Raw genomic sequence first — 57,671 nt, 5'->3', positions numbered from 1 at the left:
AGCGCGCTTGCGGGCCGGGTTGCAGCGGATGGAAGCGCGCTCCCTGTATATCTCGGAAGCGCCGTTCGAGCCCGTTCGCCCGGTAGAATCCGCTGCCTCCGGCAAGCTCCATTGCGAGTTCCACCGTCGCGATTGCGTGTTGGGCGACGAGGGCACGGCCGATCATCACTTCGTTCACCGATTCCGCCGACGGCTTGTTCCACTCGACGACCTCGATCATCCGCTTATGGGCGATCTGGGCGGCGCGGAGATTGGTCTCCATCCGTCCGGCGAGCTCGATCTGGTGGGCGTTCGGTCCCTTCTTGCGCGCCATGTCGATGGCGATGTCCCGCGCGCTTTCCGAGATTCCGAGATACGCGGCGTAGATCAACGGAAAAGCCGTCGTCGCGATCACCTGGAATACGGGGTGCCACTCGCCCGCCTTGCGCGAGAAGGCGACAGAAGCATCAGGTACGAACAGCCCGTCGATGACGACATCATTCGAGCCCGTGCCGCGCATGCCGAGCGTGCGCCACGTCTGCACGATGCCGACGGCGTCCGCCTTCATCGGCACGCCGAAATGGAGAACCGTAGCGGTTCCATCGACGTCGCAGATCGCTCCAGTCATGAGGAGGTCGCCGGCTTCGGCCCCGGAGGTAAAGACCTTGCGCGCGGTCACGCGGTAACCGCCATCGACTTTCTCCGCCTTACCCGATCCGCCAATCCAGTCGGAGCCGCCGCTGGACAAGAGGATGATACGTTCTGCTGCCACGCGCCGCAGCAAGCCCTCGACAGCCGCGACCTTCTGATGTCGCCAGCGCCAGGCGGGAATTGCGACTTGATGGGTATGCATGGAAAAGGCGAGGCCTGTGGAACCGCAGGCGCGGGCAATCACACGAAGCATCTCGCAGAGCTCCGCGATTTCTGCGCCGCCGCCGCCCAGTTCGCGCGGCACGCCTGCCTCGACAAGGCCCGCTTCCTTTAAGGCGAGGTAGTTCTCGGCGACAAAGCTGTCGTCCTCGTCATGCCTGGCGGCGCGTTGAGCGAAGTCGGGCGCTAGCGCATGGGCTGCATCGATGGCCCGCACGAAACGGGCGTGTACGGGAGGCTCAGCTGTTGCGGTTTGGAAAACTGAATTCATCACGGATCCCTCCACTGAATTTCAGACTGGCCTATTGTCCTCCCTCGCGCTGTTTGGCGATAGTTCAGGAAGTGTACTGGAATTGCGCGAAGACGCCTCTTCCTTGTCGATCAGATAGTTCGCGGGCTCCCTCCTGTGTTTTATTCTTGTCTTTGTTGGAGAAAATGGCTGCAACCATCGGATTGTTTTCCGCTCCCATCTCGAAATGATATTATCGAGCGGTCATTTGAACCTCGAGAGAGCGATGCTGGACCGCGACGGATACGGACAATTCTGCCCGGTCTCGATGGCCGCGGAGGTGCTTTGCACACGCTGGACCATGCTCCTCGTGCGCGAGATGCTGTGCGGGACGACAAGGTTCAACGATCTGAGGCGCGGCGTGCCGCGCATGTCGCCTGCTCTTCTGTCCAAGCGCTTGAAGGAGCTGGAAAAGGCAGGCATCATCGTGACTGTTCCCAGAGGCGGCGGCACGGAATACCAGCTGACACCGGCCGGCGAGGATCTGCGCGATATCGTCACCGGCATGGGGTTTTGGGGTACGCGCTGGGTGGAATCGCAGCTCTCCCTGCGAAACCTCGATCCCTCGCTGCTGATGTGGGACATGCGCCGGCATCTCAACCCGCGACCCCTGCCTCCGAGGCGATGCACGATTCAATTTCAGTACCCCGAATTGCCCCAGAAGCAGCGGAACTGGTGGCTGGTCATCGACGGCGCAGATGTGGATCTATGCGGCTTCGATCCCGGCTTCGACATCGATCTGCTGGTTCGCTCCTCGCTCAGGAGCATGACAACGATCTGGATGGGGTTGTCGCGAGTGCGGGCTGAGATCGATGCCGGAAATATGGAACTCGCCGGCGATCCGCTGATCGCCGGCGCCATGCAGCAATGGTTGGGCCTTAGCCCGTTTGCGGTCGAGCGTCCGCGCGTCGCTCAGGTGGGAGCCTGAGCAAGCCTCAGCTTTCTTCCACGAAGACTTCCTCGCGCTTCCGCTTCACGCTCGGCAGGAAGACGATGACCAGAACAGCCGCGGCGAGCAGAAGCAGGATGGCGCTGATCGGTCGCGTCACGAAGATCGTGGGATCACCCCGCGACAGGATCATGGCTCGCCGCAAATTCTCTTCCAGGAGCGGCCCCAGGACGAAGCCGAGCAGCAGCGGCGCGGGCTCGCAGCGCAGCTTGGTCAGCACGTAGCCGAGGAGGCCGAAGAAGGTGATGGCATAGAGATCGAAGGCGTTGCCGTTCACGCTGTACACGCCGATCGAGCAGAATGCCATGATGATGGGGAACAGCAGGTAGTAGGGCACGGTGAGGAGCTTCACCCATAGGCCGATCATCGGCAGGTTCAGCACGATCAGCATGAGGTTGCCGATCCACATCGAGGCGATGATCCCCCAGAACAGCGCGGGCTGTTCGGTGGCGACGTTCGGGCCCGGCACGATGCCTTGGATGATCATGGCGCCTATCATCAAGGCCATCACCGGATTGGCAGGGATGCCGAGCGTCAGCATCGGGATGAAGGAGGTCTGCGCGCCGGCATTGTTGGCCGATTCCGGCCCGGCCACCCCCGCGATCGCCCCTTTGCCGAATTCCTCGGGGTGGTCGGAGACGCGCTTCTCCACCGTGTAGGAAGCGAAGGCAGCGAGGATGGCGCCGCCGCCGGGCAGGATACCGAGCGCCGAGCCTATCACGGTCCCGCGCAAGATGGGCGCGGCCATGCGCCGGAAGTCCTCCCGTGTCGGCAGGAGGCCGCTTACCTTGCGGATCAGCACCGAGCGCTCGTGTTCGTTCTCCAGGTTGCGCAGGATTTCGGCTATGCCGAACACGCCTACCGCCACCGCTACGAAATTCAGCCCATCGGCATATTCGGGGATACCCAAGGTAAACCGTGGCGTGCCGGAATAGATGTCGGTCCCGACCAGGCCCAGGAGCAGGCCGAGCACGACCATCGCGAGCGCCTTGACGATCGAACCATGCGCCAGGGCGATGGACGAAACGAGTCCGACCACCATGAGTGAGAAATATTCGGCGGCGCCGAATTCGAGTGCGATCACCGTCAGCGGCGGTGCGAAGAGCGCGACGAGGAAGGTGGACACGGTTCCGGCGAAGAAGGAGCCGATCGCCGCGACGGCAAGTGCTGCCCCGGCGCGCCCGTTGCGGGCCATCTGGTAGCCGTCGATCGCGGTAACGGCCGAAGACGATTCACCCGGCATGTTGATCAGGATGGCAGTGGTCGAGCCGCCATATTGCGCACCGTAATAGATGCCCGCGAGCATGATCAGCGAGGAGACGGGATCGCCGATCTGGAAGGTGATCGGCAGCAGCATGGCGATGGTCGCGGTCGCGCCTATGCCCGGCAGGACGCCGATCAACGTGCCGAGCAGCACGCCGATCAGGCAGAAGCCCAGATTGGCAAGGGTCGAAGCGGTGGCGAAGCCGAGACCGAGATTGGAGAAGAGTTCCATTTCCGCCCCCTAGAAGCGCAGCCAGGGGCCGAACCGCGCGAAAGGAAGGCCGAGACCGTAGCTGAACACGACGACGGCGAAGACGGCGAGCAACGCGGACAGGACCAGCGCCATGACCAGCGTCATGCGCGAGCTGGCAAAGGAAGCCACGAAGGCTGTTATGAAGACAGCCGGCACGAACCCGAGGCCGCGTACGGTGAGTCCGAAGACGATCGGCGCCGGAAGGATGAGCAGCATGCCGCGCCAGGCCACCGGCCCGACCGGCTCGCCTTCGACGCGCACGGCCTGGACAAGAATGACCACGCCAAGGAGGATCAGCACAGCCGAGAGCAGCATCGGGAAATAGCCCGGACCCATGCGGAACGCCGTACCGATATCGAGGCCGAGCGACTCGCTTAGGAAGAACAGGCCGATGGCCACGAACAATGCGCCGCAGAGCGCGTTCGTGCGGTCGAATGTGAGCGATTTCATGAGCATGTCCTTGCTATGGGACTGCGTTCCGGTGAATGCGGGCGGGCCTCTTTCCTTGCCGCAGGTCTCGGAAAGCCGTCGGCACTTTTCCGAAACCTGCTTGGCGCCCCGTTCAGTCTCAGTCCGCGTACTGACCGGCTGCCTCGATGATCGGCTTCCAGCGTGCTATCTCGCTTTCGAGCTTGGCCTTCAGTGCAGCCGGTGTAGCGTCGGCTTCGGAAGAGGGCGCTGTTCCGAGTTCAGCAAAACGCGCGACCACGTTGGGATCCTTCAGTGCCACCTGAAGGGACTTGGAGAGCCGCTCGGTGATTTCCGCGGGCGTACCCTTCGGCGCATAGATGCCGTGCCAGATACCCACCTGGACAGCTGGCAGGCCGGCCTCAATGGTCGTGGGCAGATCAGGCAACACTTTAAGGCGCTCCGGCGAGGTCACCGCATAGGCCTTGATCGTGCCGCCGGTGATCTGCTTGGTGGTGTTCGTCGTCTGGTCGCACATGATGTCGACTTGCCCCCCGAGCAGGTCGGTCATGGCAGGGCCTGTCCCCTTGTAGGGAACTGTCGTCAGCGGCGTTTCGATGGCGCTCATGAAGAGCATGCCGCACAGGTGAGACGCCGCGCCGATGCCGGCATTGGCGACAGTCACTGTATCCTTGTTGGCCTTCGCATATTCGACGAGCCCCTTCAGATCGGTTGGTTCGAGGTCCTTGCGTGCGACGATGGTCATCGGCACCTCGGTAACGAGCCCGACATATTCGAAGGCGTTCAGCGTGTCGTATGCAAGTTTCCGGTAGAGCGTCGCGCTTGTCGCCATGCCGATGTGGTGGAGCAGCAGCGTGTAGCCGTCAGGCTCGGCCTTGGCGACCCGTCCGGCACCGAGCGTGCCGCCGGCACCGCCGACATTCTCTACGACGATCTGCTGGCCGAGGTCCTTGGACATCGCTTCGGCGACGAGCCTCGTTACCGTGTCGGTCGGACCGCCGGCCGAGAACGGTACGACCATCGTGATGGTGCGATCCGGATAGGTCTGGGCGTCCGCCGAGAAGGCGGTGAGTGACAGAGTGGCAGCCGCAGCGAAGGCGGCGACGAACTTCTTCATCGGTTTCCTCCCAAATAGGTTGGCCAGCCCGGTGCGCGAGATCCTCCCGAACCCCGGCCTTGATAGCGGCTCATGAGGGCAATGTAGCGGCTTCGATGCAACGCTCAATGCCTGCCGACGGTTCTGCCGGCCAAGCTTTCCCTCGGCGATGGGTGGAAAAGGTAACATTGGCGATCGAACGTGTGTGGATTTCCCCCCATTTGCCGACGCCGGCCGAACCCCAGCATTGCTGCGTTCAGGGATTCCGCGCATTGTCCTTGGCAAGCCCGTATTTCTGCATCTTTTCGTAGAGGGTCTTGCGGGAGATGCTGAGGGACTCGTAGACGAGCTTCAGGCTGCCGCGGTGGGCGAGCAGCGCTCCCGCGATGATGCTCTTCTCGAAATCCGCGACGCGGTCGGCCAGCGTGGCCGCGGCTGCGCTGCGCGCCCAGTCTCCGTCTGGCTCGAGGCCGAGGACGAAGCGATCGGCGGCATTTCGCAATTCGCGCACGTTGCCCGGCCATTCACGACGCGCGATTTCGGCGATAAGCGCCTGGGGCACATCCACGGCGTCGCGGCGATAGCGAGCGGCGGCCTCGTTGACGAGTTGCAGGAAAAGGAGCGGCACGTCCTCGCGCCGCGCGGCAAGAGAGGGCATGCGCAACGTCACCATGTTGAGGCGATAGAGAAGGTCGGCGCGGAACTGTCCGGCCGCCACGTCCGAGTCGAGATCCGCCTTGCTGGTGGCGATAAAGCGCACGTCGAGGGGTACGGCCTCGTTGGAGCCGAGGCGCGTAATCACTCGCTCGTCGATGACCCGAAGCAGCCTGGCTTGCAGGTCGAGGGGCATCGAGCCGATCTCATCGAGCAGGATCGTGCCGCCGCGCGCATGCTCGAATTTGCCGAAGCGGGCGCGCAGAGCTCCTGGAAACGCCCCCGCCTCGTGCCCGAACAGCTCGCTTTCGATGAGAGTGGCGGGCAGGGCGGCGCAGTTGATGGCGACGAACGGCTTCGCGGCGCGGGAACTGATGTCGTGGAGCGCACGCGCTGCCACTTCCTTGCCTGTGCCAGTGTCGCCGATGATGAGGAGGTCGGCGTCCGTCGCCGCTATCGCGCGAAGCCGGTAGCGAAGGTCCACCATCGCCGGCGTGCGGCCGGGCAGGCGGGCCTCGACATCGTCGCGTTTGCCCGCCGCGGCGCGCAATCGGCGATTTTCCATCACCAATTGGCGCCGGTCGAGGGCGCGAGCGGCGATATCGGCAAGATGCTGTGCGTTGAACGGCTTCTCGAGGAAGTCGTAAGCGCCTTCCCGCATCGCCTTCACCGCGAGTTGCACGTCGGCATGACCGGTAACGAGCAGCACCGGGATGTCGGGATCTATGTCGCGGATGCGGCCCATCAGCGTCATTCCGTCCATCCCAGGCATGCGGATGTCTGTGATCACGATGCCGTTGAAGCCGTAGCCGACAATGTCCAAGACGGGTTCCGCCGAGGCGAAGCCACGCACCTCGAAGCCGGCCAGGTCCAGGGCTTGGCTCGATGAGCGCCGCAATTCCTCCTCGTCGTCGACAAGAAGTATGACGGGCTTCATTCGGCTGCCTCACGGACGGGCATTTTTCCCTGTTCGAGCTCAATGGTGAAGACGGCGCCGCCATCCGGATGGTTGCCGGCGGAAAGGCTACCGCCGAAATCCTTGACGATGTTGTAGGAAATCGACAGGCCGAGGCCCAGCCCCTTGCCCACGCCTTTCGTCGTGAAGAAGGGATCGAATATTCGCTCGGCGATGGCCGCCGGAACGCCCGGACCATGATCTCGGACCTGGATGAGGATTTTGCCGCCTGCATGGCGCGCGCTGAGCTCGACTGTGCGGTTGTCGCGGCCTTCGACGGCATCCGCGGCATTGGAGATGATATTCACCAGGACTTGCTGCAGGCGCACCGATCCTGCCCGTATGATCGGCGGCGTGGGTCCGAGATCAACGATCAGCGTGGCGTTCGCCGCTTTGAGCCGTGCGGAGACGATTTCGAGCGTGTCCCTCACGACTTCGTCGAGCGGCACGGCGCCGAGCTTCTCGTTGGGCTTGCGCGCGAAATTGCGCAGATGCCGGCCGAGGGAAGCCATGCGGTCGGTGAGACCCGAAATGCGCTGGAGATTGTCTCTTGCTTCGGCTGACCTGCCTCTGTCGATCAGCACGGCGGCGTTGTCGGCATAAGTCTTCACGGCAGCGAGCGGCTGGTTGAACTCGTGCGACAAGGCTGCCGACATCTGCCCGAGCGCGGCGAGCTTGCCTGCCTGGATCAGATCCCCCTGAGTTCGCCGAAGCTGCTTCTCCGTTGCGCGCCGCTCTGCGACCTCGCTCTCCAGTTGCCGGTTGACCAGCGCGAGGTCTGCCGTACGCTCCTCGACGCGCCGTTCCAGTTCCGCCCTAGCCGTGCGTTGCAACTCCATGCGCTCGGCGAGCCGGGCACGCCGTTGGAGGACGATGGCGCCGGCCAGCGTCGCCAGGCCGAGCAGCAGCAGTGCGGCGGCGACTGCCGTGAAAGCCTGGCTCCGGGCCGATGCCGTATCGAGCAGCACATGCACCGTCCAGCCGGCCTCGGGCATAGCCTCCGCTTGCACGAGATATTCTTTCCCGCCCGTGGGAGAGGCGATGCTCATCAGCCTGTGTCCGTCGATGGAGGTCGAAGCGGTGATCGGGAGCTCGCGCAAAACCGCGTCCGCGTAGCGACGGGAGACCTGAGTACGCGCAAGCCTTTCCGACGTAAGCTTCTGGATGCCTGAATAGAGCCATTCGGGCCTGCCGGTCATGAAGATGATGCCTTCCGGATCGGAAACGAAAATCTCGTGGTCGGCGCCCACCCATGACGACTCGATGCCTTCGATATCGACCTTGAAGGCGACGACGCCCCGGATGATCCCATCGACGCGGATCGGAGCGGAGAAATAGTAGCCGCGCTTCAGCGATGTCGTGCCGAGAGCGAAGAAACGACCCTGCCTTCCTTCCATGGCCTGCTGGAAATAGGGCCGGTAGGAAAAATTTTCGCCGATGAAGCTGATCGGCCCGTCGTGATTGCTGGAGGCGATGGTGATGCCGTCCGTCAGCATCACATAGATGTCCGACGATTTGAGAAGGGCGTTGATCTCCTCCAGATAGGCATTGCCGCGCGCCTGCAACTCCGAATTCCCTGGATCGGAGACGAGTTCCTGGATGTCGTCATGATCGGCGATCAGGGCCGGCAACGGCTCGAAGCGGTTCATGTGCCCGCGCAGCGCCGCGACCGCCAGCCGCAAGGTCGTCTGTCCCCGTCCGGACGCCTGCTCCAGTGCCGAGCGCGTCGCCAGACGACCGACCAGAACCGCCACGGCCAGCGCGGCAAACAACAATGCCAAGACGGCCCAGAATCTTCGGCGCGGAAGGGGCGGCCGGTTCATTGGGTGATTTATCCTTGCTTTGACAGATCACTACACCGAGTGCGAGGCTTGCGGCAATGCGGCTGGTCAACGGGCGCGCGGCTTGGCACATTCGCGTCAAACAGGAGAATCCCATGGCGCGGAAGCCGACACCGAAACGCTCCAATCCCCGATCTTGGACGGAGGTCGCGCCATTGCTTGTCGATGTCGCGATGGGCCGCAAGCCTGCCGATCTCGTCGTGCGCAACGGCCGCTGGGTCAACGTCTATTCGGGCGAGATCATCGCCGCCACCGACCTGGCCATCGTGGCTGGGCGCTTCGCCTTTTGTGGACCGGATGCCAGCCACGCGATCGGCAAAGGCACGAAAGTGGTCGACGCCGCCGGGCGCTATCTCGTGCCCGGGCTCTGCGACGCCCATATGCATGTCGAGAGCGGTATGGTGACGGTGACCGAGTTCTGCCGGGCCGTCATTCCGCATGGCACCACCTCGATGTTCATCGATCCGCACGAGATCGCCAATGTGCTGGGTCTCGGTGGCGTGCGGCTGATGCATGACGAGGCGATGGCCATGCCCATCAACGTGCATGTGCAGATGCCTTCCTGCGTGCCGTCGGCGCCAGGTCTCGAGAATGCCGGCGCGGCGCTGACCGTCGCGGACGTTGCCGAGGCGATGACGTGGTCGAATATCGTCGGGCTCGGCGAAGTGATGAATTTTCCCGGCGTCGCGGCGAATGACCCGATCATGGCTGGCGAGATCGCTGCGACGGTGAAGGCCGGCAAGACCATCGGCGGGCATTATGCCTCGCCCGACCTGGGCCTGCCTTTCCACGGCTACGTCGCCGGCGGGCCTGAGGACGATCACGAAGGCACGCGGGCCGAGGATGCGGTGGCCCGCGTACGCCAGGGCATGAAGGCGATGCTGAGGCTGGGCTCGGCCTGGTACGACGTGGCGGCCCAGATCAAGGCCGTGACGGAAGATGGCATCGACCCGCGCAATTTCATCCTCTGCACCGACGACAGTCACTCGGGCACGCTGATCAACGACGGGCATATGGACAGGGTCGTCCGTCACGCCATCGCGCAAGGCCTGAATCCGGTGACGGCGATCCAGATGGCGACGATCAACACCGCACAGCATTTCCGGCTCGACCGCGAGATCGGCTCCATTGCGCCGGGCCGGCTCGCCGATTTCCTGATCGTTTCCGATCTGCCCGCGCTAGTGGTCGACGAGGTCTATGGCAGGGGCGTGCGGCTGGCCAGGCATGGCAAACTCGATGTCGGGATCGAACCGTACGATTATCCGAGGAGTGCCAGGAACACTGTCAAGCTCGGGCGCAAGCTCAAGGCTGCCGACTTCGACATCGAGGCGCCGAAGGGGGCCAATGAAGTCAGGGTACGTGTCATCGGCGTGATCGAGAACCAGGCGCCGACACGGGCGTTGGAAGCCGATCTTCCCGTAGAGGACGGACTGGTGGCCATGGATCGCCGCAACGATGTCTGCCAGATCGCGCTCGTCGAGCGCCATCGCGGCACGGGCCAGGTGGTCAACGGCTTCGTTTCCGGCTTCGGCTACATGGAGGATTGCGCGATGGCCTCGACCGTGGCGCATGATTCCCACCATATGATCCTCGTCGGCACGAACAAGCAGGACATGGCGCTTGCAGCCAACCGCCTCGGCCAGATCGGCGGCGGCGTGGTTCTGTTCTCGAAGGGCAAGGAGGTCGCGCTCGTCGAGATGCCGATCGCCGGGTTGATGTCGGACGAACGCGCCGAGATCGTCGCGGCCAAGGCCGAGAAGCTTGCCGAAGCCATGCGCAAGATGGGTTGCAGCCTGAACAACGCCTACATGCAGCACTCGCTGCTGGCGTTGGTGGTGATTCCCGAGTTGCGCATTTCCGACGTCGGGATCATTGACGTCACCAAATTCGAGAAGGTCGATCTGTTCGTCTGAAGGACCAATTCATGTCGCCCAAACGTGTGCAGCGGTTTGGGTAAACGACGTGCAAGACGACAACATGCTTTGGGGGGCGGTTCGCCTCCTACTGGCCGACGGCAACCCGCATCACTTCGAACGGCGTGGTTATGACGATCTCGGCAGCCGAGGTGATGGTCTGGCCGATCCCTCGCGTGAGGGACCCGATGCGGTTGGTGATGTCGCTTTCGTTCAGACCGAAATCGTCGCTTTGGAGCCTTTCGCCCAGCAATTTCACCAAAACCGGATTGTCGGCGAACTTGGCATGGTTCAATCTGTCGCCTGCGGACAGCGTGCTCACATCGGCAACGACGACGCCGTACTGGGCAATGTCGGCCGCGTCGGTGTAGTCGCCAAGGCGTGGCCGCTGGCCTGCGATCAGGCCCGAAATACTGAGAGCGCGATCGTTCTTGGACGTCAGCACCACGAAAGGTTTGTTCGGCACACCGTAACGGCCCATCTGGGTCTTGAACACGTCGACGTCGATATCCGGCGAGGCGAGGACGACGTCTCCCATCTTGCCGTCGAGATCCCGGTCGCCCGTCATGGCAAGCTGGCGCAACGCCTCGACGGTCACCCAATTGCCCATCGAATGCGCGACGATATCGACGCGCTTGGCGCCCGAACGGGCGACAAGCCGAAGCGTGTCTTCGAGCCTGTCGCGCGCGGCGGTCGCGCTGTTGTTGTCATAGACGTAATCGACCGTGCGGCCGGCCGATGCCCAGGTGAACAAGACGGGCGTGCCCTTGTAGCCGGAATCGTGGACGATCTGCGTGATCCGATAGACGGCATCGTCGAAGGCCGTGTTGTAGCCGTGGATGAACACCATGGCTCGGCCGCCGCGGCGCGCTATGTCGGCGCGCAGCGCCCGCGAAAAGGCTTCCTCGTCGCGATAAGCCGCGACGCGTGTGGCGGTGAAATATTTCGCCGGGTCCGTCTGCCTGCCGACCGGCCGTTCCACCGCTCCGGTCTTATGGATTGCCGGAACGGTGATGTCGACCCGGGCGAGGCCGAGTTCCTTCGAACGGTCGCCTGAATAGACTTCTCGCGGGTCGGCGGCCTTGGCCCGAGACGTCGCGACGAAAATCTCATGGCTACCTGCGATCTTCGCCGCGGCTACGGGAGCGATGGTTTGGCCGACCAACTGATGCGTTCGTCCGCCGCCGCAGCCGGAAAGCGCGAGGATGAACATGACTGCGACGATCGGCTGGAAAACTCTAACTGGCGGGAACAAGATTTGGAACGAGGCCGTCTGTTGCTGTTTTTGTCGCATTACAGGCAAAGTTGGTCCCGGTCCATCCGGCTAGCGGCCCCAGAAAGCGGGAGAAAAGATCACGAGGACGGCCAGAATTTCGAGGCGCCCGAGAAGCATCGCCGCAGAGCATATCCATTTGGCTGCGTCCGGCAGCGACGAGAAGTTGCCGACCGGTCCTATGACCGGTCCGAGCCCCGGGCCGACATTGGTGAGCGAGGTGAGGGCTCCGCTGAGCGCCGTGACGAAATCGAGGCCGGTTGCCCCAAGGAGCACGGTGGCGATTGCCCAGAGGACCAAAAACGAGGCGATGAACAAAACAACCGCGCGCTGCATGTCCTCGTCCACGGTCCGGTCGCCATAACGCACGGGTTGCACCATGCTTGGATAGATGAGACGGCGCACGCCGTTCATCATGAGTTCGAAAAGAATGAGAAAGCGGTAGGCTTTGATGCCACCCGTCGTCGATCCCGAGCAGCCCCCCATGAACGTCGCCACAAAGATGCAGACCACGGCGAACGAACCCCACAGCGTGTAGTCGTCGCTCGCGAATCCAGCCGTGGTGATGATGGAGATCAGGTTGAAGGTCGAATGCGTGACCGCTTGGAAGAACGGCATATCCGCGCTGACCCTCAGATAGATGCCGACGGCGAACGCGAACACGATGCAATAGCAGGCATAGACCATAATCTGCGGATCGCGGATCGCATCGAGCCGACCGCGTACCGCAAACAGGATCATGATTGAGAAAGGCAAGCCGCCGATGAACATGAAGATCGACCCGGTCCACAGGATCGCCGGGTTGTCCGAATAGCGTAGGAAGGACGTGTCGTGCGTAGAAAAACCGCCGGTGGCGACCGTAGACATCGCGTGGTTGATGGCATGGAAGCCGTCCATCCCGGCCGTGGCATAGGAGACGGCGCAAGCCACCACGAGCGTCGTGTAGATGCCGATCAGGCTGATGGTGAAGGTCTGGAACCGCTCGAACGGCCGATCCTCGATGTCGGAGGATTCGATCTTGAAATACGACACGCCGCCGATGTTGAGGAATGGCAGCAGGAAAAGGCCGAGCGCGATCACGCCGAGGCCACCCATGAAGGAAAGCAGCGAACGCCAAAGCAGGATGCCAGGGGGGGCGTGGTCGAGGCCGTTGATCACCGTCGAACCCGTGGTCGTGATGCCCGACACCGACTCGAAGAAGGCGTCGGTGATGCTCATGTCGAGCGACGACATCATGAAGGGCACGGCACCGGCGATGGCCAGAGTTAACCAGAGGAGGTTCACGAGCAGAAAGCCGAAACGCGTGGTCACCTGGGGCGGACGGCCATGTGTGGCAAGCGCCACGGCCATGGCAAGTCCGCCCATGAACAGCGCCGAAAAAGCGAAGACTGTCCAATCCTCATTGCCGAAGTAGAGATCCGCGACAGCCGGCATCAGCATGGCGACGGAAAGATAGATGGCGAAGACGGCTGCGACATGGATTGCGGCGCGAATGGTACTTCTGTTCACGGTCGACAATCCCAGGCGTCGCGAATGGCGGACTCAAGCCGCTGCGTGGCAGCCTGTGGCTTCATACAAGCGAATGTGCCATAGCGCAAAGGAGGGCACGATCGGGAAGGTCGTTTATCCCCGATGGACCTTGAGAGATGACGAATTTCCTAGAACGTGTGAATGAAGCGACGGAGGCGGTGCGGGCGCTGTTTCCCGAGACCCCGCTGCAGGAGAATGATTACCTGTCGCGCAAGACGGGCGCGCGTATCCTCCTGAAACGCGAGGACCTTTCCCCGGTTCGCTCCTACAAGATTCGCGGTGCCTTCAATTTCTTCCGCAAGGCGCTCGGTGCCGGAGCGCGCTCGGAGCTCTTCGCGTGCGCCTCCGCGGGCAATCACGCCCAGGGTTTCGCCTTCGTCTGCCGGCACTTCGCCAGAAAGGGCGTGGTGTTCATGCCCGTGACGACGCCCCAACAGAAGATCGATAAGACGCGGCTTTTCGGCGGTGAATTCGTAGAGATCAGACTGATCGGCGACTTCTTCGACGATTGCTATCGCGCTGCGCTGACCTTCGCCGAGACCGAGGGCGCGCATATGGTGCCCCCGTTCGACCACAAGGACATCATCGACGGCCAGGCGACCGTCGGTCGTGAGATTGCCGCGCAATTGGGGCGGACGCCCGACATCATGGTGCTGCCCGTGGGCGGCGGGGGGCTTTCAGCCGGAGTGACGCGCTATTTCCGCGAGCGTGGCTCCGCGCCGCGATTCGTCTTCGCCGAGCCCGCGGGGTCGCCGAGCCTCAAGGAGAGCCTCGTTGTCGGCAGGCGCGTGAAGCTGTCCAAGGTGGACAATTTCGTCGACGGCGCTGCCGTGGCGGAGATCGGCCGCGAGCCGTTCCGGCACCTAAAAGATTTCCCGGCCGATTCGGTGAAGCTGATCCCCGAAAACCGGCTATGCGCCACAATGATCGAGATGCTGAATATAGAGGGCGTCGTGCTCGAACCGGCCGGAGCGCTGGCCATCGATACGCTCAAAGATTTCCCGCGCAAAGAGATCAAGGGCAAGACGATCGTTCTCGTCGTTTCCGGCGGCAATTTCGATTTCGAGCGCCTACCGGACGTGAAGGAACGCGCGCTGCGTTTCGAAGGCCTGAAGAAGTACTTCGTGTTCCGCTTCCCGCAGCGGCCCGGCGCGTTGCGCGACTTTCTCCAGGTGCTAGGCCCGGAAGACGACATCACCCGGTTCGAGTATCTGAAGAAGTCGGCCAGGAACTTCGGCTCGGTGCTGATCGGGATCGAAACCAAGGACCGCCGCAACTTCGATATCCTGGCGAAGAGGTTCCATGAAACCGGCTGGGCCTATCAGGACATCACCGACAACGATACGATTGCGGGACTGGTGATATGAGCGAAACCGTCTTCATCGTCCTGTTCCGCGGCATCAATGTCGGCGGCAACAAGGTCGCGAAGATGGAGACGCTGCGCGCGGCCCTGACCAAGGCCGGGTTCGGTTCGGTGGCCACCTACATCCAGAGCGGTAACGTGGTCCTGACGTCGCATATGAAAGCGAAAGAGCTGGCGGCAGCGATCGACAGGCTCTTCGCCGAGACCTTTGGATTCCCTTCGCGACCGACCGTCCGTTCAGCCGACGCCTGGAAGGAAATGATCGCCCGCAATCCGTTCCCGGAAGGGGCGTGCGACCACAAGAAGCTGCATGCGGTGCTGCTGGACGGAACGCCGGCGCCTGACGCCGCTGAACGGCTCCAGGAAAAGGCAACGGCGACCGAGCGTTTCGCCATCACCGACGGGGTGCTCTACCTCTTCACGCCCGACGGCATTGGTGCGTCGAAGCTGGCGGAGGCGCTTGACCGCGTTTTGGGGGTGCCTCTGACGGCGCGCAATTGGCGCACTGTCCAAACGCTGGTGGAAATGGCCGACAAGGCTGCCCTCGCTTCACGAAAGTCTTCGTGAGCCCACCGAGGCCAGCAGCTTGCGATATAATTGGGCGTTGCGCAGAGATGGCGCAGCCTCGCTTAAGGCCGTCCGTTGCTGCGGTGCGGCAAATTTCGTTTGCCTTTTCGGCCGTGTTATCCCATATGCGGGCCATAGGCGCTTGGGCCGGACAGTTCCGGCCTTCCCGAACGTCGGGACTGGTTGCGTCTGCTTCCCTTTTCCGGATGACGGCAAGAGGCGAAAGAGCCCCGCTGGCATGAGGCTTGCGGGCACGACAGCGCAGCCGCGCGGGCTTGCCCGCCGCCTTGTCGTTTCCATTCCATTTGACCCGACGGCAGGTTGCGCCCTGCCGCGTATTTGTGCGGCTTTGCAAGGGCCGCCTGAAAGAAGAACGAATTGACCAACGAAAACGATACGAGCGGTTTCGCTCGACTCGGCATCTCCGGGGCGCTGTTGAATGCGACCATCAATGCCGGGTTCATCGAGCCCAAGCCGATCCAGGAGCAGGCGATCCCCGCTCAGCTCGAAGGCCGCGATATTCTGGGCGTCGCCCAGACCGGCTCCGGCAAGACGGCCGCATTCGCCCTGCCGATCCTCTCGAAAATCGTCGGGCTCGGCACGAAGCGTCGCCCGAAGACTGCGCGCGCGCTGATTCTCGTGCCGACACGCGAACTGGCCGTCCAGATCGAGGAGACCTTTCGGCGCCTTTCGAAGGGCGCTCATATCTCGACCGCGCTGGTGCTGGGCGGCGTCTCCCGCTTCAGTCAGGTCAAGAAGATCGGCCCTGGCGTCGACGTGCTGATCGCTACGCCTGGCAGGTTGACGGATCTCGTGCGCGAGGGTGACGTCATCTTGTCGGAAACGACCTGGCTTGTCCTTGACGAGGCCGACCGCATGCTCGACATGGGCTTCATCAATGACGTCAAGCGCCTGGCGAAAGCAACGCATCCCGCCCGGCAGACGGCCCTCTTTTCGGCGACGATGCCACCCGAGATCGAGAAGCTCGCGCAAGGGTTGCTGCGTAATCCTGCGCGCGTCGAAGTCGCGCCGCAGGGCACCACCGCGGCGGAGATCCACCAGAGCGTAGTCATGGCCCGTACCAAGCAGAAGCGGAAGGTCCTTTCGACGATGCTCGCCGATCCGGCCATGCGCTCGGTGATCGTATTCTCGCGCACCAAGCACGGCGCCGACCGCGTGACACGCGATCTGGAGCGCGATGGTTTCAACGCCGCGGTCATCCACGGCAACAAGTCGCAGAACGCGCGCCAGAAGGCGCTGAATGGTTTCCGCGACGGCTCCGTCCGCATCCTCGTGGCGACCGATATCGCGGCGCGTGGCATCGACGTGCCGGGGATCAGCCATGTCGTCAATTTCGACCTGCCGGACGAGGCGGAAAGCTATGTGCACCGCATCGGCCGGACTGGCCGCAACGGCGCGGACGGCGTCGCCGTCACCCTGTGCGATCCGTCGGAAGCAGCGAAGCTTCGCGCCGTCGAGCGGGTGATCCGCATGCGGCTGCCGATCGCTGGGGACCATACAGGCGAGCCGGATCCGCGTCCCGAGCCGCGCGCCCGCGACATGGCCGAATTGCGCCCCGACAACGATCAGCCGGCGCGCCGTGAAGATCGCCGCCCACAGGGCGAGCACAAGCCGCGCAATGGGTTCGGCAAGAAACCGGTCCACGGCAAGTCGGGCGAGCCGAATGGCGAACGCAAGCCGTTTCGAGGCAAGCGCCGGCGTTTCGGCGGAAAACGGCCGACCGCCAAGGCGGCCTGATTTTCCCCGAATTCAGAGAGCGGCGGCCCGGCTCTGCCGCCGCTTTTCCTTGGAGCCGCGACGAAGGCGGTGGCTGACGCAATCGTGGAGCGGTGGGCATGACGGACGAAGACAAGCTGCTCGTTGAGATGCGCAAGATCCTCGGCGATGCGGTCGTCTGGGACCGTGCCGAGCTGTCCCGCCGCGATCCCGGTGTCGATAGTCGCAATTTCACCGCCGCGGCGCTCGTGCGTCCGAACGACACTGCCGGTGTAGCAGCATTGGTGGCGTACTGCGCGGCGAACGGGCTCGAACTCGTGCCGCAAGGTGGCCGCACCGGGCTCGCCGGCGGTGCGGCCACCACGCCGAGCCAGGTTATCTGCGACCTTGGCGCCATGAACAGCGTCGAGGAGATCGACGCCTTTGCCAGGGTCGCCGTCGTCCAGGCAGGCACGCCGTTGGCGGTGTTGCAGGAGGCCGCGCTTGTCGAAGGGCTCGACCCTGGCATCGACCTCGCATCACGCGGCACTTGCACTATCGGCGGCATGGTCTCCACCAATGCCGGCGGCATCATGGCCTTCCGAAACGGCACCATGCGCAATCGCGTGCTCGGCCTCGAAGTCGTGCTTCCCGATGGACGCGTGTTCTCCGATCTTACCCGTGTCATGAAGACCAGTGCCGGTTACGATCTCAAGCACCTGTTCATCGGCACCGAGGGCACGCTTGGAATTGTCACCCGCGTCGCGGTCAAGCTGAATCCGGTTGCGGCCGCCGGGGCTACGGCTCTCGTGGGCGTGCCGGACGCCGCTAGCGCCCAACGGATCGTCCGGCATTTCCTCGGCCGGACTGGCATCAGCCTGCGCGCCGCCGAGATCATGTGGCATCGCTTTGCCCTCGCCATGAGCCGGATGCTCGGTATCGAGCCCGGCCAGCTACCGCTCGATGCATCTTGCCTGCTGTTGCTGGAACTCGGCGCCGACGACCTGGGCGCTGCGACGACGGCGCTGGAGGACGGGCTGGCGGCGATCTGGGAGGAGGCCGGCATCCTCGATGGGCTCGTCGCGACCTCTAACCAGCAGGCGCGAACGATCTGGCGGCTGCGCGAGGAAACCGAGCAGATCGAGCGCATGCACAAGGACCCGCCATCCTTCGACGTGTCGGTCCCCGGCGACGAGATCGACAGCTATGTCGCGCGCCTCGAGGCCGGCCTGAAGGCTATCGATCCCGCCTACGCGCCTTATGTTTTCGGCCATCTCGGTGATGGCAATCTGCATATCTCGATAAACGTCGATGGCCCCGTGTCGCATGAGCGGCACAGGGCGATCGAGGATGTGCTTTATTCCGGCTTGCGAGAGTGCGGCGGCTCGTTCTCGGCCGAGCATGGCGTAGGCCTCGACAAGCGCGACGCCTATGAGCGTTATGCCGATCCGGTAAAGCAGGAACTCGCACGCGCCATCAAGACCTTGCTCGATCCTGGCGGGACGCTTAATCCGGGCAAGATCGTTTCCACTCGTTCCTGAATCCCTATTCGCCGACCAACTTTCGTCTGCGAAGCTGTCGGTCAAGGATCTGTCGAGACTGAATGGAACCGGAGGACGGCATGCCGTCCTCTGGCCGTCGTGTTTAAGCCGTTAGTTGCAGCGGGCAGTGTAAATGCGTCCGCGCTTATCGCGATACTCGCAATAGCCGTTGCGCAGGTTGCGGACCAGAAGGCCGCCGAGCGCGCCGGCACCCGCGCCGATCAGGGCTCCCGTTCCGCCGTCAGCTATGCCGCCGATAATCGCGCCGGCCGCAGTTCCCACGGTCACGTCCCTCTCGGTGGTCGTACAGCCGCTCAGCGCAACGATCGCTGCCAGTGCGACAATCATCTTCCGCATGGGTTGAATTCCTCGTTTCATGGTCGGTTGTGAACGGATACTCAAATAGCACAAGACACAACCATATGTCGCGAGATTGTCGCTTGGACTTTGACGCTCGGGGTCTTGGTTCGAAATAGCGGGCCGTCGAGGCAGGAGAGTGGAAGTCGTCGACTCCGCCTTCCGCCACATTCTTGCCCCCGTCTCGCGTCAGGCCTGCCACCGCAATCGATGGATGTTTCCATATGGCAGCGCCTTCCTCCTTTCGCAGGCGTACGGGCCACCGCCTTTCCGGTGCCTCCGGTGCTGAAGATCCCCACCAGCGGGAGGCGCGGCTATGACGGAGACAGGTTTGGCCACCGACGCCGATCGTTCCGAAGGGACGAGCGAAGGCGGGTTCTGGGAAACCTATCGTGCGAGGCTTTTTGTCGTCGCCGCGCTCGCCGTCATCGTTGTTTCCGCGCTGGCGCTGAACAGCATTCTGGCCGATGTCAGCTACGAGGACCTTGTCCATGCGATCAAGGCGACGAGCTTTCGGGATCTCGCGCTGGCCGTCCTCTTCACTGTCGTGAGCTTTTCCGCCCTGTCTGTCTACGACCGGCAGGCGCTCGCTTTCGTCGGCCGCAAGCTGCCCTTCGGCATCGTCGCTCTCACAAGTTTCTGCGCTTACGCCGTCGGTAACATCGCAGGTTTCGGGCCGCTTACCGGCGGCACCGTTCGATACCGCTTCTACACGCCGCTTGGGGTCACGCCGGAGGAGGTGGCTCGCATCGTAGGCTATGTCACCTTCGCCTTCGGCATCGGCCTGGCCTTCGTTGCGGGACTTGGGCTGGTCACGGCGGATGCTGGCTTGGCGGCGAGCGCCGGCCTGCCCGTCGCCTCTATTCGCATCGCAGCCTATCTGGTGCTTGCACTGGTCCTGGCCATCATACTCTTCGCAGCTTTCGGACCGCGGCATCTGACGCTTTTCAGTCGCAGGCTCGCTCTGCCCAGCGCCACCGCCATCGTGGTGCAACTCCTCGCAACCGTCGTCGATCTCGCCGCGTCGGCGGCAGTTCTGTGGGTGCTCCTGCCGGAGGGACCGGTCTCGTATCCTTTCGTGCTGTCGGTTTACTCTGTCGCCGTCGGGCTCGGCATATTGAGCCATGTGCCCGGAGGCGTCGGCGTGTTCGAGGCGCTGGTGCTCGCCGCCCTCGGCAGCCATCTGCCGCTCGGTGGTGTGGTCGGTGCCTTGCTGCTCTATCGTGTGATCTACTACGTCTTGCCGCTGGTCCTCGCGGCCATCGCGCTCTCGGCCGTCGAGTTCCGTCGCGCGACCGCGGCAAACGCCGCCTTGCGAGGTGCTGCACATGCTGCCGTTCCCATCGTGTTGGCGGCTTTTACCGCGGTCATCGGAACGATGCTGGTGGTATCCGGTGTCACGCCCACCCCCGACATCGTCATAGGCTGGCTGGAGGCGCTGCTACCGCTGCCCATCTTGGAGGGCGCGCATTTCCTGGCCAGCGTGATCGGCCTGTTCATGATTCTCGCGGCCCGCGGGCTCGTCCATCGGCTCGACGGCGCCTGGTGGATCGCAGCCGCGCTTGCAGCCGTTTCCATTCCATTGGCACTGGTCAAGAGCGTCGCGATCGGCGAAGCCCTGCTCCTCGCGATTTTGTTCGTTTCGCTTCTGCTGACCCGCGGTCTCTTCACGCGGCCCGCCTCGCTGATCCACGACCGCCTGTCGGCTGGATGGTGGCTTTGTGTCGGAACGGTACTCGCGCTCGCCCTGACGATCCTCTTCTTCGTGTACAAAGAGGTCGACTATTCGCATGAGCTGTGGTGGCAGTTCGAGTTTTCCGCGACTGCGCCTCGCAGTCTCCGCGCCGCGCTCGGCATCATCATCGTGGCTGCCGGAATCGCTGTCTCGCTGCTCATCCGCCCGCCGGCGGGCAAGCCGCAACGTCCGAATGACGAAGATCTGCGTAATGCGATCGAGATCGTGGGAAACCAGCCCGTTGCCGATGCCAATCTCGTGCGAATGGGCGACAAGAGCCTGCTCTTCTCCAGCGATCGCAGGACGTTCCTGATGTATGGCAAGAGGGGACGGTCCTGGATCGCATTGTTCGGCGCCATCGGGGCTGAAGAGAACCGGCACGAACTGGTCTGGCGTTTTGTCGAGCTCTCACGCGCCCATGGGGGGAGGGCCGTTTTCTACCAGGTCCCTGCGGAAAGCCTGTCCATGTATGCAGACGCCGGGCTGTATGCTTTCAAGCTTGGGGAAGAGGCGCGGGTCGATCTCAAGGCTTTCGATTTGAAGGGCGGGCGTCGCGCCTCGCTCCGCACGGCGCTGAACAGGTTCGAGCGTGACGGCGTTACCTTTGAGATCGTTCCGACCACAGATGTCCCAGCCATCATGGAAGAGTTGCAAGGGGTGTCGAATGCATGGCTGGCCGAGCACGATGTTCGCGAGAAAGCCTTCTCGCTCGGAGCGTTCGATCGCGGCTATGTGGCCTCGCAGCCCGTTGCGGTATTGAGGCACGGCGGCCGGATCGTCGCATTCGCCACGGTGATGACGACCGGATCGAAGGAGGAGGTGACAGTGGATCTCATGCGCTTCCATCCCCAGGCGCCCAACGGCAGCATGGAAGTCCTGTTCGGCAAGCTCCTGCTTCATTTCAAGGATATGGGCTACTGCTGGTTTTCCCTTGGGATGGCGCCGCTCGCCGGCCTGTCGGAAAACCCCGTCGCGCCCCTCTGGCACAAGATGGGCCACGCCGCCTATGACCACGGCGAGGCGTTCTACAACTTCCACGGCCTGCGCGCGTTCAAGAACAAGTTCGACCCGATATGGTCACCCCGTTATATGGCGGTCGCCGGTGGCCTCAATCCGATGCTTGCCATTGCCGACGTGACGGTGCTGATCAGCGGTGGTATTCGCGGAGTGATCTCGAAGTGAGAATCCTGCCGCTGGCCCTGTCCGCTGTCGCGGCAGTTGCTGTCGCCGTTTATATGCTGCGGCCGATGACCTACCCCGAGACGGACACGCTGGCAGTCGCCGAAGTCGTACGCCCAGACGACATGCCGCGCGGCGTCGTGTTCCTATTTTCGGACCGGACCGGATACGGCGCGAAGGACAGGCAGACCGCCCGTGCTCTCGCCGCGTCGGGCGGCGTTGTGGTTGGCGTCGATCTCGCCCGCAGTTTTGCCAAAGCGGCGGGCCGCGGCAGAGACTGCGTTTACTTCATCTCCGACATGGAAGAGTTCAGCCAGACACTGCAGCGCGCGATCGGCACGACATCTTACGTTCATCCCATCGTGGCGGGGACAGGCGCCGGCGGCACGATGACGCTCGCCCTCGCGGCGCAGTCGCCACTCGCAACGATCCGGCGTTTCGTCGCGGTCGATCCGGGGAGCACCCTGCCTTTCACGCGGGAGCTCTGTTCAGGCGCGCCTCATGCGAAAAGCGCCGACGGCAGTGGCTGGAGTTATGGATTGCAACCCGGGAAGCTGCCCGCGCCGATCCAGGTTGTCGAGACTGCGGACGGCGACGATACCGGCAAGGCGCATATCGGGTCTCTCATCGCACAGGGTTTCGCGATCGAACGTGCGCAAGGAACCGGCCAACCGGCAAAGGCGCTCGAGGACGCGGTCGCCACCATTCTGGCCAAGGCGCCATCCACGGTTGGCGACGGCCTCGCCGATCTGCCGCTGGCCGTCCTGCCTGCCCATTCAGCGCACGACACAATGGCGATCGTGCTTTCCGGAGACGGCGGCTGGCGAGACATCGATCGCGAAATCGCCGAGTTCCTGGCGTCGAAGGGGGTGCCCACGGTAGGGATCGACTCGCTGCGTTATTTCTGGTCGGAGAAATCACCCGAGGCGATCGCAGCCGATCTTTCGCGGATTACCGACTACTTCGGCGATGCGTGGCAGGTCCGCTCCGTTGTGCTCGTAGGCTATTCCTTCGGCGCCGATGTGTTGCCTGCCGCATACAATCGCCTTGCCGAAAACGAGAAGGCGAAAGTGTCGACCGTCTCGCTGCTCGGCCTCAGCGATGCGGCCGCGTTCCGGTTCGACGTCTCGGGCTGGTTCGGTGGCGGCGGCGACCCCTCGCACCCGACAATGCCTGAAGTGAGCAAGATTCCGCCTGGCAAGGTGCAGTGCATCTTCGGCGAGGACGACGACGACAGCATCTGCCCGAAGCTCCAGGGAAGCGGCGCTGAAGTCGTCCAACTGCCGGGGGGGCACCATTTCGACGACGACTATGAAGCCGTGGCCCGCAAGATCATGGGGCGCATAGGTTAGCCGCCCTGGTCCATTGCGCCGGGCGTCAAAGACGGGGTAGGGCTGTCGATAACGGAGAGGGGAGATCGATGGGCGGAATCGCGGCGCTTGCCGTCGGCTATGTGCTGTCGCAATTCTACCGCTCTTTTCTTGCGGTCCTGACGCCGGCCTTGACCACCGAGCTTGCCATGACAAAGGCGCAGCTTGCCCAGGCTTCAGGGATCTGGTTCGTAGCCTTCGCCTTCGCCCAGTTTGCGGTCGGGGTAGCGCTCGATCGTTTTGGGCCAAGGCGAACGGCTGCCTTGTTCATTGCGATCGGCGGCGCCGGCGGTGCGTTGCTTTTCGCGGCGGCGGCGGCCCCCTGGATGGTGATTGCGGCCATGGCGCTGATCGGCATCGGCTGCGCGCCCGTGCTGATGGCCGCTTTGTTCATTTTCGCCAAGACCTTTTCGCCGGCCCGTTTCGCCGTGCTTTCGTCCTGGACGGTTGCGTTCGGGACGGCCGGCAATGTCATCGGCGCGGCGCCGCTCGCCAATGCGGCCGAGGCGTTCGGCTGGCGTCCGGTCATGGTCGCTCTTGCCCTCATTACGCTGTGCACGGCAATCGCGATTGCCGCCTTCGTGCGGGATCCCAAGGCAATGTCCGGACCATCGGCGGGGCTGTCGGGCTATCTCGAACTCCTGCGCATGAAGGTCCTGTGGCCGATCATTCCGCTGACCGCCCTCAACTATGCCCCGGCAAGCGGGATCCGTGGCCTGTGGGCTGGACCGTATCTCGCCGATGTCTACGGTGCCGATAGCGTGATGATCGGTGAAGTCACGCTTTATATGGCGCTGGCCATGGTTGGGGGCGCTTTCCTGTACGGACCCCTGGACACGATATTCAAGACCCGCAAATGGGTGGCGTTCGGGGGGAATACGATTGGCCTCCTCGCCGTCCTCTATCTCTCTCTGAACGTGGTGACGGACATAGCGACCACTACGGGGGTATTCGTCGTGATCGGCTTGTTTGGCGGAGCCTACGGCCTGCTGATGGCGCATGCCAGGGCATTTGTACCCGCTCATTTGATGGGACGAGGCGTGACGCTCATGAATTTCTTTTCCGTCGGCGGCGTCGGTGTCATGCAATTTGCAACCGGCGGCGTGGTGACGGCCAACATTGTTCCCGGAGAGCCGGCGGCAGCCTATCAGGCGCTGTTCGTCTTCTACGCGGCGGCGCTGGCGCTCGCGTTGCTGGTCTATCTCGCGGCCAGGGATGCACGGCCGGAAACGGTCGCCTGAAACTTCCTCGGCACTCCCATCGTAGCTTCGTCCGCCTGGTTCATTCGAACCCGGAATTGAGCACGCGATGGACTCGCCATGATTGAATCGATGGAAAAACGAACGTCCCGTCCGATCGGACCGCTGGTCTATCGGCAATCCGTCTGGACCCGGGCGACCCATTGGACGTGGGCGGTCTGCCTGTTCTTCCTTCTCGTGTCGGCCCTGCAGATATTCAATGCCCATCCGGCGCTGTATGTCGGTCAGGAATCCGGGTTCGAATATGAGAATTTCCTGCTCGCCATCTATGCGGAGGAAACGCCGGAAGGGCTGCGCGGCCGAGCCGCGGTCTTCGACCGTGTTTTCGACACAACCGGTGTCCTTGGCGTCAGCAACGGAGAGCCGCGAGGGTTCCCAGCTTGGGCAACCCTGCCGTCTTATCAGGATCTGGCGACTGGGCGCCTCGTCCATTTCTTCTTCGGTTGGATATTCGTCGCGACACTCTTCGTCTGGTTCGTGAATGCCCTGGCCGGCGGTCGCCTCCGCCGCGGTCTTCTTCCAACATGCGCCGACATCCGGCGTCTTCCGCGGGACATCCTGGATCATGCGCGTGGGCGCTTCCATCACGGACGCAGCTACGGTGTCCTGCAAAAGGTGACTTACGCGGGAGTGCTCTTCGTCCTGTTCCCGCTGATCGTTCTCAGCGGCCTGACGATGTCGCCCGGCATGGTCGCGGCCTGGCCATGGCTGCTCGATCTCTTCGGCGGCCGCCAGACAGCGCGCTCGGTCCATTTTCTCGTCATGCTGCTGCTTGTCGCTTTCTTCATCGTTCACATCCTCATGGTGCTTCTGGCCGGCCCCCTGAACGAACTGCGATCGATGACCACGGGTTGGTATCGCGCGGATCCTGGTACCCCGCCGGCCGATGGAGACCGCTCTTGAGCCACCCGGTTCTTTCCCGTCGCGCCTTCCTTTCCGCTGGCAGTGTCGGTGCCTCCTCTCTCCTGCTCGCCGGCTGCGACAGGTTCGATTTTCTGGGCAATGATGAAAGCCGGGTGCGTCGGGTTCTGGCCGGCACCAACACATTGACCTACCGCATCCAACGCGCCCTCCTGGGCGACACACTGGCGCGTGAATATGAGGAGACGGAGATAAGGCAGGGGCAGCGACCCAACGGCTCTGCGGATCCGCAGACTCCCGAGTTCCTTGCTCTCAAGGAGAATGGTTTCACCTCTTATCGCCTTCGGATCGGCGGTCTTGTCGAAAGGCCAACCGAACTGTCGCTCGACGAGCTGCGCAATATGCCGGCGCGCTCGCAGATCACCCGTCATGATTGCGTGGAGGGGTGGAGCTGCATTGCGAAATGGACCGGAGTGCCGCTGGCCTTTCTCCTCGATCAGGTCAGGGTAAAGCCGGAAGTGCGCTTCGCGGTATTCCACTGCTTCGATAACATTGGTGGCGGCCTGGCCGCCCCCGTTTCCTACTATGAAAGCTGCGACCTATTCGACGCTCGCCACCCTCAGACCATTCTCGCCTATGGCCTCAACGGCGCGGCCTTGCCGGTTCCCAACGGTGCTCCGCTCAGGGTGCGTATCGAGCGCCAGCTCGGGTACAAAATGGCCAAGTACCTTCATACGATCGAGCTCGCCAGCTCATTGGCCGGTTTCGGCGGCGGCCAGGGCGGCTACTGGGAGGATTCCGCTGGATATGACTGGTACGGGGGAATCTGAAATTGTCGAGACGATTCGAGCATCAGCTTCGTCGCGTCTTCCCGGTGAGCATCGGCTGCTTTTCCCAGCGCGTCGCCTTGGCGACCAACCAATGACGAAGCGGTTGAGGAGCAATGCGCAACGCTTTGAGAAACCACGTGAAGCGGCGTGGGAAAGTGGTCTCGAAACCGCCGTGTTTCAAGCCGGCAACAATGCGCCGCGACGCTTTGTCGACCGGCATGAGTGCTGGCAGTCGCATGGTGATGCTCTGGGTCATGGACGTGTCGATGAATCCTGGATTGATCACCTGGATGCGGATGTTGAGCCTGTCGAAATCGTATTTCAGCGATTCGGCCATATTGGTGAGCGCCGCCTTCGAGGAACCATAGGCCGCCGTCGAAGGCCACCCGAAATAGCCCGAGACGGACGCGACGATGGCCACATGACCTCGCCCACGTTGCCGCATGCGATCCACCACGGGGACAAGGCCGTGCAGCACTCCGAGAAGATTGGTCTCGTAGGTCCTGAGAAAATTAGAGGTATCGAGCCTTTCGCCACGGGTCCGGAGATAACCGCCGGCATTCAACACGGCGAGAACGATGGGGCCTACCTGTTCTTCTATGGCGGCGACGACGGCTGCCATCGCCTTTTCGTCGGTGACGTCGGCGGGATAGGGAATCACGCGGCCGGGAAGATCGGAGGCATCCGCAGCGAGCGCTGCGAGCTTCTCCAAGGTTCGTGCGGTCGCCGCGACCGTGTAGCCTTCGCGTGCCAGATCCAGGGCAAGAGAGCGGCCGATGCCGCTGCTGGCCCCCGTTATCCAGGCTACGCCGTCACTAGGATTTGCCCGATAGAGAGCCATCGACGCGTCCTCCCGTTTGTCTCGTTGGAGGCTACAATGACGGCAATGTGACGGCAAATCCGGGGGGCTTGGGGGAATGCATTCGAATTTGGCATCCAGATTGTGCAGGTTTGGCGCAAATTCCGACCTTGAAAGCAGCGCTCACGGTTTCTACTGTGCCGATCCGAAATCGATGCTCTGGCCGATGCGAAAGCCTGATTCCGGGTTCGAAGACGCGCTGACAACACGTTGAATCCCGGCGCGATTTGGCTTTGAACCACCTGGGTGTCGGTGCCGTCAGAATTATGTGGTGCGTATGGCGTGACATTCGAACGCTCCACAGGAAAAGCAAAGGAATTCCCATGCATCGGTCGGTGATCGACGCCATCGGCAATACGCCGCTGATCCGGTTGAGACGCGCCTCGGAAGAAACGGGCTGCGAAATCTACGGCAAAGCCGAATTCATGAACCCCGGCCAGTCGGTCAAGGACCGGGCCGGACTGTTCATCATTCGCGACGCCGAAGCGCGCGGCCTGCTGAGGCCGGGAGGCGTCATCGTCGAAGGCACGGCCGGCAATACGGGCATCGGCCTTACCGTGGTGGCCAAGGCGCTCGGTTACAGGACGGTCATCGTCATTCCGGAGACGCAAAGCCAGGAGAAGAAGGACACGTTGCGTCTCCTGGGGGCCGAACTCCTGGAAGTTCCAGCGGTCCCTTACAAGAACCCGGACAACTACGTGAAGGTATCCGGCAGGCTCGCCGAGCAACTCGCGCGGACGGATCCCAATGGCGCGATCTGGGCTAACCAGTTCGACAACGTCGCCAATCGGGACGGCCACATCAAGACCACGGCCCAGGAGATCTGGGCGCAGACGGGAGGCAGGGTCGACGGCTTCGTCTCTGCCGTCGGCACCGGCGGAACGCTGGCCGGGGTTGCCTCCGGACTCAAGGAAAAGAGCCGGGCCGTGAAGATCGGGCTTGCTGATCCGCTGGGTGCGGCGCTCTACAGCTTCTACACGGAAGGTGTGCTCAAGGCCGAAGGGTCTTCCATCACGGAGGGCATCGGGCAGGGCCGCATCACGGCCAATCTGGAGGGGTTCACGCCGGACTTCTCCTGGCAGATCCCGGACGAGGAGGCGCTGCCGATCATCTTCGGCCTCGTCCAGGAGGAGGGCATGTGCCTGGGTGGTTCGACCGGCATCAACATCGCAGGCGCGATCCACCTGGCCAGGGAGCTGGGCCCGGGTCACACGATTGTCACCATCCTTGCCGATTTCGGCACCCGCTACCAGTCGAAAATGTTCAATCCCACCTTCCTGCGGGAGAAAGGCTTGCCGGTGCCCGGCTGGATGGAAACGACGCCTGACATCGCCATACCTTTCGCGGGAGCCGCTTGATGGCTTTCGTCACCGACACGCTGTTTCGTGAGGACGCCTACCTCAGGGAGGCGGATGGCACTGTCGCAAGCTTGAACGATCGCGGCGGCATCATTCTGGATCGCACGATCTTCTACGCGACCTCCGGGGGACAGCCCGGGGACACCGGCTTCCTGACGCGAGCCGATGGAAGCCGCATCACCGTCGCCGCGACCGTCACCGGGGAGACGAAGGACGAAATCATCCATGTGCCCGCTGCCGGCCAGTCGATGCCGGAACCGGGCGAGAAGCTGTCGCTGGCGATCGACTGGGAGCGCCGGCTCCGGCTGATGCGGATGCACACGGCCTGCCATTTGCTAACGGTGGTCTGCCCCTTTCCCATAACCGGAGCCGCCGTTGCCGAAGACGATTCACGGGTCGATTTCGACATCCCGGATGCCGGCTTCGCGAAGGAGGCGGTTACGGAACGGCTGATGGACCTCGTCGCAGCCAACCATCCGGTCTTCACGCGCTGGATCACCGAGGAGGAGCTTGCCGCCAATCCTGGGCTGGTGAAGTCGAAGAACGTGCGCCCGCCTTCCGGGACCGGACGAATCCGGCTCGTCTGCATCGGGGACGACGCGGTGATCGACAGCCAGCCTTGCGGCGGCACGCATGTCGCCTCGACGGCCGAGGTGGGCGAGATCCACATCGGCAAGATCGAGAAGAAGGGGCGGGAAAACCGCCGCTTCCGCATCCGTTTCGGTCCGGCGCCGGCAAATTGAGGAAGTCCCATGGCTGACAAGAGTCCCTTCATCGTCGACGCCGACTGGCTGCAGGCGAAGCTTGGTTCCCCCGGCCTGTCGATTGTCGACGCCTCCTGGTATCTGCCCGCGCACAAGCGGGATCCGCGCGCCGAATACGCCGCCGCCCATATTCCGGGCGCTGTCTTTTTCGATCTGGACCAGGTGGTGGATGAGGATTCCGATCTGCCCCACACCTTGCCCAGTCCGCGGACCTTCGCGCGGTTCGCCGGCTCCATGGGGGTTTCCGCCGACGATACGATCGTTGTCTATGATGGACCCGGTTTCCTGTCGGCGCCCCGCGTATGGTGGATGTTCCGCATCATGGGCGTCGCCGAAGTCTTTGTTCTGGATGGAGGATTCGATCGCTGGAAGGCTGCGGGCCGCCCCGTGACAGCCGAGCCGACACGCATAGCGCCGAACGTCTTCCACGCCGATTTCGACGCGAAACGGGTTGTTTCGCTGGCAGAGATGCGTGAAATCCTGGCGACGGCCAGCGCCCAGATTGCGGATGCTCGCTCCGCCGGACGTTTCGTCGGAACCGATCCGGAGCCGCGGCAGGGGGTGCGTGGCGGCCACATGCCGGGGGCACATAACGTGCCCTCCACGAGCCTTTCGGAAAATGGCGAACTGTTGCCGCTGGACAGGTTGAAGACGGTGCTCGAGCAGGCCGGGCTCGACTTGTCCCGCCCGATCGTCACGTCCTGCGGTTCAGGCGTGACGGCAGCCGTCATCACCCTGGCGCTCAACTCGCTTGGGCACGGAAACAATCGTCTCTATGACGGGTCGTGGACGGAATGGGGTGGGCTCGAAGATACGCCGGTCGTCAAGGGAAGAGACTGAGAATGTCCGGCAAGAAACCCGAGCCGATCGAGGTGACGGTCACTTTCCTGGAGATGACCGCGCCTCCGGCACGGTACGCGCCTTTGCCGGTGGGCCGTCAGATCGTGCTGCTCAGGGTGAAGGACATCCCCCTTCATTTCTATCGTTACCTGATCGATCGGGTCGGCCGCAAATGGCACTGGGTCAACGCGCTGAGGCTCGGCGACGAAGAATTGATCGAGGGGCTGCACGCGCCTGGCAGGGATGTTCGCGTCCTTTATCTCGACGGTGCTCCGGCCGGTTTCTTCGACCTCAAGCCGCATCTGCCCGATCATACGGAACTCGCTTATTTCGGCATGATGGACCACGCCATGGGCCAAGGGATCGGCCGATGGTTTCTTGGCGCGGCTGTCGAGGCCGCCTGGTCCAGCAATCCGCGGTTCGTGACCGTCCAGACCTGCACGCTGGATCATCCGGCTGCCTTGCCGCTCTACCAGAAGATCGGATTTTCGCCGGTCGGCCAGAAGCAGGAAACGGTTTATCCGATGGAGTTTTCCGAACGGGCGGCAAGGGTCATGCGCTGAGAGCGCGTGCATCTTCTTTCCTGAACGTGCCGTGCATGAAAACTTAAGGCGGCGTCTGGAATTAATTGAATCGTTTCGACAAATCCGCGCCCTATGGACACCCCCTCTGTCCTGCCGGACATCTCCCCCCTTGTGGGCTACGAAGTTCACACATCTCACGTATCGTCGGCACTTCCTGGAGCCCCCTCATCCGACCTCGCTTCGCGAGGCCACCTTCTCCCCCAGGGGGAGAAGAAGAAGAAGCTTTGCCGAAGCGCTCCTGCCAATCGCAAACGCTGGCGATTGGCAGGAGCGTTGCGGCCGTCTTCCCTTCTCCCCTGGAGGGGAGAAGGTGGCCTCGCGAAGCGAGGTCGGATGAGGGGGGCTCCGGACAGCCCGCCGGATGTGGGAATCCGATAGCCTTGTGGCGGAGCTGTCCGGCAGGACAGAGGGGGTCTCGTATGGCTCGGTCACCTTGCGGCGCGTGACCGATCTGGTCTAGCCATTCTGATTTGCCTAGACTTGCACTTTCATGCTGAACGGAGTGAAGACTCTCATTGTTGGAGGCGGAGATGGCGACGAGTGTTGTGGTAGCCGGAGCTACCGGCTGGGTCGGAAAGGCGCTTGTGCCGGCGATCCTCGGCGCGGACGACCTTGCCCTGGCCGGTGCCGTGGCCCGCAGTGCCGCTGGCGCTGATATCGGAACGACACTCGGTCTGGCGCCGGTGGGCGTCGAGGTCGTCGCCACGCTGGAGGAGGCGCTCGGGACGCCATCCGATGTGGTGGTCGACTACACCAAGCCGCAGGCGGTGAAGGCGCATGCTCTGACGGCGATCGGGCAGGGCAGGCATTTTGTGGTGGGCACGTCGGGTCTTGGGGCGGAGGATTATGCCGAGATCGACCGCGCGGCCGAGGCGAAGGGCGTCGGCGTGATCGCGGCAGGCAATTTCTCCATCACGGCGACCTTGATGAAGCGGTTCGCCATGATGGCGGCGAAATACGTGCCCGATGTCGAGATCATCGACTATGCGAGCGCGAGAAAGCCGGATTCGCCCTCCGGAACAGCGCGCGAGCTTGCCGAATCCCTGGCGGAGATCCGCGGCGCCTCGACGGCGCGGCCGCTCGCCGAGGTTGCCGGCATCCCGGCGACCCGGGGCGCGGCAGTGGGCACAGGGCAGGGTGTCCAGGTCCACGCGTTGCGGCTGCCCTCCTATATCCTGTCCTGCGAGGCGCTGTTCGGCCTTCCCGACGAAAGGCTGACCATCCGCCACGATGCGGGCTCTTCCGCCGCGCCCTATGTCGCGGGCACGCTTCTCGCGATCCGGCGCGTTGTCCGCATGAGCGGATTGGTCCGCGGGCTCGATAAGCTGATCGATTGAGGAACACGCACGAAACGGGTGGTTTTCAAACGGGCGGAAGACAAATCTCCGGATGTTGCAATCCGGAGGTACGCCATGCTCATCCGTTACATTGCCCTGCCGACCGATCGAGTTCGAGCGTTATGCGACGGCGCTCTCGACGACTATGGCATGCCGCCTGAGCGGCGAACCTCCAATGGTGTCGGCGTGCCTTGCCGTCATTGCCTGCGCAATGTGGAGGCCGGCAGGGATTACCTGATCCTTGCCTATCGGCCGTTTCCAGCCCTGCAGCCATATGCGGAAACGGGGCCGATCTTCCTTCATGCCGAGCCATGCGAACGGGCGCTGGAAACCGATGTGTTGCCGGACCTTTTCCGTGCCACCGCGAGCTACATCCTGCGTGGCTACGGATATGACGACCGCATCGTCTATGGCACCGGCGCCGTGACTCCGACCCATGAGATCTGCAACCGCGCGCATGAGCTCCTGCGACGGAAGGACATAGCCTATCTCCACATGCGCTCGGCCAAGAACAATTGCTATCAGTGCCGGATCGAACGAGCATAAAAGAAGAACCGCCGGCGAGGCCGGCGGTTCAGGCGGGAGGATTGCCGGGGTCAGGCGGCCAGCAACGCTTTCGGCTCCGCCATTTCATAACCGAGCGACTCCGCGACCGCGCGGTTGGTGATCCTGCCCTTGTAGACGTTGAGCCCGTTCCTCAGGTGCGGGTCGTCGGCCAGCGCCTTCAGACCCTTGTCGGCGAGTTGGAGTCCATAATGGAGCGTGGCGTTGTTGAGTGCGTGGGCCGAAGTGACCGGCACGGCGCCCGGCATATTGGCGACGCAATAATGGATAATGCCGTCGACCTCGTATGTCGGTTCGGCATGAGTGGTAGGATGGGAGGTTTCGAAGCAGCCACCCTGGTCTATGGCCACATCGACAAGCACTGCGCCCTTCTTCATGCCGGACAGCATTTCGCGCGTGACGAGTTTCGGCGCGGCCGCGCCGGGAATGAGCACGGCACCCACGACAATGTCCGCCGAGAAGCACTCCTCTTCGAGCGCTTCGACCGTCGAGTATCGGGTGTGGACCCGACCGTTGAAGATATCGTCGAGCTGCCGCAACCTGGGGATCGAGCGGTCGATGATGGTTACGTCCGCGCCGAGACCGACGGCCATCTTCGCGGCGTGCAGCCCGACCACGCCGCCGCCGATGACGGCCACCTTGCCCGGCAGGACGCCCGGCACGCCGCCGAGAAGCACGCCGCGCCCACCATTGGCCTTCTGGAGTGCCGTTGCTCCTGCCTGAATGGACAGGCGCCCGGCGACTTCCGACATGGGGGCGAGCAACGGCAGTCCGCCGCGATCGTCGGTCACGGTCTCGTAGGCGATGGCCGTGACCCCGGAGGTGAGGAGGCCCTTGGTCTGTTCAGGATCGGGAGCGAGGTGCAGGTAAGTGTAGAGGATCTGGTCTTGGCGGAGCTGAAGCCATTCGTTCGGCTGAGGCTCCTTGACCTTGACGATCATGTCCGATCGGGCGAACACTTCCTCGGCGGTCTTGGCGATCGTGGCCCCCGCGGCGCGGTAGGCGTTGTCGTCCGCCCCGATTCCCGACCCCGCACCGGTCTCGACCAGCACGTCGTGGCCGTGGCTGGCGTATTCGCGTACGGAACCTGGAGTAAGGCCGACACGATATTCATGGTTTTTGATTTCCTTCGGGCAGCCGACGCGCATTGACGCTCCTCCGTGGTCGCTTTGTTCCCTGATAACGCAGTGGACCACAAAAGGCTTCGCATGTGTTTGCGATTGCGGTTGCTTCGCGGGCTAGCGTTCGATACTTTTTGCAAGAAGTTTTATATTGTTCGAAGGAAATTCGAAGAATGTCACTCGACAGGATCGATATCGCGATTCTGGACACGCTTCAGAAGGACGGCAGAATATCCAATGCGGCCCTTGCCGAGAAGGTCGGGCTTTCGCAATCGGCCTGTTCCCGCCGGCTGGACAATCTGGAGAAGACAGGCGTTATACGGGGCTATCACGCGCGACTTTCCAATGCTGCGCTTGGTCACCAGATGACGGCGATCGTCCACATCTCGCTGTCCGGCCAGTTCGAGAAGACGCTGTCCGACTTCGAGGCCGCGGTCAAACGATGCCCGAACATCCTGTCCTGCCACTTGATGTCGGGCGAATACGACTACATCCTGCGCATCGCGGCGAAAGACCTTGCCGATTACGAGCGCATCCACAAGGAGTGGCTCTCGGCGATGCCGCATGTGACGAAGATCAACTCGTCCTTTGCGCTGCGCGAGATCATCGACCGCACCGCTCTCGGTTTGAAACCCGAGATGGCCTGATCTCGATCGTTTGACCGCGAGGCAGGGTTCATGATCTAGATGGAACCGCTGCTACCGGAGCGGGTGGATCAGGGCCATGGTCGATTCCGGCATGTTCCATGTCGTCATTGTAGGCGCGGGTTTCGGCGGCCTCGAATGCACTCGGGCACTGCGAGGAGCGCCGGTGCGCATTACCCTTATCGACCGGCGCAACCATCACCTTTTCCAGCCTCTGCTCTATCAGGTGGCGACCACGTCGCTGGCGACGTCGGAGATCGCCTGGCCGGTGCGCCATCTCTTGCGCAGGCGCAAGGAGGTGACGACGCTGCTCGGCACGGTCACGGGCGTCGATGTGGCGAAAAAACGGGTGCTGTTGGAGGATGGAGGCTCGCTTGCATACGACGCGCTCGTGCTGGCGACCGGCGCCCGCCACGCCTATTTCGGCCATGACGAATGGGAGCCGTTCGCTCCGGGGCTGAAAACGCTCGAGGACGCGACCACGATCCGCCGGCGCATCTTGAGCGCCTTCGAGCTGGCAGAGCGGGAGGACGATCCGGCCAGGCGGCAGGCGCTTCTCACGCTCGTCATCATAGGCGGAGGGCCGACCGGAGTGGAACTGGCGGGAACGATCGCGGAGCTCGCCCGGGAAACGCTGGTCGGCGAGTTCCGCAGGATCGATACGCGCCAGGCACGGGTGGTCCTGATCGAGGCCGGCGATCGCCTCCTGCCGAACTTTCGGCCGACCCTTTCGGCCTACGCCAAAGCGGCGCTGGAGAAATTGGGCGTGACCGTAGAGCTGGGCAGTGCGGTGACCGGTTGCGACGGGGAAGGCGTGGTTTTCGGCGACAGACGCCTCCACGCGAGGACGATCATCTGGGCGGCCGGCGTTGCCGCATCTCCGGCTGCGGAATGGCTGGGCGCTCCGGCGGATCGCGCCGGCAGGGTGATCGTTGAACCTGATTTGACTGTTCCCGGCCGGCCGGAGATCTTCGTCATCGGGGATACCGCCTATGCCGAGCGGCAAGATGGCCGGCCAGTGCCGGGCATTGCGCCGGCCGCGAAGCAGGAAGGCTGGCATGTGGCCGACACGATAAGGCGGCGTCTCGCCGGCGACGCTACGCCGCATCCCTTCCGCTACCGTCACGACGGCGACCTTGCGACGATCGGCAAGCGGGCGGCGGTCATCGATTTCGGTCGCTTCAGCCTGACCGGCTGGATAGCCTGGTGGGTGTGGGGCATCGCCCATATCTATTTCCTGATCGGTTTGCGCAATCGCCTGGCGGTCTCGCTGAGCTGGCTATGGATCTACGTTACCGGCCAGCGCAGCGCGCGCCTCATAACGCAGGGTGAGAAAGCGGAAGATAAAAACCCCGGCGTACGGTAGTTCGTCAGCAAATATTCACCGCGACGTCATCTCTTCTGTCTAGACATGCAGGAAATTCAGCGCGAAAACTTGGCCCTTCGGCCGCGTTTCCGGCCGTTCCAGAGGGAGAAGGTCAATCATGTCATCATACGCATCCTTGTCACGCCGCTCCTTTCTTGCGGGATCGGCCGCGACGGCCTTCGTGATGCTGCATCCCTTCTCTGCGCGCGCCCAGGCGAACCAGGCGCATCTCAGGATCATGGAGACGACCGACATCCACGTGAACGTGCTGCCCTACGACTATTATGCCGACAAGCCGAACGACACGATGGGGCTCTCCCGGACCGCGATGCTGATCGACGCCGTGCGCAAGGAGGCCACCAATTCGATGCTCGTCGACAATGGCGACTTCCTGCAGGGCAATCCGATGGGCGACTACATCGCCTATGAGAAAGGCATGAAGGACGGCGATGTCCATCCGGTGATGAAGGGCATGAACCTGCTCGGCTACGAGATCTCGACGCTCGGCAATCACGAATTCAACTACGGCCTGTCCTTCATGGACAAGGTCCTGGCCGGGGCGAACTTCCCCTTCGTTTGCGCCAATCTCGTGCGCGGTACCCAGCTTGCCTCCAATCCGCGCGACGACAAGCTCTATCTGAAGCCGTATGTAATCCTGGAGAAGAAGATCAAGGACGGTGCCGGTGTCGAACACCCGATCAAGATCGGCGTGATCGGTTTCGTGCCGCCCCAGATCATGATCTGGGACGCGAAGAACCTGACCGGCAACGTGATTACCCGCGACATTGTCGAGGCGGCCAAGGCTTGGGTGCCGCAGATGAAGGAAGAAGGCGCCGAAGTCGTCATCGCGCTTTCGCATTCCGGCATCGACAACAAGCAGGGCGACATGATGGAGAACGCCTCCTTCTTCGTCGCCGGCGTGGAGGGTATCGACGCCGTCTTCACCGGCCACCAGCATCTGGTTTTCCCCGGCAAGAAGGATTTCCAGGAACTCGAGGGCGTGGATACGGCCAAGGGAACGCTGCAGGGGAAGCCGGCGGTCATGGGCGGCTTCTGGGGTTCGCACATGGGCTTGATCGACCTGCTGCTCGAACGTGACGGCAACAAGTGGAAGGTGGCGTCGGCCACGTCCGAGGCACGGCCGATCTTCGAGCGCGCCGACAACAGGAACAAAGCGGTCGTCCAAGACGACAAGCGCCTCGTCGATGCGCTGAAGGAGGATCACGAGGCAACCCTCGCCTATGTGCGCAGGCCGGTGGGCAAGACGTCGGCGCCGCTCTATTCCTATTTCGCGCTCGTCGCCGATGATCCCTCAGTTCAAATCGTCTCCCAGGCACAGACCTGGTACATCAAGGACCTGCTGAAAGAGACAAAGTGGAAGGACCTGCCGGTACTCTCGGCCGCCGCGCCATTCAAGTCCGGCGGTCGCGGCGGTCCGGACTATTATACGGATGTCCCCGCCGGCGATGTCGCGATCAAGAACGTCGCCGATCTCTACCTCTATCCCAACACGGTCCGTGCGGTGGAGGTCACCGGCGCCCAGGTCAAGGAATGGCTCGAGATGTCGGCCGGCATTTTCAAGCATGTCGAGCCCGGGAAGGCCGACCAGCCGCTGATCAATGCGGATTTTCCGGCCTACAATTTCGACGTGATCGATGGCGTGACTTACAAGATCGACCTGTCGCAGCCGCCGAAATACGACCCGAAAGGCGCCGTCCTGAACGCCGGATCGAACCGCATCGTCGATCTTATGTTCGATGGCAAGCCGATCGATCCCGCAGCCAAATTCGTCGTCGCCACCAACAATTACCGGGCCGGCGGCGGCGGCAATTTCCCAGAGATCAACGAGTCGAAGATCATTTTCGAGGCGCCTGACACCAACCGCGACGTGATCGTGCGCTTCATCATCGACCAGGGCACGATCAATCCATCGGCCGACGCCAACTGGTCTTTCGCCCCGCTCCCCGGGACGACGGTGCTGTTCGAAACCGGTCCGAAGGCGAAGGACTTCATCGCCGATGTGAAGGCTGTCAAGATCGAGGCGGCGGGCGAGGGGAAGGACGGCTTCGCCCGATATCGCATCACGCTGTGATGGTACCAATGGGTCAATAAGATTGACCGTTTGAGCAGGCCCCTCATCGGCCTGCCGGCCACTTCTCCCCGCTTGCGGGGAGAAGACCGCTGTCATCTCCACTTTCGCCAATCGCGTGCCGTTGGCGACTGGCGAAACCCAGGCGGCAGTCGTCTCTCTCCCCGCTTGCGGGGAGAGATGTCCGGCAGGACAGTGAGAGGCGTCCCGCGGACGGTCAAAGACCAACGCCGACCGTGGTCAGCCTGAGCTGCGCGAACACGCTATGCTGCTCAGATCGAAAGTCTGTCCACTTTCGCGCTGCACACACGACCTACTGGCAGACCACCTTCACGCGCCCTTGAGGGGAGGTTTCGTTGCGGCAGTCGAGGGGCTGCTCGGGATTGCTGCGCTCGAAGGGTGCCTTGACAGTCTGCATTTTGAAGCCGCCGACCGGCATAGACCGGTCGTGTCTACGGCGAGGAGCCTGGGCTGGCGCCGGCGCCGGGGGCGGCGGAAGCTGCGTGAGCATGACCGTCTGGTCCGGCGTGTAGGTGGGTTGTGGCGATCGGCTGGCAAAAAGCTTCGGCATCGGCGGCGTGTTCATCACCACGGAACCGTCCGAGGTGCGGGTGCAGCCCGTGCTCATGAGAAGGCTGCCGCACGCGGCCAGGACCAATGTGGTTCTCTTGTGTCTGCTCATGTTCGTGATGCGCCGCGAATCTCCGGCCTCCCCTTAGAGCGTTGAGCACTCCGATGGAATGGGCGCGACCGCTCTATCCCACTGTTTGAGCTCTACGATGCTCTAACGCCAGCGGCGACTTCCGTCGTCGGTTTCCTGTGTCGATGGTTTACGACAATTCAATGGCCGTCTGATGACGATGGTGGGGCATTAAGCCTTGTAAACCACCTGCCGCACGTCGATGTACTCGGCGCGGAAGCCGGCCTCGCAATAATGCAGATAAAATTCCCAGAGCTTCTTGAAACGTTCGTCGAAGCCAAGAGGCACGATCTTTTCCCAGGACGACCAGAAACGACTGCGCCATTCTGCCAACGTGCGCGCATAGTCCTGCGGGAAAACCCGTTCCCGCAGATGAGAGAGGCCGTGGGCCGCGCCGAGTGATTGAAGGAGGGCAGGGGTCGGCAGCATGCCGCCGGGGAAAACGTACCGCTGAATGAAATCCGGCCGTTTGCGGTAGAGCTTGAAGGCGGCTTCATTGATCGTGATGATTTGCAGGCCCGCCGTGCCGCCCGCCTTGAGGCAGTCTTTCACCTTTCCGAAAAACACGGGCCAATATTTCTCGCCGACGGCTTCGAACATCTCGATCGAAGCGATGCGATCGTATTTCCCGGCCTCGTCGCGATAGTCCTGCAACTTGATTTCGACCTTGTCGGCGAGTCCGGCCCTGGCGATGCGCTCGGATGCGAAGGCATGCTGCTCCTTCGATATGGTTAGGCCGGTCACCTTGCAGCCCATCTCGCGCGCGGCGAACTCCGCGAAACCGCCCCAGCCGCAGCCGATCTCGAGCACATGGTCGCCTTCGCCGATGCCGGTATCGCGCGCAAGAGCACGATACTTCGCAGTTTGCGCACTTTCCAGATCGTTTGCGCCGGTCGCGAACAGGGCGGACGAATAAGTCATGCTCGGGTCGAGCCAATGTTTGTAGAAGGCGTTGCCGAGGTCGTAATGCGCGGAAATGTTGCGCTTCGAGCCCGCCGGGGTGTTGTCGTTCAGCCAGTGGCGAACACGCTGGATCGCTGTTCGCAGCCAGTTCGCGCCTCCCGCGACGCTTTCACCGGCCTCGGTATTCACGACGAAAAGCTCGAGGAAGGTCGTGACGTCAGGGCTGTCCCAGTCGCCGTCCATATAGGATTCCGCCACGCCGATGGTGCCCCCTGAAAAGGCGCGGTCCGGCAGCTTCCAATTGTGGAGGATGACCTCGGCATCGGGACCCGGCGCCTTGCCGCGAATCAGAAATGCTCGGCCGTCCGGGATGCGGACCCTCAACGAACCACGCGCAAGGCCGGTCGCCACCGAAAGAGCCATGCGAGCTCTGGCAGGTAAGCCTTTGACCAAATGGGCAAAATTGGATGCTTCAAGCGCAACCGCGTCCGTCAGGACGAAGGTTTTTTTTGAAGCGTTCGTTGTCTCTCCGTCCCCATTCGTGCCCACACACGATCTCCATTCCACAAGCTGGCGAGGGCTTCGGCATGCTTCCGCCGGGCGTTCAACACCTCGCACCGGCACACTCCTCGCGAGAACCCGATCCCCAGGGATTCCTCACCGATATCTTCTCTCCCATAACGGGTAACATCAAGAGGAGCTTGTTGCGCCAGCGCGATCTCTCGGCAACGAACAACAAGGCGATCACGGGGGATCTGTATTGGCATTTGCACGCAGGCGGCTTATCTGACCTGCGATGCGCCCGATCCTTTCAATTAAGAATCTCTCCAAGACCTACGCCACCGGCCTTCAGGCACTGAAGAAGGTCGATCTCGATATCCGCAAGGGCGAGATTTTCGCGCTGCTTGGTCCCAACGGCGCCGGCAAGACGACATTGATCGGCATCGTCTGCGGTATCGTCACCGCGTCGGAAGGTTCGGTGACCGCCGACGGGCACGATATCGTGCGCGACTATCGGGCGGCTCGCGCAAAGATCGGCCTGGTGCCTCAGGAATTGACGACCGACGCCTTCGAGACGGTGTGGGCGACCGTGCGTTTCAGCAGGGGCCTGTTCGGCAAGTCGCCCGATCCGAAACATCTGGAGAAGGTGCTCAAGGCTCTATCGCTTTGGGACAAGCGCAACGAGAAGATCATGACGCTTTCCGGAGGGATGAAGCGGCGCGTCATGATCGCCAAGGCTCTTTCGCACGAGCCGCAGATCCTTTTCCTGGACGAACCGACTGCCGGCGTGGATGTCGAACTCCGCCGCGACATGTGGGCGCTGGTCCGCGAATTGCGCGACGGCGGCGTGACCGTCATCCTCACCACGCATTACATCGAGGAAGCCGAGGAGATGGCGGACCGCATCGGCGTCATCAACAAGGGCGAACTGATCCTCGTAGAGGACAAGCAGACGCTGATGGCCAAGCTCGGTAAGCGGCGGCTGACGCTTAGCCTGACCGAGCCTTTGGCCGCCATCCCACCCGAACTCGCGGGATGGCCTCTCGAACTGAGGGGGGACGGGGCGGAACTCGAATATGCCTTCGACGCGCATGAGCAAGACAATCGCATCCCGAAACTTTTGCGCACACTGGAAAAGCTCGGCATAGGTTTCAACGATCTGGCGACGCACCAGAGCTCGCTCGAGGATATTTTCGTCAGCCTGGTTGCGAGGCGTGCATGACACAGCATTTCAATCTTCGCGGCGTCTGGGCGATCTACCGATTCGAGATGGCTCGGGCGTTGCGTACGTTGCTGCAGAGCCTCGTGACGCCGGTCATCACCACCTCGCTCTATTTCGTGGTCTTCGGCGCCGCCATCGGTTCACGCATGGAGACGGTGGAAGGCATTCCCTACGGTGCCTTCATCGTGCCGGGGCTCATCATGCTCTCCCTGTTCACGCAGAGCATCTCGAATGCGTCCTTCGGCATCTATTTTCCGAAATTCGTGGGAACGATCTACGAGATTCTATCGGCGCCGATCTCGCATCTCGAAATCGTGCTCGCCTACGTCGGCGCCGCCGCCACCAAATCCATCGTTCTCGGCCTGGTGATTCTTGCGACGGCTGCCTTCTTCGTGCCGATCGAGATACGCCACCCCGGCTGGATGGTCCTCTTCCTCGTCCTGACCGCGGCGACCTTCAGCCTGTTCGGCTTCATCATCGGCATCTGGGCCAAGGGCTTCGAACAGCTTCAGTTCATCCCGATGCTCGTGGTGACGCCGCTGGCATTTCTCGGCGGCGCCTTCTATTCGATCGACATGCTGCCGCCGGCGTGGCGAGCCGTCTCGCTGCTCAACCCGATCGTCTATCTGATTAGCGGCTTCCGCTGGAGCTTCTTCGGCACGGCCGATGTCGCGATCGAGGTGAGCCTGGCGGCCACCCTGGGATTCCTGTTCATCTGCCTGGCCATAACAGCGTGGATTTTCAGGACTGGCTACAGGCTCAAGAACTAATCACCTTGGCGGACATGGGTTTGCCAACTGGCGAACCCTCGGCAGCCGCGCCTGAAACCGAACTTGGGTCCGGTTTTCAGGCGCCGTCATACTGCCGGATGGGCAAGTTGTTCCGATCGTACCCGTGTTCCGAGCCTACGAGGTGTCCGGGCTGGAATGCCACCCTGACGGTGGTGATCGGACCCAGATCATTCCAGGTGGTGCGATAGAGGATCAGCAGCGCCTGTCCCTGCCGTGTCTGCAACAATCTCGCATCCCGCCGGTCGGCGTTTTCGGCCGAGAAGGCCAGTTCGGCACGCAGGTAGGGGGCGTTCCGCACCAGCCATTCATTGGCATTCAGGTGCCAGAAATCTGCCTTTTCCAGCCCCGGCGTGGCACGAGGATTGATCCAGCGGTCCTCAAGCTGGAAGGGCTGGCCATCACCGTAATGCACGGCTCGCATATGGACCAGGACCTCGCCTTCGGGAAGGCCGAGCTTGGCGGCAATCTCCGCGGGGATCGGGCTGCGCCGCTGCGCCACGACGCGATAGCCGTAGACCATGCCCGCCTGCTCGACCTGCTCGCGCACGATGGAGATGGTGAAGGTCGCCTTGCGGACCGGATCGATCGCGACGCGCGTGCCGGCCCGGCGCCGCCGATCCAGCAGCCCTTCGTCGGCCAGCAACTGCAGCGCCTTGTTGACGGTCGCCCGCGCTGCGTCGAACTCAATGGCCAGATCGGCCTCGTCGGGGATTCGGTCGCCTTGGCGCCATTGGCGTTCGATGATGCGACGTCGCACTTCGTTCGCAATATTCTGCGCCTTGGGCGAGGTCGAGCCGGCTGGCTTGTCGGTCACATCCGCTCCTGTAATCTGCCGATGCAGGCCAGATAGTCGGCCTGGATCCGATCATGATCTACATGCCGTCCGTCGCGCACGACATGGCGCCCCGCCGCCCAGACGTCCCGCACCAGTCCGTCGCCCCCGGCGAAGATCAGGCTGTCGAGGTGTTCGTCTCCCTTGCGGCCGAAGAGAACCGGGTTGTTCAGGGAAACCGCGCACAGATCGGCCCATAGGCCTGGGGCGATGGCGCCGGTCTCGCGCCCCGCCGCCGTGGAGCCGCCGTCCAGGCCGGCCTCGTAGATCACCCGGCCGGTGGAGCGCCCGGGTTCGGCCAGGACGGCACGCGCCGTGTCGCGCAGACGCTGGCTGTATTCCAGCGTGCGCAACTCCTCGACGAGCGAGATCCGGATATTGCTGTCCGAGCCGAAGCCGAACCGCCCGCCCGCATCCTTCCATGTCGTGCCGTTGAAAATGCCGTCGCCCAGGCTCGACTCCGTGATCGGGCAGAGGCCGGCAACGGCGCCGGTGGAAGCCAGGCGGCGGGTCTCGTCCTCGGTCATATGCGTCAGATGGATCAGCGTCCAGCGGCGGTCGGGGCTGTGGTTGTCCAGCAACCATTCGACCGGGCGGCAACCCCGGGCGGCCTGGATCTCCTCGACCTCGGGAATCTGTTCGGCGAGATGCATATGCAGCGGCCGTCCCGGGCGCAGGCCCTCGCAGAGCGTCAGGGCTTCGGGGCTGACCGCGCGCAACGAATGCGGCGCGACGCCGATCCCGGCATCGGCGGGCAGGTGGCGCAGTGCCGCCTCGGCGGCGTCGAGCAAAGCAGCGAACCCATCCGGCGTCGTTCCGAAGCGCTGTTGGCCCGAACCAAGTGGGCGACGATCGACGCCGCCGAACTGGTAGTGCACCGGCAGCAAAGTCAGCCCGATGCCGGTGCGGGCCGCGGCCGCGGCAATCCGCTCGGACATCTCGGCGATGTTGTCATAGGGTGCCCCGTCGGGGCGCTGGTGCAGGTAGTGGAATTCGACATTGGTGGCGTAGCCGGCCTCCAGCATCTCCATCTGAACCAGTGCGGCTATGGCCTCCACGTCTTCCGGCGTCAGGTGGTCAAGGAAGCGGTACATGATCTGGCGCCATGTCCAGAACGTGTCGCGCGGCTGCTGCCCGCGCGACTCCGACAAGCCGGCCATGGCGCGCTGGAAGGCGTGGGAATGAAGGTTCGCCATGGCGGGCAGCAACAGATCGACGCGTTCGCCAGCGGGGGCGGCCCCTGCCCGGACAGTCTCGATTCGGCCGTCCGCGCCCACCTTGACGCCGACCTTTTCTGCCCAACCTTCCGGCAGCAGCGCGTGCTCAGCCCAGATTGTAGTCATCACGATCCCTTTCTTGCCGGTCCGGCACTCCGCGGCCCACACGGAATAAGTTTATACATAGCAGCAAAATAAGTTTAGACATAACCATGTCGATATGTATAGACTTAAAGCGAGCCAGTCAGGGTGGAGCGCATGCCAGATGCAGATTCTCAGCAATGCTAGCGTAGCGACGATGGACGACGAATCGGCGGGTTACCGGCTCGTCGAGCGCGCCTCGATCGTCATCGAAGACGGCAGGATCGTCTGGGTTGGCGCCGATGCAGACCTGCCTGCTTCCTATCGCGATGCCCCTTCCAGTGGGTTGGAGGGGCGGCTGGTCACGCCGGGCCTGATCGACTGTCACACGCACTTGGTCTATGGCGGAGACCGTGCCCGCGAATTCGAGATGCGCCTCGAAGGCGCCAGCTACGAGGCTATTGCCCGGGCTGGGGGCGGCATCCTCTCGAGTGTCCGCAACACCCGCGAGGCGAATGAGGAAGAGCTTCTTGCGCTTGCGCTGCCGCGCGTCGACACCTTGCTCCGCGAAGGCGTCACCACGCTGGAGATCAAATCCGGCTACGGGCTCGACATCGCCTCCGAATTGAAGATGCTGCGGGTCGCGCGCCGCATCGGCGAGCTTCGCCCGGTGCATGTCGTCACCACCTGGCTTGCCGCCCATGCCCTGCCGCCGGAATTCAAGGACGACCGCGCCGGCTATATCGACCGGGTCGTGATCGCCGGCATGGACCAGGGCCATGCCGAAGGGCTGATCGACGCGGTGGACGGCTTCTGCGAGGGCATCGCCTTCTCGGTTGAGGAAATGGCAAGAATCTTTGAGCATGCAAGGACGCTCGGCCTGCCGGTCAAGCTGCATGCCGAGCAGCTTTCGGATCTGGGCGGCGCGGCCATGGCAGCCGAGCACGGCGCTCTCTCGGCCGACCATCTCGAATATTTAGGTGCGAACGGGATCGAGGCGATGGCGAAGGCGGGGACCGTCGCCGTTCTGCTGCCCGGCGCCTTTTACACGCTCAGGGAAACGCAGTATCCGCCCATTCAGGCCCTGCGCGAGGCAGGCGTTGCGATCGCGCTGGCGACGGATTCCAATCCAGGCACCTCGCCGCTGACTTCGATCCTGCTGACCATGAATATGGGCGCCACGCTATTTCGCATGACGCCGGCGGAATGCCTGAGGGCCGTGACCCGCAACGCGGCCCGCGCCCTGGCTTTGGCGGATCGGGGCCTGATCGCGCCCGGCGCCCGGGCTGATCTGGCGATCTGGGATGTCAGGCACCCCGCAGAGCTTTCCTATCGCATCGGCTTCAATCCGCTGCATGCGCGCGTCTTCGGAGGACAATATGTCTGAACTCATTCTAACACCCGGTCAGGCTACTCTGGCCCAACTCGAACGAATCTGGCGCGAAGGGCTCGCTGTACGGCTGGCTGAAAACGCGCGCCCCGGTATAGCCGATTCCGCCGCGAAGATCGCTGCCGCCGCAAATGGCGATTTGCCGGTCTATGGCGTGAACACCGGTTTCGGCAAGCTCGCCTCGATCAAGATCAAGGCCGAGGATACCGCGACGCTGCAGCGAAACCTGATCCTGTCGCATTGCTGCGGTGTAGGCGAGCCGGTCGAGGAAGAGACCGTGCGCCTGATCATGGTGCTGAAGCTGCTCTCGCTCGGCCGCGGCGCTTCCGGCACCCGGCCCGAGGTGATCACGTTGATCGAGGACATGCTGGCGAAAGGTGTCCTCCCGGTCATCCCGTCGCAGGGCTCCGTTGGCGCATCCGGGGATCTCGCTCCTCTGGCGCATATGGCCGCGGCGATGCTGGGCGAGGGCCGCGCCGTTTATCAGGGTCGCGAGATGGCCGCCGCCGAGGCGCTGGCGGCGGCGGGCCTGAAACCGGTCGTGCTGGCCGCCAAGGAGGGACTTGCACTGATCAACGGCACGCAGGTCTCGACGGCTTTCGCGCTTGTCGGCCTCTTCGAGGCTTTTCGCGCGGCGCGCACCGCGCTGATCTCGTCGTCCCTTTCGACCGACGCGATCATGGGGTCGACTGCGCCCTTCCTCGACGAAATCCACCAATTGCGCGGCCATCGTGGCCAGATCCTTGCCGCCCGCGTCATCCGTGACCTGATGGAAGGCTCCGAGATCCGCGAGAGCCATCGTGAGGGCGACGCTCGCGTTCAGGATCCGTACTGCATACGCTGCCAGCCGCAGGTTACCGGCGCTTGCATCGACCTGTTGACCCAGGCCGGGCGCACCTTGGAAATCGAAGCCAATGCCGCCACGGACAACCCGCTGGTCCTGATCGAGTCCAGCCAGATCGTCTCGGGCGGGAACTTCCATGCCGAGCCGGTAGCCTTCGCCGCCGACCAGATCGCACTGGCGATCGCCGAGATCGGCGCGATTTCGCAGCGCCGCATCGCGCTGATGGTCGATCCCGCGCTGAGCCACGACCTGCCGCCCTTCCTCACGCCCGATCCCGGCCTCAACAGCGGGCTGATGATCGCCGAAGTCACCTCGGCCGCGTTGATGAGCGAGAACAAGCATCTCGCGACGCCTTGTTCGACCGACTCCACTCCGACATCCGCAAATCAGGAGGACCATGTCTCCATGGCCGCCCATGGCGCGCGTCGGTTGAAGCGGATGAACGCCAATCTCACGCATATCATCGGCATCGAGGTGCTTTGTGGCGCCGCCGGTGTCGAATTTCGTGGGCCGTTGAAGACCTCCCTCCCGCTTCAGGCGGTGATCGCGCGGCTGCGCGAGTCCGTCAAGGCGCTGGAGCAGGACCGCTACATGGCCCCCGATCTCGCCGCGGCGGCCGAGTTGGTCCGTTCCGGCGCGCTGCTGGACGCCGTGCCTGGCGGCATGCTGGCCGAGGTTCAGGCATGAACCCGGTCGAGGTACGACAGGGCGACGGTCCGCTTATTCTGGGCCTGCCGCATACCGGCACCTATTTGCCCGAGGCGATCCTGGAGAAGCTCAATACGCGCGGCCGGATCCTCGCCGACACGGACTGGCACGTCGAGCGTCTCTATGAAGGGCTCGTGCCGAAGGTTACGACGGTACGGGCGACGTTCCATCGTTATGTGATCGACGCCAATCGCGGGCCTGACGACGCCAGCCTCTATCCCGGCCAAAACACCACGGGCCTCGTCCCCTTGACCGATTTCGACGGGCAGCCGATCTGGATCGAGGAGCCGACGGCTGCCGAGATCGCCGAGCGCAAATCGCGTTTCCACGCGCCCTATCACGCGGCGCTCGCCGCCGAGATCGAGCGGGTGAAGGCGAAGCACGGGGTGGCGATCCTTTACGATTGCCATTCGATCCGTTCGGTCATTCCCTTCCTCTTCGAGGGTGTCCTCCCGGATTTCAACATCGGCACGAACAACGGCACGACCTGCGACACCCGGATCGAGGCATCCACCTACGATCTCTGCGCCGCGACCGGCCGCACAGTCGTGCTGAACGGCCGTTTCAAGGGCGGCTGGACGACGCGCCACTACGGCCGGCCGACCGAGGGCGTCCATGCGATCCAGATGGAACTGGCCCAATCCACGCATCTTGCGAGCGAGACTGCGCCCTTCTCCTATGACGAGACCAAGGCCGCGGCGCTGCGTACCACCCTTGCCGCGATCCTGGAACGGCTCGTCGCTCTCGTACCGGAACTGAAGGCATGAGTGGACCGCTTGCTGGCATCAAGGTCCTCGACCTGTCGCGCGTTCTCGCGGGGCCTTATTGCACCGCGCTACTGGCCGATCTGGGCGCCGAGATCATCAAGTTGGAGCCGCCCGCCGGCGACGACTACCGGCATATCGGCCCATTCAAGGATGGCGAAAGCGCGCTGTTCACGCTCAACAATCGCGGCAAGAAAAGCATCGTGCTGGACCTGAAGAAGCCAGCGGACCTCGAGCTGGCGCAGGCGCTCGCCGGCCGGGTGGACGTGCTGGTGGAGAATTTCCGTCCCGGCGTCGCTGCCCGGCTGGGCCTTGGCGGCGAGACGCTGCGCAAGGCAAACCCCCGGCTGATCTATTGCTCCATCTCCGGCTTCGGACAGGAAGGCCCCTTCAAGGACCTGCCGGCTTACGATCTGGTGGTGCAGGCCATGTCCGGGCTGATGGCTGCGACCGGCGAAGACGGCGGTGCGCCGCTCAAGACCGGCGAAAGCATTGCCGACCTGATCGCGGGCCTGTTTGCGAGTTGGTCGATCATGGCCGCGCTGGTTCAACGCAATGCTACCGGGCAAGGCGCGACGCTCGACATCGCCATGTACGATGCGCTGTTTTCCATGCTCACCACCAGCCATGCCCAGCACTTTTATGACGGTGTGTTGCCGGGTCGCGTCGGCAACCGCCATCCGCTTTCCACCCCCTTCGGGTGCTTCCGGACGCGCGACGGCCAGGTGGTGATTGCCGTGCTCAATGGCGGGCAGTTCCAGCGCCTGGCAAGCCTCGTCGGCAAGCCGGAGATTGCGGACGATCCGCGTTTTGCCACGGACAGCAGCCGCACCGAGCACGAGCCCGCGCTGCGGGCGCTGATCGAGGAGTGGTCCGGACGACTGACGACGGAAGAGGCCGTTGCGGCATTGGCCACGCAGGGCCTTCCGACCGCGCCGATCTGGAATATCGCGCAGGCCGCCGACAATGAGCATGCCACCGCGCGTGGCCTGGTCCGCATGCTTGCGCATCCCGTTCTCGGCCAAGCGCCGGTCGTCGGCCAGCCGGTGCGATTCGACGGCGCCAAGCCGGTGGCTGCGACGGCGGCGCCGCGTCTCGGCGGCGACATCGAGGCGGTGCTGAAGGAATTCGGACTGGAGAACCGCGCATGACGCAGATTGACGATCCCTGGCACATGCTGTCGGAAGAGGAACGCTTGTTCTGCGAGGTTCTGGAGCGGCTCTGCGCTGACCGGATCACCCCGCTGGCGGCCGAGACCGACGAGACCTCGCGCTTCGTGCATAAGCAGCTCGCAACCCTTGGCGAAGCCGGCATGATGGGCGCCAACCTGCCGGACGCCTATGGCGGCAGCGGCATTTCCGCCCCCGCGCTGCTGCGCGCTGTATCTATCGTGGCGGGAGCCTGCGGCTCGACCGCCTCGGCACTGACCGCGCATTATCTGGCGACGGATTCGATATTGATCGGCGGAACAGAGGCGCAGAAGCAGGAATGGTTGACCAAGGCAGCCACCGGCGAGGCGCTTGGCGCCTTCGCCCTGACCGAGCCCACCGCCGGTTCCGACCCCGCCGACATGAAGACCCGGGCGCGGCGCACGGAGAACGGCTGGCACCTCAAGGGCACAAAGTGCTTCATCTCCAACGGTGGGGTTGCCGATTTCATCGTGGTTTATGCCGTGACCGATCCGGAAAAGGCGCACCGGGGCATATCGGCTTTCGTCCTGCCGAAAGGCACGCGCGGCCTCGAGGCCGGCCCACCGGAAAAGACAATGGGCCTGAAGGGCGGCCATGTCTTCACTCTGAACCTGGATTGCGAACTGCCTGAGAATGCCCTGCTGGGCGAGGAGGGCAGGGGCTTTCGAACCGCGATGCAGGTACTCGACAATGGTCGCATCGAGGTCGCCGCGCAGTGCCTCGGCCTTGCCGGTGCGGCGATGAATGCGGCGATTGCCTATGCCAAGGAGCGCATCATCGGTGGGATGCCTCTGTCCGAGCGGCAGGGCATCCGCTGGATGATCGCCGACATGGGCGTCGCCTTCCACTCCGCGCTGCTGTTGTCGCAGGAAGCCGCGCGCCAGCGCGACCTCGCGCATCATCACGGCGGGCGTTTCTCGCTGGCCGCATCCATGGCCAAGCTCGGCGCATCCGAGGCCGCGGGGAAGATTGCCGATACCGCTCTGCAATTGCATGGCGGCTATGGCTACACCCGCGACTTTCCCATTGAACGGATCAACCGGGATCTGCGCATCATGCGCATCTACGAGGGATCCAGCGAAATCCAACGCATCATCATTTCCGGCAACATGCTGGCTTGACCAGGGAGTCGAACCGTGACCAATCCAAGACACAATACGCGCGACATCTTTCCCCCGACCGGCGCGGAGATTACTGCCAAGAGCTGGCTGACCGAAGCCCCCATGCGCATGCTGATGAACAATCTGCACCCCGAGGTCGCCGAGAACCCGCATGAGTTGGTGGTTTATGGCGGCATCGGCCGCGCGGCCCGCACTTGGAAAGACTTCGACCTGATCGTCGACAGTCTGAAGAAATTGGAGACCGACGAGACTCTTCTGGTGCAGTCGGGCAAGCCGGTCGGTGTCTTCAAGACTCACAAGGATGCGCCGCGCGTGTTGATCGCCAACTCCAACCTCGTGCCGCACTGGGCCAACTGGGACCATTTCAACGAACTCGATAAGAAGGGCCTGGCCATGTACGGCCAGATGACCGCGGGATCGTGGATCTATATCGGCTCGCAGGGCATCGTTCAGGGCACCTACGAGACCTTTGTGGAGGCCGGCCGCCAGCACTATGGCGGCAGCCTCAAGGGCAGGTGGATCCTGACCGGCGGTCTCGGTGGGATGGGCGGCGCCCAGCCCCTCGCCGCGGTGATGGCCGGCGCTTGCTGCCTTGCGGTGGAATGCGACGAGACTCGCGCCGACTTCCGTCTGCGCACCCGCTATGTCGATGAAAAGACCCACTCGCTCGACGAGGCGTTGGAGATGATCGATCGCTGGACCAAAGCCGGCGAAGCAAAGTCCGTGGCGCTGATCGGCAATGCGGCCGAGATCTTCCCCGAACTGGTCAAGCGCGGCGTGAAACCCGACATCGTGACCGATCAGACCTCTGCGCATGACCCGGTACATGGTTATCTGCCGGTCGGCTGGACCGTCGCCGAATGGCGAGCGAGACAGGAGAGCGATCCCAAGGGCGTGGAGAAGGCGGCTCGCGCTTCGATGAAGACGCATGTCGCCGCCATGGTGGATTTCTGGAATAGCGGCGTGCCGACGCTCGATTACGGCAACAACATCCGTCAGATGGCGCTCGAGGAGGGGCTGGAAAACGCCTTCGCTTTCCCCGGCTTCGTGCCGGCCTATATCAGGCCGCTGTTTTGTCGCGGCGTTGGCCCCTTCCGCTGGGCTGCGCTTTCGGGCGATCCGGAGGACATCTACAAGACCGACCGCAAGGTGAAGGAGCTGATCGACGATCCGCACCTGCATACTTGGTTGGACATGGCGCGCGAGCGCATCAGCTTCCAAGGGCTGCCCGCCCGGATCTGCTGGGTCGGTCTGGGGCAGCGTCATAGGCTGGGCCTGGCCTTCAACGAAATGGTGCGCAGCGGAGAACTGAAGGCGCCGATCGTGATTGGCCGCGACCATCTCGATTCCGGTTCGGTCGCCTCGCCGAACCGCGAGACCGAAGCGATGCAGGACGGCTCGGACGCCGTTTCTGATTGGCCGCTGCTCAACGCGCTGCTCAACACAGCTTCCGGCGCCACGTGGGTGTCGCTTCACCACGGCGGCGGCGTCGGCATGGGCTTTTCCCAGCATTCGGGCATGGTCATCTGCTGCGACGGCACCGAAGACGCGGATGCACGTCTTGGCCGCGTGCTGTGGAACGATCCGGCGACCGGCGTCATGCGTCATGCCGATGCAGGCTACCAGATCGCGATCGACTGCGCCCGCGAGCACGGCCTCAACCTGCCTGCCATCCTGTGATCTCATTTCGCGCCGTCGAGTGACTGGCGGCGCGCGATAAAATGCTTAATAGCAGATCCTATCGACAAACAGTCCAGAAGGGATAACGACATGGAATTCTCCAGAACGTTCAAATCCGCCCTGTTCGGCCTGGCCGCATTGGGCCTGACCGTGCCCGCCATGGCCGATCAGCTTGCCGACGTGAAGTCCGCCGGCAAGATCGTCACCGCGACGGACATGCACTACGCACCGTTCGACATGCTGGTGAACGGCACGTACGAGGGGATGACGAAGGATCTCTTCGACGGCGTAGCGAAGGAAATCGGCGTTGAGCCGGTCTATCAGGACATTCCCTGGACGGCCGAACTGCCCGGTCTCGAAGTCAAGAAATTCGACATCGTCATCGCTCCGGTCACCATCACGCCCGAGCGTCTCGAGCGCTACACCTTCAGCCTGCCGATCGCCGACGCCACCGTCGCGCTGGTGCGTGCCGCCAACAATACCGAGTTGAAGAAGCCGGAAGACATCAAGGGCAAGACCGTCGGCGTGCAGCAAGGCACTGCGCAGTTCCGCCAGCTTGAAGCCTATGGCAAGGAGTTGGGCGGTGTGACCGTCAAGGAATATGGCACCACCGACGAAGCTTACGCCGACCTCGCCGCGGGCCGCCTGGACGCGGTTGCAGGCTCGCTGCCGAACCTCACCTACCTGGTCAAGAACCGCCCCGAGACGTTCGCTCTGTTCGAGCCGGCCACGTTTGGCAAGCCGACCTATTTCGCATGGGTCATGCGCAAGGACGCCGACAGCGAAGGCTTCGCCAAGGCCGTCAACGACGCATTGCTGAAGATGACGGATGACGGCCGGATCAAGGCAATCCAGGAGAAGTGGCTGGGCAGCTACACCGAACTGCCTCGCGAAGTTCCCACCAAGTAATGATATGCCGCGGGCGGGGGTAATCCCGCCCGCGCGCCCCGGCCAAGCGGAGCCGCGATGTTTTCGATCTCGACCTTTCTGGACAGCTTCGGGCCGCTCTTTTGGGCGGCGCGCTATACGCTGCTGATCTCGGTTCTGGGAATCGGGCTCGGGCTGCTGATTGGCGCGCTGGTCTGCGCCGCCGCCCTGTCGCCCGCTGTTTGGCTGCGGCGGATCGCGGCGCTCTGGGTCAGTTTCCTGCGTGGCGTTCCGCTGCTGGTCCAGCTTCTGCTGTTCTATTACCTTTTGCCGGTCATCGGCATCGATGTTCCGGCACTGGTCGCGGCCGTGGTGACCGTGGGCATCTGCGCAAGCGCCTATATTTCGGAAATCTGGCGCGGCGCCATCATGGCCCTGCCCAAGGGACAGGCCGAGGCGGCCACCGCGATCGGCATGGGGCCGCGCGATATCTGGACCCGAGTGGTCCTGCCGCAGGCAGTCACGCTGTCGCTCCCCGCACTGGTGAACGAACTGATCCTGCTGGTCAAAGCATCGTCTCTGGTTTCGGTCGTCGGCATTCTGGAGGTCACGCGTGCCAGCCAGGCACAGGCGGCCACGACCTTCCGCCCGCTGGAGGTGTATCTGGCGGCGGCTTGCATCTATCTGCTCATCAATCTCTGCCTCGCCGCGCTGGGGCGCTACCTTGAGCACAGGACGGCGGTGTGATGGAGTGGAGCATCCTGCAGCAATACGGGCCGATGCTGCTGCGCGGCTTCGGCGTGACGATCCTGTGCTGGGCGCTAGGCACGATCTTCGGGATGGTGCTGGGCCTGGTCATCGCGCTGGCGCAGCGCTATGGACCGCGCCCGCTCGGTTGGCTGCTCCAGGCCTACATCGAAATTATCCGTGGCACCCCATTTCTGGTGCAGCTTTTCGTGCTCTATTATGGTGGCCCGCTGATTGGGCTGCGGCTGGAGGCATTTCCCGCAGGGCTTCTCGGGCTGACCGTCTATGGCAGTCCGTATTTCGCCGAGATCTTCCGTTCGGGCTTCCGCGCCGTGCCGCAGGGCCAGATCGAGGCGGCCCGCGCCATCGGCATGTCCGAGCTGACCATCGTGCACCGCATCCTTATGCCCCTGGGGCTCGTCTCCGCCCTGCCGGCGCTGGTCAATTTCTCGATCATCCTGACCAAGGAGACGGTGATCCTGTCGATCATCACCGTACCGGAGCTGATGTATCAGGTGCAGCGCATGTCCACCGAGACCTTCCGCTATCTCGAGGCGAACCTGGTGCTGGCGCTGTTCTTCTGGGCGCTTGTCGAGACCATCTCGCGTTTCGGCCGCCGGCTGGAGGCGCGTATCACGAAACATCTGATCGAAAGGACGTAAGATGCTTGCCGCGTCATCCGTCGAGATCCGCAAGGTCAACAAGTATTACGGTCCCTTCCAAGCACTGAAGGACGTCGATCTGACGATCCCCCCCGGCAAGGTCACCTGTCTGATCGGACCTTCGGGCTCGGGCAAGTCCACGCTTCTTCGCTGCATCAACTTTCTCGAGGAATATGATTCTGGCGAGATCCGCATCGACGGGCAGCTGATCGGGTATGATAGCCCCGGCGGCCGCAAGATGTCGGGCCGCAAGTTGCGTGAGATGCGTCGGTCGATCGGCATGGTGTTCCAGCAGTTCAATCTCTGGCCGCACATGACTGCGCTTCAGAATGTGGCCGAGGGGCTGGTCCGCGTCCGAGGCTTCTCGAAGTCCGAGGCCGAGACCCGCGCTGTCGACGCACTGAACAAGGTCGGCCTTGGCGACAAGATGGGCAACCATCCGTCCCGCCTCTCGGGCGGCCAGCAGCAGCGCGTTGCCATAGCCCGCGCCATCGCCATGGAACCGCGGCTGATGCTCTTCGACGAGCCGACCTCGGCGCTCGACCCGGAACTGGTGGGCGAGGTGCTGGGCGTCATGAAGACGCTCGCCGGCGAGGGCATGACCATGATCGTCGTTACCCATGAGATGGGCTTCGCCGCCCATGTCGCCGACCAGGTAGCCTTCATGGAGAAAGGCGAACTGGTCGGAATGGATGTCCCGGGCCGGATCCTCCAGCAACCCGAGGACCCTCGGATCCAGGCCTTCCTGCGCACCTATCACGAGCGCAACGACTTCGGCGCATAGATCGCCATCGAAGACCTGTAGACAGGCCTTGTCATCAAGCTGACGCATGTCTCCCGAAAGTGTGCAGCAGTTTCGGGAAAAAAGACATGCGCAAATCAATAACCTACAGCGCGCCGCGTGAATCCTTTTTCACGCGACGCGCTATAGTGCCGGACCCTCTAGTTCCAGTCAGCTTGATTTCATGGGACGACACGGCAAGATAGAGCGCGCTTGCCGAATGTGGGCGCCGTTTAGCTGCGCGGGGCTTTCGGTTCGACCAACGCAAGGCGAAAACCAAGCTTGCAGCCAAGGAACGGTTTTCGCCCCACAGCTGCAGGCCCGCGGTCGGAGGAGGCAGACGCTCGTGACGATCCGGAATCTCCACTTTGCAGCGCATCCGAAATCCGTTGCTGTCGTTGGGGCTTCTCCTCGTGAAGGATCCGTAGGCCACGTGGTGTTGAGGAACATCATCGAAGGCGGCTTCGAGGGAGCGGTCTGGCCGGTGAACCCGAAATACGGCGAGCTCGCCGGGCTGCCGTGCTACGGCAACGCATCCGCCTTGCCTGAGGCGCCCGACCTTGCGGTCATCGTGACGCCACCTGTCACCGTGCCGGGCATAATCGCGGAGCTCGGCGAAAAGGGCACGCGGACGGCCGTGGTGATCACTGCCGGACTCACCCGCGAGAACGGCTTGCGGCAGGCGATGCTCGACGCTGCCAAGCCCTATCTTTTCCGTATCATCGGTCCGAACACCGTGGGGCTGATGGTGCCATCGGCCAAGCTCAATGCCGGCTTCGCCCATGTCGCGGCGCAGCCCGGCGGGCTCGCGCTCCTGTCGCAATCCGGCGCCATCGCGACGTCTCTGATCGATTGGGCAGCCGACAAGCAGATTGGCTTTTCCCAGATCGTCTCGCTCGGTGACATGGCCGATGTCGATGTCGCGGACTATCTCGACATGCTGACGGGTGATCGCGGGACGAAGGCGATCCTGCTTTACCTCGAGAGCATTCCCAACCCGCGCAAGTTCATGTCGGCAGCGCGGGCCGCAGCAAGGATCAAGCCGGTCATCGCGATCAAGCCTGGCCGGCACGAGCAGGCGGCAAAAGCGGCCGCCACGCATACAGGGGCGCTTTCCGGCGCCGACCGGGTCGTCGACGCGGCGCTGTCGCGGGCCGGTATCCTGCGCGTTCACGGGCTGGCGGAACTTTTCGACGCGGCGGAAACGACCGCGCGATTCCGGCCTCTGGAGAGGTCGAGGGTTGGGATCGTCACAAACGGGGGTGGTGCCGGTGTGCTGGCCGTCGACCAGCTGATCGACTGCAAGGGCGAATTGGCCGAACTTGCGCCGGCGACGATCGGGCGGCTCGATGCTTGCCTGCCGCCGACCTGGTCGCGGGCTAATCCCGTCGACATCATCGGCGACGCGCCGGCGGAGCGTTACAGCGCAGCCGTCGCCGCGGTCGCGGATGATCCAGGAACGGATGCTCTTCTCGTCATGAATTGTCCGACCGGGCTGGCCTCGCCGAGCGATGCGGCGGCCGCCGTCGCGGCACTGACGACGGACGGCAAGATCAACAGCAAGCCCGTGCTCGCTTGCTGGCTGGGCGAGCATGCGGCCCGCCAGGGGCGTACCATTCTCCAGCAGGCGAAGGTGGCGAGCTTCGACACGCCATCGGACGCTGCTCGCGCCGTTTCCTATCTGGGCGACTGGTCGCGGGCTCAGCAAGCGCTGATGCGCGTGCCTTCAAGCCGCAGTGAAGATGTGGCAGGCGACCGCGACGCGGTTCTCGACATCTTCAGGCAAGCCGCTCGCGAGGGGAGGCGGATGCTTACCGAGCCGGAGGCAAAGGCTGCGATTGCGGCCTATGGCATCGACGTGCCGGAGACCGTCGTGGCGAGATCCCCCGCCGAGGCCAGGCGGGCCGCGGCGCGGCTTCTCTCCCAATCCGGCAAGGTGGTGGTCAAGCTGCTGTCCAAGGCAATTTCTCACAAATCGGATATTGGCGGCGTCGTCTTGAACATCACCAGCGCGGCTGCCGCCGAGGAGGCAGCCGCGGCGATCAAGAGCCGTGTGGCGAAATACGCACCGGATACCGAAATCGAGGGCTTCGCGGTGCAGCCCATGATCGTCCGCAGCCAGGCTCAGGAACTGATTCTCGGCATGAGCCGCGACCCGATCTTCGGCCCGGTGATCCTGTTCGGCGCGGGAGGCGTCGCGGTCGAGGTGATGGATGACACAGCCATAGCTCTGCCGCCGCTCGACGACGTGCTGGCGGGTGACCTGATCGACCGCACCCGCATCGGGCGGCTCCTGGCAGGCTTCCGCGACCGAAAGGCAGCGGATCGTGCTGCAATTTCGCGGGCCCTCAACGGCATTTCCCAGATGGTGGTGGATTTTCCCTGCATCGTCGGCATGGACATCAACCCGCTGCTTGCGGATGCGGACGGGGCCGTGGCCCTCGATGCGCGGATCGAGATCGAGCCTGCCGATATCGACAAGCCCGGCCCGAATCCCGACCTCGCCATCCGGCCTTACCCGGCGGAGTGGCAACGCGATTTCACCACGGACGGGCTTACTTTCCATATTCGGCCGATCAAGCCTGCCGACGTCATGCTTTATCCCGCTTTCTTCGAGAAGGTGTCGGCCGAGGACATCCGGCTGCGCTTTCTCGCCCCGCGCAAGAGCTTCTCCGACGGCATGCTGAAGCGTCTGACGCAGCTCGATTATGATCGTGAAATGGCATTCGTTGCGCTCGAATCCGATACCGGGGCGCTCGCCGGCATCGGACGACTGTCTTCCGACCCCGATCGCGCGACCGCCGAATATGGGCTCCTCGTGCGCACCGACCTGCAAGGCCACGGCCTCGGCTGGGCGTTGCTCAAGCAGATCATCGATTATGCGAAGGCCGAGGACATAGGCCGCATCGATGGCATGATTCTGAGTGAGAACGAAAAGATGCTCGGCATGGCGCGCGAGTTCGGGTTCGAGGTGCACCATCACCCGGACGAGGCCGGGGTGTCCATGGCCATGCTTACCCTCCGGTGACGCGGGGCTCCATCACGGCCTGTCGCTAAACTCCTGATACGGTC

The 57,671-nt window shown here is 63.2% G+C and carries 49 protein-coding genes (2 of these 49 only partly in view); 33 read left to right on the top strand and 16 right to left on the bottom strand.

Annotated features, from left to right (window positions below):
- A protein-coding gene (locus tag ACCO56_RS09570) for an acyl-CoA dehydrogenase family protein (protein ID WP_433640052.1) crosses the window boundary here: on the bottom strand, positions 1 to 1,120 show its 5' portion. Its footprint begins 47 nt before the window's first position; 1,120 of the gene's 1,167 nt are visible here — the first part of the coding sequence; its start codon is at positions 1,118 to 1,120; its stop codon lies off the left edge, out of view.
- Between the two features lie 244 nt (positions 1,121 to 1,364).
- On the opposite strand from ACCO56_RS09570, the gene ACCO56_RS09565 reads away from it, so the two are divergent.
- Positions 1,365 to 2,066, top strand: a complete 702-nt coding sequence (locus ACCO56_RS09565; protein WP_433640051.1) for a winged helix-turn-helix transcriptional regulator — start codon at positions 1,365 to 1,367, stop codon at positions 2,064 to 2,066.
- Positions 2,067 to 2,073: 7 nt separating this feature from the next.
- Here ACCO56_RS09565 and ACCO56_RS09560 read toward each other — a convergent pair whose 3' ends face one another.
- The 5 genes from ACCO56_RS09560 to ACCO56_RS09540 all read right to left on the bottom strand — a co-directional run bounded on the left by ACCO56_RS09560 (position 2,074) and on the right by ACCO56_RS09540 (position 8,560).
- Positions 2,074 to 3,582, bottom strand: coding sequence for a tripartite tricarboxylate transporter permease (locus ACCO56_RS09560; protein ID WP_433640049.1), 1,509 nt, complete (start codon positions 3,580 to 3,582; stop codon positions 2,074 to 2,076).
- A gap of 9 nt (positions 3,583 to 3,591) precedes the next feature.
- Complete coding sequence (locus ACCO56_RS09555) at positions 3,592 to 4,053, bottom strand: tripartite tricarboxylate transporter TctB family protein (protein ID WP_433640047.1); 462 nt, start codon at positions 4,051 to 4,053, stop codon at positions 3,592 to 3,594.
- A 118-nt stretch (positions 4,054 to 4,171) separates the two neighbouring features.
- Positions 4,172 to 5,149, bottom strand: a complete 978-nt coding sequence (locus ACCO56_RS09550; protein WP_433640045.1) for a tripartite tricarboxylate transporter substrate-binding protein — start codon at positions 5,147 to 5,149, stop codon at positions 4,172 to 4,174.
- 235 nt (positions 5,150 to 5,384) lie between these two features.
- A complete protein-coding gene (locus ACCO56_RS09545) occupies positions 5,385 to 6,719 on the bottom strand; it encodes a sigma-54-dependent transcriptional regulator (RefSeq protein WP_433640044.1) in 1,335 nt (444 codons plus the stop codon).
- Positions 6,716 to 8,560, bottom strand: coding sequence for a sensor histidine kinase (locus ACCO56_RS09540; RefSeq protein WP_433640042.1), 1,845 nt, complete (start codon positions 8,558 to 8,560; stop codon positions 6,716 to 6,718). The genes ACCO56_RS09545 and ACCO56_RS09540 overlap by 4 nt, the downstream gene beginning before the upstream one ends.
- 113 nt (positions 8,561 to 8,673) lie before the next feature.
- On the opposite strand from ACCO56_RS09540, the gene ade reads away from it, so the two are divergent.
- Positions 8,674 to 10,491, top strand: coding sequence for an adenine deaminase (ade, locus tag ACCO56_RS09535; protein ID WP_433640040.1), 1,818 nt, complete (start codon positions 8,674 to 8,676; stop codon positions 10,489 to 10,491).
- A gap of 88 nt (positions 10,492 to 10,579) precedes the next feature.
- On the opposite strand, the gene ACCO56_RS09530 is transcribed toward ade, so the two are convergent.
- The gene (locus tag ACCO56_RS09530) at positions 10,580 to 11,704 is read right to left on the bottom strand and encodes an alpha/beta hydrolase (protein WP_433640039.1); all 1,125 of its coding nucleotides are present in this window, start codon (positions 11,702 to 11,704) and stop codon (positions 10,580 to 10,582) included.
- A gap of 111 nt (positions 11,705 to 11,815) precedes the next feature.
- On the bottom strand, positions 11,816 to 13,273 hold the full coding sequence (locus tag ACCO56_RS09525; RefSeq protein ID WP_433640037.1) for a TrkH family potassium uptake protein: 1,458 nt from the start codon (positions 13,271 to 13,273) through the stop codon (positions 11,816 to 11,818).
- 137 nt (positions 13,274 to 13,410) lie between these two features.
- Between ACCO56_RS09525 and ilvA the strand changes: the two genes are divergently transcribed.
- The 4 genes from ilvA (at position 13,411) to ACCO56_RS09505 (ending at position 18,481) form a co-directional block, all read left to right on the top strand.
- The gene (ilvA, locus tag ACCO56_RS09520) at positions 13,411 to 14,661 is read left to right on the top strand and encodes a threonine ammonia-lyase IlvA (RefSeq protein ID WP_433640035.1); all 1,251 of its coding nucleotides are present in this window, start codon (positions 13,411 to 13,413) and stop codon (positions 14,659 to 14,661) included.
- Positions 14,658 to 15,224, top strand: a complete 567-nt coding sequence (locus tag ACCO56_RS09515; RefSeq protein WP_433640034.1) for a DUF1697 domain-containing protein — start codon at positions 14,658 to 14,660, stop codon at positions 15,222 to 15,224. Before ilvA ends, ACCO56_RS09515 begins: the two co-directional genes overlap by 4 nt.
- A 378-nt stretch (positions 15,225 to 15,602) precedes the next feature.
- The gene (locus tag ACCO56_RS09510; RefSeq protein ID WP_433640032.1) at positions 15,603 to 16,982 is read left to right on the top strand and encodes a DEAD/DEAH box helicase; all 1,380 of its coding nucleotides are present in this window, start codon (positions 15,603 to 15,605) and stop codon (positions 16,980 to 16,982) included.
- Positions 16,983 to 17,080: 98 nt separating this feature from the next.
- Complete coding sequence (locus ACCO56_RS09505) at positions 17,081 to 18,481, top strand: FAD-binding oxidoreductase (RefSeq protein ID WP_433640031.1); 1,401 nt, start codon at positions 17,081 to 17,083, stop codon at positions 18,479 to 18,481.
- A gap of 111 nt (positions 18,482 to 18,592) precedes the next feature.
- On the opposite strand, the gene ACCO56_RS09500 is transcribed toward ACCO56_RS09505, so the two are convergent.
- A complete protein-coding gene (locus tag ACCO56_RS09500) occupies positions 18,593 to 18,838 on the bottom strand; it encodes a hypothetical protein (protein ID WP_433640029.1) in 246 nt (81 codons plus the stop codon).
- Positions 18,839 to 19,154: 316 nt separating this feature from the next.
- Between ACCO56_RS09500 and mprF the strand changes: the two genes are divergently transcribed.
- From mprF to ACCO56_RS09475, 5 genes are all read left to right on the top strand, one after another.
- Entirely contained in the window at positions 19,155 to 21,755 is a 2,601-nt protein-coding gene (mprF, locus tag ACCO56_RS09495; RefSeq protein WP_433640028.1) for a bifunctional lysylphosphatidylglycerol flippase/synthetase MprF, read from the top strand.
- Complete coding sequence (locus tag ACCO56_RS09490) at positions 21,752 to 23,104, top strand: AcvB/VirJ family lysyl-phosphatidylglycerol hydrolase (protein WP_433640026.1); 1,353 nt, start codon at positions 21,752 to 21,754, stop codon at positions 23,102 to 23,104. Before mprF ends, ACCO56_RS09490 begins: the two co-directional genes overlap by 4 nt.
- A 68-nt stretch (positions 23,105 to 23,172) precedes the next feature.
- Entirely contained in the window at positions 23,173 to 24,363 is a 1,191-nt protein-coding gene (locus tag ACCO56_RS09485) for an MFS transporter (RefSeq protein ID WP_433640024.1), read from the top strand.
- 90 nt (positions 24,364 to 24,453) lie between these two features.
- The gene (locus ACCO56_RS09480; RefSeq protein ID WP_433640022.1) at positions 24,454 to 25,284 is read left to right on the top strand and encodes a cytochrome b/b6 domain-containing protein; all 831 of its coding nucleotides are present in this window, start codon (positions 24,454 to 24,456) and stop codon (positions 25,282 to 25,284) included.
- Positions 25,281 to 26,072, top strand: a complete 792-nt coding sequence (locus ACCO56_RS09475; protein ID WP_433640020.1) for a molybdopterin-dependent oxidoreductase — start codon at positions 25,281 to 25,283, stop codon at positions 26,070 to 26,072. Before ACCO56_RS09480 ends, ACCO56_RS09475 begins: the two co-directional genes overlap by 4 nt.
- 22 nt (positions 26,073 to 26,094) lie before the next feature.
- On the opposite strand, the gene ACCO56_RS09470 is transcribed toward ACCO56_RS09475, so the two are convergent.
- Positions 26,095 to 26,913, bottom strand: a complete 819-nt coding sequence (locus ACCO56_RS09470; RefSeq protein ID WP_433640018.1) for an SDR family NAD(P)-dependent oxidoreductase — start codon at positions 26,911 to 26,913, stop codon at positions 26,095 to 26,097.
- Between the two features lie 341 nt (positions 26,914 to 27,254).
- Here ACCO56_RS09470 and ACCO56_RS09465 point away from each other — a divergent pair, with 341 nt between their 5' ends.
- From ACCO56_RS09465 to ACCO56_RS09440, 6 genes are all read left to right on the top strand, one after another.
- Entirely contained in the window at positions 27,255 to 28,289 is a 1,035-nt protein-coding gene (locus tag ACCO56_RS09465; protein ID WP_433640017.1) for a cysteine synthase A, read from the top strand.
- On the top strand, positions 28,289 to 29,032 hold the full coding sequence (locus ACCO56_RS09460; RefSeq protein WP_433640014.1) for an alanyl-tRNA editing protein: 744 nt from the start codon (positions 28,289 to 28,291) through the stop codon (positions 29,030 to 29,032). The genes ACCO56_RS09465 and ACCO56_RS09460 overlap by 1 nt, the downstream gene beginning before the upstream one ends.
- Positions 29,033 to 29,041: 9 nt before the next feature.
- A complete protein-coding gene (gene sseA / locus ACCO56_RS09455) occupies positions 29,042 to 29,893 on the top strand; it encodes a 3-mercaptopyruvate sulfurtransferase (protein WP_433640013.1) in 852 nt (283 codons plus the stop codon).
- Positions 29,894 to 29,895: 2 nt separating this feature from the next.
- Positions 29,896 to 30,456 (top strand): GNAT family N-acetyltransferase, encoded by a 561-nt coding sequence (locus ACCO56_RS09450; RefSeq protein ID WP_433640011.1) that lies wholly within the window; start codon positions 29,896 to 29,898, stop codon positions 30,454 to 30,456.
- A gap of 551 nt (positions 30,457 to 31,007) precedes the next feature.
- Positions 31,008 to 31,814, top strand: a complete 807-nt coding sequence (dapB, locus tag ACCO56_RS09445) for a 4-hydroxy-tetrahydrodipicolinate reductase (protein WP_433640010.1) — start codon at positions 31,008 to 31,010, stop codon at positions 31,812 to 31,814.
- 75 nt (positions 31,815 to 31,889) lie between these two features.
- Positions 31,890 to 32,360 (top strand): DUF1203 domain-containing protein, encoded by a 471-nt coding sequence (locus ACCO56_RS09440; RefSeq protein WP_433640008.1) that lies wholly within the window; start codon positions 31,890 to 31,892, stop codon positions 32,358 to 32,360.
- A gap of 50 nt (positions 32,361 to 32,410) precedes the next feature.
- Here the strand turns inward: ACCO56_RS09440 and ald are convergent, their stop codons facing one another.
- The gene (ald, locus tag ACCO56_RS09435) at positions 32,411 to 33,526 is read right to left on the bottom strand and encodes an alanine dehydrogenase (RefSeq protein WP_433640006.1); all 1,116 of its coding nucleotides are present in this window, start codon (positions 33,524 to 33,526) and stop codon (positions 32,411 to 32,413) included.
- A gap of 146 nt (positions 33,527 to 33,672) precedes the next feature.
- On the opposite strand from ald, the gene ACCO56_RS09430 reads away from it, so the two are divergent.
- The 3 genes from ACCO56_RS09430 (at position 33,673) to ACCO56_RS09420 (ending at position 37,601) form a co-directional block, all read left to right on the top strand.
- Positions 33,673 to 34,146, top strand: a complete 474-nt coding sequence (locus ACCO56_RS09430; protein ID WP_433640004.1) for an Lrp/AsnC family transcriptional regulator — start codon at positions 33,673 to 33,675, stop codon at positions 34,144 to 34,146.
- Positions 34,147 to 34,222: 76 nt separating this feature from the next.
- Positions 34,223 to 35,509, top strand: coding sequence for an NAD(P)/FAD-dependent oxidoreductase (locus ACCO56_RS09425; RefSeq protein ID WP_433640002.1), 1,287 nt, complete (start codon positions 34,223 to 34,225; stop codon positions 35,507 to 35,509).
- A gap of 118 nt (positions 35,510 to 35,627) precedes the next feature.
- Entirely contained in the window at positions 35,628 to 37,601 is a 1,974-nt protein-coding gene (locus ACCO56_RS09420; RefSeq protein ID WP_433639999.1) for a bifunctional 2',3'-cyclic-nucleotide 2'-phosphodiesterase/3'-nucleotidase, read from the top strand.
- Between the two features lie 310 nt (positions 37,602 to 37,911).
- Here the strand turns inward: ACCO56_RS09420 and ACCO56_RS09415 are convergent, their stop codons facing one another.
- Entirely contained in the window at positions 37,912 to 38,226 is a 315-nt protein-coding gene (locus ACCO56_RS09415) for a hypothetical protein (RefSeq protein WP_433639998.1), read from the bottom strand.
- A 243-nt stretch (positions 38,227 to 38,469) separates the two neighbouring features.
- Complete coding sequence (locus tag ACCO56_RS09410) at positions 38,470 to 39,696, bottom strand: class I SAM-dependent methyltransferase (RefSeq protein WP_433640856.1); 1,227 nt, start codon at positions 39,694 to 39,696, stop codon at positions 38,470 to 38,472.
- A 301-nt stretch (positions 39,697 to 39,997) separates the two neighbouring features.
- On the opposite strand from ACCO56_RS09410, the gene ACCO56_RS09405 reads away from it, so the two are divergent.
- Both ACCO56_RS09405 and ACCO56_RS09400 read left to right on the top strand, forming a co-directional pair.
- On the top strand, positions 39,998 to 40,924 hold the full coding sequence (locus ACCO56_RS09405) for an ABC transporter ATP-binding protein (protein ID WP_433639997.1): 927 nt from the start codon (positions 39,998 to 40,000) through the stop codon (positions 40,922 to 40,924).
- Entirely contained in the window at positions 40,921 to 41,694 is a 774-nt protein-coding gene (locus tag ACCO56_RS09400; RefSeq protein WP_433639995.1) for an ABC transporter permease, read from the top strand. Before ACCO56_RS09405 ends, ACCO56_RS09400 begins: the two co-directional genes overlap by 4 nt.
- Positions 41,695 to 41,770: 76 nt before the next feature.
- Here ACCO56_RS09400 and ACCO56_RS09395 read toward each other — a convergent pair whose 3' ends face one another.
- Positions 41,771 to 42,529, bottom strand: coding sequence for a GntR family transcriptional regulator (locus ACCO56_RS09395; RefSeq protein WP_433639993.1), 759 nt, complete (start codon positions 42,527 to 42,529; stop codon positions 41,771 to 41,773).
- Positions 42,526 to 43,890, bottom strand: a complete 1,365-nt coding sequence (locus tag ACCO56_RS09390; protein WP_433640854.1) for a formimidoylglutamate deiminase — start codon at positions 43,888 to 43,890, stop codon at positions 42,526 to 42,528. The genes ACCO56_RS09395 and ACCO56_RS09390 overlap by 4 nt, the downstream gene beginning before the upstream one ends.
- Before the next feature lie 139 nt (positions 43,891 to 44,029).
- Between ACCO56_RS09390 and hutI the strand changes: the two genes are divergently transcribed.
- The 11 genes from hutI (at position 44,030) to ACCO56_RS09335 (ending at position 57,627) form a co-directional block, all read left to right on the top strand.
- Positions 44,030 to 45,232 (top strand): imidazolonepropionase, encoded by a 1,203-nt coding sequence (gene hutI / locus ACCO56_RS09385; RefSeq protein WP_433639991.1) that lies wholly within the window; start codon positions 44,030 to 44,032, stop codon positions 45,230 to 45,232.
- Positions 45,225 to 46,766, top strand: a complete 1,542-nt coding sequence (gene hutH, locus ACCO56_RS09380) for a histidine ammonia-lyase (RefSeq protein WP_433639990.1) — start codon at positions 45,225 to 45,227, stop codon at positions 46,764 to 46,766. The genes hutI and hutH overlap by 8 nt, the downstream gene beginning before the upstream one ends.
- Complete coding sequence (hutG, locus tag ACCO56_RS09375) at positions 46,763 to 47,554, top strand: N-formylglutamate deformylase (protein WP_433639989.1); 792 nt, start codon at positions 46,763 to 46,765, stop codon at positions 47,552 to 47,554. The genes hutH and hutG overlap by 4 nt, the downstream gene beginning before the upstream one ends.
- Complete coding sequence (locus tag ACCO56_RS09370; RefSeq protein ID WP_433639988.1) at positions 47,551 to 48,702, top strand: CaiB/BaiF CoA transferase family protein; 1,152 nt, start codon at positions 47,551 to 47,553, stop codon at positions 48,700 to 48,702. The genes hutG and ACCO56_RS09370 overlap by 4 nt, the downstream gene beginning before the upstream one ends.
- Entirely contained in the window at positions 48,699 to 49,862 is a 1,164-nt protein-coding gene (locus ACCO56_RS09365) for an acyl-CoA dehydrogenase family protein (protein WP_433639986.1), read from the top strand. The genes ACCO56_RS09370 and ACCO56_RS09365 overlap by 4 nt, the downstream gene beginning before the upstream one ends.
- A gap of 15 nt (positions 49,863 to 49,877) precedes the next feature.
- Positions 49,878 to 51,542 (top strand): urocanate hydratase, encoded by a 1,665-nt coding sequence (gene hutU / locus ACCO56_RS09360; RefSeq protein ID WP_433639984.1) that lies wholly within the window; start codon positions 49,878 to 49,880, stop codon positions 51,540 to 51,542.
- A 90-nt stretch (positions 51,543 to 51,632) separates the two neighbouring features.
- On the top strand, positions 51,633 to 52,451 hold the full coding sequence (locus tag ACCO56_RS09355; RefSeq protein WP_433639982.1) for a transporter substrate-binding domain-containing protein: 819 nt from the start codon (positions 51,633 to 51,635) through the stop codon (positions 52,449 to 52,451).
- A gap of 57 nt (positions 52,452 to 52,508) precedes the next feature.
- Positions 52,509 to 53,156 carry an amino acid ABC transporter permease gene (locus ACCO56_RS09350; RefSeq protein ID WP_433639980.1) on the top strand — a complete coding sequence of 216 codons (648 nt, stop codon included), beginning with the start codon at positions 52,509 to 52,511 and terminating at the stop codon, positions 53,154 to 53,156.
- The gene (locus ACCO56_RS09345; RefSeq protein WP_433639978.1) at positions 53,156 to 53,818 is read left to right on the top strand and encodes an amino acid ABC transporter permease; all 663 of its coding nucleotides are present in this window, start codon (positions 53,156 to 53,158) and stop codon (positions 53,816 to 53,818) included. The genes ACCO56_RS09350 and ACCO56_RS09345 overlap by 1 nt, the downstream gene beginning before the upstream one ends.
- Position 53,819: 1 nt before the next feature.
- Entirely contained in the window at positions 53,820 to 54,602 is a 783-nt protein-coding gene (locus ACCO56_RS09340; protein ID WP_433639977.1) for an amino acid ABC transporter ATP-binding protein, read from the top strand.
- Positions 54,603 to 54,945: 343 nt separating this feature from the next.
- Positions 54,946 to 57,627: a GNAT family N-acetyltransferase gene (locus ACCO56_RS09335; RefSeq protein WP_433639974.1), complete on the top strand. Its 2,682-nt coding sequence runs from the start codon at positions 54,946 to 54,948 to the stop codon at positions 57,625 to 57,627.
- On the opposite strand, the gene ACCO56_RS09330 is transcribed toward ACCO56_RS09335, so the two are convergent.
- Positions 57,579 to 57,671, bottom strand: partial view of an AAA family ATPase gene (locus ACCO56_RS09330; protein WP_433639972.1) — the 3' portion only. 1,485 nt of this gene lie beyond the right edge of the window; the window shows 93 of its 1,578 coding nt (coding positions 1,486-1,578); the start codon falls outside the window, past its right edge; it ends in the stop codon at positions 57,579 to 57,581. The two genes, ACCO56_RS09335 and ACCO56_RS09330, sit on opposite strands and share 49 nt — an antisense overlap.

Origin of the sequence: Mesorhizobium sp. 1B3 (assembly GCF_050958605.1) — a bacterium.
In the GTDB taxonomy this organism is placed as follows: Bacteria; Pseudomonadota; Alphaproteobacteria; order Rhizobiales; family Rhizobiaceae.
Note: the sequence above shows the minus strand (reverse complement) of the source record. Positions and strands in the feature narration are given on the sequence as shown.

What these genes read in the sequence shown, in the direction of transcription:
- ACCO56_RS09565 (WP_433640051.1), top strand. Translation starts at nt 1,365, where the DNA reads ATGCTGGACCGCGACGGATACGGACAATTCTGCCCGGTCTCGATGGCC.
- ACCO56_RS09560 (WP_433640049.1), bottom strand. Translation starts at nt 3,582, where the DNA reads ATGGAACTCTTCTCCAATCTCGGTCTCGGCTTCGCCACCGCTTCGACC.
- ACCO56_RS09555 (WP_433640047.1), bottom strand. Translation starts at nt 4,053, where the DNA reads ATGAAATCGCTCACATTCGACCGCACGAACGCGCTCTGCGGCGCATTG.
- ACCO56_RS09550 (WP_433640045.1), bottom strand. Translation starts at nt 5,149, where the DNA reads ATGAAGAAGTTCGTCGCCGCCTTCGCTGCGGCTGCCACTCTGTCACTC.
- ACCO56_RS09545 (WP_433640044.1), bottom strand. Translation starts at nt 6,719, where the DNA reads ATGAAGCCCGTCATACTTCTTGTCGACGACGAGGAGGAATTGCGGCGC.
- ACCO56_RS09540 (WP_433640042.1), bottom strand. Translation starts at nt 8,560, where the DNA reads ATGAACCGGCCGCCCCTTCCGCGCCGAAGATTCTGGGCCGTCTTGGCA.
- ade (WP_433640040.1), top strand. Translation starts at nt 8,674, where the DNA reads ATGGCGCGGAAGCCGACACCGAAACGCTCCAATCCCCGATCTTGGACG.
- ACCO56_RS09530 (WP_433640039.1), bottom strand. Translation starts at nt 11,704, where the DNA reads ATGTTCATCCTCGCGCTTTCCGGCTGCGGCGGCGGACGAACGCATCAG.
- ilvA (WP_433640035.1), top strand. Translation starts at nt 13,411, where the DNA reads ATGACGAATTTCCTAGAACGTGTGAATGAAGCGACGGAGGCGGTGCGG.
- ACCO56_RS09515 (WP_433640034.1), top strand. Translation starts at nt 14,658, where the DNA reads ATGAGCGAAACCGTCTTCATCGTCCTGTTCCGCGGCATCAATGTCGGC.
- ACCO56_RS09505 (WP_433640031.1), top strand. Translation starts at nt 17,081, where the DNA reads ATGACGGACGAAGACAAGCTGCTCGTTGAGATGCGCAAGATCCTCGGC.
- ACCO56_RS09500 (WP_433640029.1), bottom strand. Translation starts at nt 18,838, where the DNA reads ATGCGGAAGATGATTGTCGCACTGGCAGCGATCGTTGCGCTGAGCGGC.
- mprF (WP_433640028.1), top strand. Translation starts at nt 19,155, where the DNA reads ATGACGGAGACAGGTTTGGCCACCGACGCCGATCGTTCCGAAGGGACG.
- ACCO56_RS09485 (WP_433640024.1), top strand. Translation starts at nt 23,173, where the DNA reads ATGGGCGGAATCGCGGCGCTTGCCGTCGGCTATGTGCTGTCGCAATTC.
- ACCO56_RS09480 (WP_433640022.1), top strand. Translation starts at nt 24,454, where the DNA reads ATGGAAAAACGAACGTCCCGTCCGATCGGACCGCTGGTCTATCGGCAA.
- ACCO56_RS09470 (WP_433640018.1), bottom strand. Translation starts at nt 26,913, where the DNA reads ATGGCTCTCTATCGGGCAAATCCTAGTGACGGCGTAGCCTGGATAACG.
- ACCO56_RS09465 (WP_433640017.1), top strand. Translation starts at nt 27,255, where the DNA reads ATGCATCGGTCGGTGATCGACGCCATCGGCAATACGCCGCTGATCCGG.
- ACCO56_RS09460 (WP_433640014.1), top strand. Translation starts at nt 28,289, where the DNA reads ATGGCTTTCGTCACCGACACGCTGTTTCGTGAGGACGCCTACCTCAGG.
- sseA (WP_433640013.1), top strand. Translation starts at nt 29,042, where the DNA reads ATGGCTGACAAGAGTCCCTTCATCGTCGACGCCGACTGGCTGCAGGCG.
- ACCO56_RS09450 (WP_433640011.1), top strand. Translation starts at nt 29,896, where the DNA reads ATGTCCGGCAAGAAACCCGAGCCGATCGAGGTGACGGTCACTTTCCTG.
- dapB (WP_433640010.1), top strand. Translation starts at nt 31,008, where the DNA reads ATGGCGACGAGTGTTGTGGTAGCCGGAGCTACCGGCTGGGTCGGAAAG.
- ACCO56_RS09440 (WP_433640008.1), top strand. Translation starts at nt 31,890, where the DNA reads ATGCTCATCCGTTACATTGCCCTGCCGACCGATCGAGTTCGAGCGTTA.
- ald (WP_433640006.1), bottom strand. Translation starts at nt 33,526, where the DNA reads ATGCGCGTCGGCTGCCCGAAGGAAATCAAAAACCATGAATATCGTGTC.
- ACCO56_RS09430 (WP_433640004.1), top strand. Translation starts at nt 33,673, where the DNA reads ATGTCACTCGACAGGATCGATATCGCGATTCTGGACACGCTTCAGAAG.
- ACCO56_RS09425 (WP_433640002.1), top strand. Translation starts at nt 34,223, where the DNA reads ATGGTCGATTCCGGCATGTTCCATGTCGTCATTGTAGGCGCGGGTTTC.
- ACCO56_RS09420 (WP_433639999.1), top strand. Translation starts at nt 35,628, where the DNA reads ATGTCATCATACGCATCCTTGTCACGCCGCTCCTTTCTTGCGGGATCG.
- ACCO56_RS09415 (WP_433639998.1), bottom strand. Translation starts at nt 38,226, where the DNA reads ATGAGCACGGGCTGCACCCGCACCTCGGACGGTTCCGTGGTGATGAAC.
- ACCO56_RS09405 (WP_433639997.1), top strand. Translation starts at nt 39,998, where the DNA reads ATGCGCCCGATCCTTTCAATTAAGAATCTCTCCAAGACCTACGCCACC.
- ACCO56_RS09400 (WP_433639995.1), top strand. Translation starts at nt 40,921, where the DNA reads ATGACACAGCATTTCAATCTTCGCGGCGTCTGGGCGATCTACCGATTC.
- ACCO56_RS09390 (WP_433640854.1), bottom strand. Translation starts at nt 43,890, where the DNA reads ATGACTACAATCTGGGCTGAGCACGCGCTGCTGCCGGAAGGTTGGGCA.
- hutI (WP_433639991.1), top strand. Translation starts at nt 44,030, where the DNA reads ATGCAGATTCTCAGCAATGCTAGCGTAGCGACGATGGACGACGAATCG.
- hutH (WP_433639990.1), top strand. Translation starts at nt 45,225, where the DNA reads ATGTCTGAACTCATTCTAACACCCGGTCAGGCTACTCTGGCCCAACTC.
- hutG (WP_433639989.1), top strand. Translation starts at nt 46,763, where the DNA reads ATGAACCCGGTCGAGGTACGACAGGGCGACGGTCCGCTTATTCTGGGC.
- ACCO56_RS09370 (WP_433639988.1), top strand. Translation starts at nt 47,551, where the DNA reads ATGAGTGGACCGCTTGCTGGCATCAAGGTCCTCGACCTGTCGCGCGTT.
- ACCO56_RS09365 (WP_433639986.1), top strand. Translation starts at nt 48,699, where the DNA reads ATGACGCAGATTGACGATCCCTGGCACATGCTGTCGGAAGAGGAACGC.
- ACCO56_RS09355 (WP_433639982.1), top strand. Translation starts at nt 51,633, where the DNA reads ATGGAATTCTCCAGAACGTTCAAATCCGCCCTGTTCGGCCTGGCCGCA.
- ACCO56_RS09350 (WP_433639980.1), top strand. Translation starts at nt 52,509, where the DNA reads ATGTTTTCGATCTCGACCTTTCTGGACAGCTTCGGGCCGCTCTTTTGG.
- ACCO56_RS09345 (WP_433639978.1), top strand. Translation starts at nt 53,156, where the DNA reads ATGGAGTGGAGCATCCTGCAGCAATACGGGCCGATGCTGCTGCGCGGC.
- ACCO56_RS09340 (WP_433639977.1), top strand. Translation starts at nt 53,820, where the DNA reads ATGCTTGCCGCGTCATCCGTCGAGATCCGCAAGGTCAACAAGTATTAC.